The sequence below is a fragment of the uncultured Phascolarctobacterium sp. genome, from assembly GCF_934190775.1.
In the GTDB taxonomy this organism is placed as follows: domain Bacteria; phylum Bacillota; class Negativicutes; order Acidaminococcales; family Acidaminococcaceae; genus Phascolarctobacterium_A.
The window spans coordinates 115343-173013 of sequence record NZ_CAKPTG010000004.1; the positions used below are offsets into that span (position 1 = coordinate 115343).

The 57671-nt window shown below is 50.2% G+C and carries 56 protein-coding genes and 1 other RNA gene (1 of these 57 cut by a window edge); 53 read left to right on the plus strand and 4 right to left on the minus strand.

Annotated features, from left to right (window positions below; translation table 11 throughout):
• From Q0G26_RS03505 to Q0G26_RS03515, 3 genes are all read right to left on the minus strand, one after another.
• A protein-coding gene (locus Q0G26_RS03505) for an efflux RND transporter permease subunit (RefSeq protein ID WP_293828631.1) crosses the window boundary here: on the minus strand, window positions 1–2035 show its 5' portion. Its footprint begins 1013 nt before the window's first position; the window shows 2035 of its 3048 coding nt (coding positions 1–2035); it begins with the start codon at window positions 2033–2035; its stop codon lies beyond the left edge, outside the window.
• Window positions 2035–3159 carry an efflux RND transporter periplasmic adaptor subunit gene (locus Q0G26_RS03510; RefSeq protein ID WP_293828633.1) on the minus strand — a complete coding sequence of 375 codons (1125 nt, stop codon included), beginning with the start codon at window positions 3157–3159 and terminating at the stop codon, window positions 2035–2037. Before Q0G26_RS03510 ends, Q0G26_RS03505 begins: the two co-directional genes overlap by 1 nt.
• Before the next feature lie 150 nt (window positions 3160–3309).
• Window positions 3310–3918 carry a CerR family C-terminal domain-containing protein gene (locus Q0G26_RS03515; protein WP_249747157.1) on the minus strand — a complete coding sequence of 203 codons (609 nt, stop codon included), beginning with the start codon at window positions 3916–3918 and terminating at the stop codon, window positions 3310–3312.
• A 197-nt stretch (window positions 3919–4115) separates the two neighbouring features.
• On the opposite strand from Q0G26_RS03515, the gene rmuC reads away from it, so the two are divergent.
• The 38 genes from rmuC to Q0G26_RS03705 all read left to right on the plus strand — a co-directional run bounded on the left by rmuC (window position 4116) and on the right by Q0G26_RS03705 (window position 41436).
• Window positions 4116–5252 (plus strand): DNA recombination protein RmuC, encoded by a 1137-nt coding sequence (gene rmuC, locus Q0G26_RS03520; protein WP_293828635.1) that lies wholly within the window; start codon window positions 4116–4118, stop codon window positions 5250–5252.
• Window positions 5239–5454 carry a hypothetical protein gene (locus Q0G26_RS03525; protein WP_021720248.1) on the plus strand — a complete coding sequence of 72 codons (216 nt, stop codon included), beginning with the start codon at window positions 5239–5241 and terminating at the stop codon, window positions 5452–5454. The genes rmuC and Q0G26_RS03525 overlap by 14 nt, the downstream gene beginning before the upstream one ends.
• A 15-nt stretch (window positions 5455–5469) precedes the next feature.
• Complete coding sequence (locus tag Q0G26_RS03530) at window positions 5470–5973, plus strand: NUDIX hydrolase (protein ID WP_293828637.1); 504 nt, start codon at window positions 5470–5472, stop codon at window positions 5971–5973.
• A gap of 106 nt (window positions 5974–6079) precedes the next feature.
• Window positions 6080–6820 carry a YebC/PmpR family DNA-binding transcriptional regulator gene (locus Q0G26_RS03535; RefSeq protein ID WP_293721643.1) on the plus strand — a complete coding sequence of 247 codons (741 nt, stop codon included), beginning with the start codon at window positions 6080–6082 and terminating at the stop codon, window positions 6818–6820.
• A 98-nt stretch (window positions 6821–6918) separates the two neighbouring features.
• Window positions 6919–7413, plus strand: a complete 495-nt coding sequence (gene ruvC, locus Q0G26_RS03540; protein WP_021720245.1) for a crossover junction endodeoxyribonuclease RuvC — start codon at window positions 6919–6921, stop codon at window positions 7411–7413.
• Window positions 7414–8016, plus strand: coding sequence for a Holliday junction branch migration protein RuvA (ruvA, locus tag Q0G26_RS03545; protein ID WP_293828639.1), 603 nt, complete (start codon window positions 7414–7416; stop codon window positions 8014–8016). It abuts the gene before it with no gap.
• Window positions 8017–8091: 75 nt separating this feature from the next.
• The gene (gene ruvB / locus Q0G26_RS03550) at window positions 8092–9099 is read left to right on the plus strand and encodes a Holliday junction branch migration DNA helicase RuvB (RefSeq protein ID WP_293828641.1); all 1008 of its coding nucleotides are present in this window, start codon (window positions 8092–8094) and stop codon (window positions 9097–9099) included.
• Between the two features lie 26 nt (window positions 9100–9125).
• Entirely contained in the window at window positions 9126–9728 is a 603-nt protein-coding gene (locus Q0G26_RS03555) for an epoxyqueuosine reductase QueH (protein WP_293828643.1), read from the plus strand.
• Between the two features lie 27 nt (window positions 9729–9755).
• Window positions 9756–11045 (plus strand): SpoIID/LytB domain-containing protein, encoded by a 1290-nt coding sequence (locus Q0G26_RS03560; RefSeq protein WP_293828646.1) that lies wholly within the window; start codon window positions 9756–9758, stop codon window positions 11043–11045.
• A 45-nt stretch (window positions 11046–11090) separates the two neighbouring features.
• Window positions 11091–12119 carry a tRNA preQ1(34) S-adenosylmethionine ribosyltransferase-isomerase QueA gene (queA, locus tag Q0G26_RS03565; RefSeq protein ID WP_021721032.1) on the plus strand — a complete coding sequence of 343 codons (1029 nt, stop codon included), beginning with the start codon at window positions 11091–11093 and terminating at the stop codon, window positions 12117–12119.
• Window positions 12120–12177: 58 nt separating this feature from the next.
• Complete coding sequence (tgt, locus tag Q0G26_RS03570; RefSeq protein ID WP_021721033.1) at window positions 12178–13293, plus strand: tRNA guanosine(34) transglycosylase Tgt; 1116 nt, start codon at window positions 12178–12180, stop codon at window positions 13291–13293.
• A 141-nt stretch (window positions 13294–13434) separates the two neighbouring features.
• Window positions 13435–13725, plus strand: coding sequence for a preprotein translocase subunit YajC (gene yajC / locus Q0G26_RS03575; RefSeq protein WP_009146261.1), 291 nt, complete (start codon window positions 13435–13437; stop codon window positions 13723–13725).
• Entirely contained in the window at window positions 13725–14309 is a 585-nt protein-coding gene (locus Q0G26_RS03580; RefSeq protein WP_293828648.1) for a 5-formyltetrahydrofolate cyclo-ligase, read from the plus strand. Before yajC ends, Q0G26_RS03580 begins: the two co-directional genes overlap by 1 nt.
• Before the next feature lie 44 nt (window positions 14310–14353).
• Window positions 14354–15592, plus strand: a complete 1239-nt coding sequence (secD, locus tag Q0G26_RS03585) for a protein translocase subunit SecD (protein ID WP_293828650.1) — start codon at window positions 14354–14356, stop codon at window positions 15590–15592.
• Window positions 15592–16476 carry a protein translocase subunit SecF gene (secF, locus tag Q0G26_RS03590; protein WP_293828652.1) on the plus strand — a complete coding sequence of 295 codons (885 nt, stop codon included), beginning with the start codon at window positions 15592–15594 and terminating at the stop codon, window positions 16474–16476. Before secD ends, secF begins: the two co-directional genes overlap by 1 nt.
• 191 nt (window positions 16477–16667) lie before the next feature.
• Window positions 16668–17444 carry a YdcF family protein gene (locus Q0G26_RS03595; RefSeq protein WP_293828654.1) on the plus strand — a complete coding sequence of 259 codons (777 nt, stop codon included), beginning with the start codon at window positions 16668–16670 and terminating at the stop codon, window positions 17442–17444.
• 106 nt (window positions 17445–17550) lie between these two features.
• Entirely contained in the window at window positions 17551–18486 is a 936-nt protein-coding gene (locus Q0G26_RS03600; RefSeq protein WP_293828656.1) for an ABC transporter substrate-binding protein, read from the plus strand.
• A gap of 18 nt (window positions 18487–18504) precedes the next feature.
• Window positions 18505–19236, plus strand: coding sequence for a hypothetical protein (locus tag Q0G26_RS03605; protein ID WP_293828658.1), 732 nt, complete (start codon window positions 18505–18507; stop codon window positions 19234–19236).
• A gap of 156 nt (window positions 19237–19392) precedes the next feature.
• Complete coding sequence (locus Q0G26_RS03610) at window positions 19393–19770, plus strand: LapA family protein (RefSeq protein WP_293828660.1); 378 nt, start codon at window positions 19393–19395, stop codon at window positions 19768–19770.
• Window positions 19767–22121, plus strand: coding sequence for a single-stranded-DNA-specific exonuclease RecJ (gene recJ / locus Q0G26_RS03615; RefSeq protein ID WP_293828663.1), 2355 nt, complete (start codon window positions 19767–19769; stop codon window positions 22119–22121). The genes Q0G26_RS03610 and recJ overlap by 4 nt, the downstream gene beginning before the upstream one ends.
• Before the next feature lie 25 nt (window positions 22122–22146).
• Entirely contained in the window at window positions 22147–24396 is a 2250-nt protein-coding gene (locus Q0G26_RS03620) for a bifunctional (p)ppGpp synthetase/guanosine-3',5'-bis(diphosphate) 3'-pyrophosphohydrolase (protein WP_293828665.1), read from the plus strand.
• Window positions 24393–24842 carry a D-aminoacyl-tRNA deacylase gene (gene dtd / locus Q0G26_RS03625; protein ID WP_293828667.1) on the plus strand — a complete coding sequence of 150 codons (450 nt, stop codon included), beginning with the start codon at window positions 24393–24395 and terminating at the stop codon, window positions 24840–24842. The genes Q0G26_RS03620 and dtd overlap by 4 nt, the downstream gene beginning before the upstream one ends.
• Before the next feature lie 37 nt (window positions 24843–24879).
• On the plus strand, window positions 24880–25506 hold the full coding sequence (locus Q0G26_RS03630; protein WP_293828669.1) for an MBL fold metallo-hydrolase: 627 nt from the start codon (window positions 24880–24882) through the stop codon (window positions 25504–25506).
• Between the two features lie 6 nt (window positions 25507–25512).
• Window positions 25513–26583, plus strand: a complete 1071-nt coding sequence (locus Q0G26_RS03635) for an AI-2E family transporter (protein ID WP_293828671.1) — start codon at window positions 25513–25515, stop codon at window positions 26581–26583.
• Complete coding sequence (gene hemZ / locus Q0G26_RS03640; RefSeq protein WP_293828672.1) at window positions 26584–28053, plus strand: coproporphyrinogen dehydrogenase HemZ; 1470 nt, start codon at window positions 26584–26586, stop codon at window positions 28051–28053. It begins immediately after the preceding gene.
• 32 nt (window positions 28054–28085) lie between these two features.
• Complete coding sequence (gene hisS, locus Q0G26_RS03645) at window positions 28086–29345, plus strand: histidine--tRNA ligase (RefSeq protein WP_293828673.1); 1260 nt, start codon at window positions 28086–28088, stop codon at window positions 29343–29345.
• A 15-nt stretch (window positions 29346–29360) separates the two neighbouring features.
• The gene (gene aspS, locus Q0G26_RS03650; RefSeq protein ID WP_009146276.1) at window positions 29361–31157 is read left to right on the plus strand and encodes an aspartate--tRNA ligase; all 1797 of its coding nucleotides are present in this window, start codon (window positions 29361–29363) and stop codon (window positions 31155–31157) included.
• A gap of 143 nt (window positions 31158–31300) precedes the next feature.
• A non-coding RNA gene (gene ssrS, locus Q0G26_RS03655) (6S RNA) lies at window positions 31301–31484 on the plus strand.
• A gap of 73 nt (window positions 31485–31557) precedes the next feature.
• A complete protein-coding gene (locus Q0G26_RS03660; RefSeq protein ID WP_293828675.1) occupies window positions 31558–31857 on the plus strand; it encodes a type II toxin-antitoxin system RelB/DinJ family antitoxin in 300 nt (99 codons plus the stop codon).
• 3 nt (window positions 31858–31860) lie between these two features.
• Window positions 31861–32196: a type II toxin-antitoxin system RelE/ParE family toxin gene (locus tag Q0G26_RS03665; protein WP_293828677.1), complete on the plus strand. Its 336-nt coding sequence runs from the start codon at window positions 31861–31863 to the stop codon at window positions 32194–32196.
• Between the two features lie 17 nt (window positions 32197–32213).
• On the plus strand, window positions 32214–33506 hold the full coding sequence (locus Q0G26_RS03670; protein ID WP_293828679.1) for a replication-associated recombination protein A: 1293 nt from the start codon (window positions 32214–32216) through the stop codon (window positions 33504–33506).
• A gap of 127 nt (window positions 33507–33633) precedes the next feature.
• The gene (locus tag Q0G26_RS03675) at window positions 33634–34302 is read left to right on the plus strand and encodes a helix-turn-helix transcriptional regulator (RefSeq protein ID WP_293828682.1); all 669 of its coding nucleotides are present in this window, start codon (window positions 33634–33636) and stop codon (window positions 34300–34302) included.
• The gene (locus Q0G26_RS03680; RefSeq protein WP_366517729.1) at window positions 34283–35119 is read left to right on the plus strand and encodes a pyruvate, water dikinase regulatory protein; all 837 of its coding nucleotides are present in this window, start codon (window positions 34283–34285) and stop codon (window positions 35117–35119) included. Before Q0G26_RS03675 ends, Q0G26_RS03680 begins: the two co-directional genes overlap by 20 nt.
• Before the next feature lie 115 nt (window positions 35120–35234).
• Window positions 35235–35525 (plus strand): hypothetical protein, encoded by a 291-nt coding sequence (locus tag Q0G26_RS03685; RefSeq protein ID WP_293828683.1) that lies wholly within the window; start codon window positions 35235–35237, stop codon window positions 35523–35525.
• A gap of 184 nt (window positions 35526–35709) precedes the next feature.
• Complete coding sequence (locus Q0G26_RS03690) at window positions 35710–35880, plus strand: hypothetical protein (RefSeq protein WP_293828685.1); 171 nt, start codon at window positions 35710–35712, stop codon at window positions 35878–35880.
• A gap of 245 nt (window positions 35881–36125) precedes the next feature.
• Window positions 36126–38507: an endonuclease MutS2 gene (locus Q0G26_RS03695; protein WP_293828687.1), complete on the plus strand. Its 2382-nt coding sequence runs from the start codon at window positions 36126–36128 to the stop codon at window positions 38505–38507.
• 21 nt (window positions 38508–38528) lie between these two features.
• A complete protein-coding gene (locus Q0G26_RS03700) occupies window positions 38529–39773 on the plus strand; it encodes an aminotransferase class I/II-fold pyridoxal phosphate-dependent enzyme (protein ID WP_293828689.1) in 1245 nt (414 codons plus the stop codon).
• A gap of 1 nt (window position 39774) precedes the next feature.
• Window positions 39775–41436: a nucleoside kinase gene (locus tag Q0G26_RS03705; RefSeq protein ID WP_293828691.1), complete on the plus strand. Its 1662-nt coding sequence runs from the start codon at window positions 39775–39777 to the stop codon at window positions 41434–41436.
• Between the two features lie 118 nt (window positions 41437–41554).
• Here Q0G26_RS03705 and Q0G26_RS03710 read toward each other — a convergent pair whose 3' ends face one another.
• Window positions 41555–42088, minus strand: a complete 534-nt coding sequence (locus Q0G26_RS03710; RefSeq protein ID WP_210684624.1) for an ECF transporter S component — start codon at window positions 42086–42088, stop codon at window positions 41555–41557.
• 214 nt (window positions 42089–42302) lie between these two features.
• Between Q0G26_RS03710 and pyrH the strand changes: the two genes are divergently transcribed.
• The 15 genes from pyrH (at window position 42303) to Q0G26_RS03785 (ending at window position 57311) form a co-directional block, all read left to right on the plus strand.
• Window positions 42303–43031, plus strand: coding sequence for a UMP kinase (gene pyrH, locus Q0G26_RS03715; protein WP_021721057.1), 729 nt, complete (start codon window positions 42303–42305; stop codon window positions 43029–43031).
• The gene (gene frr, locus Q0G26_RS03720; RefSeq protein WP_293828695.1) at window positions 43031–43594 is read left to right on the plus strand and encodes a ribosome recycling factor; all 564 of its coding nucleotides are present in this window, start codon (window positions 43031–43033) and stop codon (window positions 43592–43594) included. Before pyrH ends, frr begins: the two co-directional genes overlap by 1 nt.
• The gene (locus Q0G26_RS03725) at window positions 43594–43797 is read left to right on the plus strand and encodes a hypothetical protein (protein WP_293828697.1); all 204 of its coding nucleotides are present in this window, start codon (window positions 43594–43596) and stop codon (window positions 43795–43797) included. The genes frr and Q0G26_RS03725 overlap by 1 nt, the downstream gene beginning before the upstream one ends.
• Window positions 43798–43814: 17 nt before the next feature.
• The gene (locus Q0G26_RS03730) at window positions 43815–43979 is read left to right on the plus strand and encodes a 4Fe-4S binding protein (RefSeq protein WP_009146289.1); all 165 of its coding nucleotides are present in this window, start codon (window positions 43815–43817) and stop codon (window positions 43977–43979) included.
• A 123-nt stretch (window positions 43980–44102) separates the two neighbouring features.
• A complete protein-coding gene (locus Q0G26_RS03735) occupies window positions 44103–44891 on the plus strand; it encodes an isoprenyl transferase (protein ID WP_293828699.1) in 789 nt (262 codons plus the stop codon).
• A gap of 172 nt (window positions 44892–45063) precedes the next feature.
• A complete protein-coding gene (locus tag Q0G26_RS03740) occupies window positions 45064–45942 on the plus strand; it encodes a phosphatidate cytidylyltransferase (protein ID WP_293828701.1) in 879 nt (292 codons plus the stop codon).
• Between the two features lie 10 nt (window positions 45943–45952).
• Entirely contained in the window at window positions 45953–47104 is a 1152-nt protein-coding gene (locus tag Q0G26_RS03745) for a 1-deoxy-D-xylulose-5-phosphate reductoisomerase (protein ID WP_293828703.1), read from the plus strand.
• A gap of 43 nt (window positions 47105–47147) precedes the next feature.
• Window positions 47148–48164 (plus strand): RIP metalloprotease RseP, encoded by a 1017-nt coding sequence (rseP, locus tag Q0G26_RS03750; protein WP_293828706.1) that lies wholly within the window; start codon window positions 47148–47150, stop codon window positions 48162–48164.
• Window positions 48165–48171: 7 nt separating this feature from the next.
• On the plus strand, window positions 48172–49254 hold the full coding sequence (gene ispG, locus Q0G26_RS03755; RefSeq protein ID WP_293828708.1) for a flavodoxin-dependent (E)-4-hydroxy-3-methylbut-2-enyl-diphosphate synthase: 1083 nt from the start codon (window positions 48172–48174) through the stop codon (window positions 49252–49254).
• Window positions 49254–50963 carry a proline--tRNA ligase gene (locus Q0G26_RS03760; protein WP_293828710.1) on the plus strand — a complete coding sequence of 570 codons (1710 nt, stop codon included), beginning with the start codon at window positions 49254–49256 and terminating at the stop codon, window positions 50961–50963. Before ispG ends, Q0G26_RS03760 begins: the two co-directional genes overlap by 1 nt.
• A gap of 69 nt (window positions 50964–51032) precedes the next feature.
• Window positions 51033–51764 (plus strand): MgtC/SapB family protein, encoded by a 732-nt coding sequence (locus Q0G26_RS03765; RefSeq protein WP_293828712.1) that lies wholly within the window; start codon window positions 51033–51035, stop codon window positions 51762–51764.
• Window positions 51765–52158: 394 nt separating this feature from the next.
• Entirely contained in the window at window positions 52159–55884 is a 3726-nt protein-coding gene (locus tag Q0G26_RS03770) for a PolC-type DNA polymerase III (protein ID WP_293828714.1), read from the plus strand.
• Between the two features lie 14 nt (window positions 55885–55898).
• On the plus strand, window positions 55899–56285 hold the full coding sequence (locus Q0G26_RS03775) for a DUF3783 domain-containing protein (protein WP_293828716.1): 387 nt from the start codon (window positions 55899–55901) through the stop codon (window positions 56283–56285).
• 99 nt (window positions 56286–56384) lie between these two features.
• Complete coding sequence (locus Q0G26_RS03780; RefSeq protein WP_009146299.1) at window positions 56385–56876, plus strand: YajQ family cyclic di-GMP-binding protein; 492 nt, start codon at window positions 56385–56387, stop codon at window positions 56874–56876.
• Between the two features lie 33 nt (window positions 56877–56909).
• Window positions 56910–57311, plus strand: coding sequence for a YkvA family protein (locus Q0G26_RS03785; protein WP_293828717.1), 402 nt, complete (start codon window positions 56910–56912; stop codon window positions 57309–57311).
• The last annotated feature ends 360 nt before the right edge of the window (window positions 57312–57671 follow it).

Consider the following 57671-nt stretch of genomic DNA (forward strand, 5'->3'; position numbering starts at 1 on the left):
CCTGCGCGTCGCTGTTGCCGCTGACGCGGATCATAACAGGATAGGGGGCAGGCGGACCGAGCGGAATCGAGCGGGAGTAGACGATAGCCTCCGGCAAATGCTCGGCAGCCAGCTCGCTGATGCGCTTCTCCAGCTTTTTGCGGTCCTCAACGCTTTTGGCCACAACTACAAGCTGTGCATAGTTATCACGCGGCTGTACCGGATCGATTACCAGCACAAAGCGCGGTGCGCTTTCGCCTACGTAGGTGGAAACATGGTCTAATTCTTTATCGTCCTTAATCAGATTCGTCAGCTTGCGTGCTGCGGCATCTGTAGTTTTAATCGAACTGCCCTCAGGCATATTAAGCTCTACCAAAAGCTCCGGACGTACGGAGGCGGGGAAAAATTCCTGGCTGACGAAGCGCAGCATGAACATGGAAAGTCCCAGCATCGCCAGCGTAATGCCGATAACAGTAATGCGGTGTCCCAACGCCCAGTGCAGCAGCTTGCGGAAAGCGCGGTAGAAGCTGTTGTCATAAGATTCCTGCTTGATAACAGTAGGGCGGATCCATTCATAGCCCAATACCGGTGCCAAGGTTGCGGAAACAAGCCAGGACAGCATCAGTGTTACGGTCATAACCGGGAAAAGGCTGTAGGCAAATTCCGAAGCACTGGCCTTGGAAAAGGCAATCGGCATGAAGCCGAGGCAGGTAATGGTGGTGCCTGTCAGCAGCGGCCAGGCGCAGGTTTTGAAGGCATAGGATGCTGCTTCCTTACGTGGCATGCCTTCGGACATTTTTACTTCCATCAGCTCAACAACGACGATGGCGTCATCGACGAGCATACCAAGGGAAACAACCAGTGCGCCCAAGGATACCTTATGCAAATCGATGCCCAAGGCAAACATGGCGCAGAAGGAGCCTAGCAAAATCAGCGGGATGCAGCAGGAAATTACGTAACCGCTGCGGCGTCCGAGTGTCATCAGGCTGACTACCAGCACGATGATAATCGCCTCATAAAGGCTTTCTGAGAATTCACTGATGGATTTTTTTACAACCTCAGGCTGGTTGGCAACCTGATTAAGCTCCAGTCCCAGCGGCAGCTCCTTTTGGATGCGGGCGATTTCCTTGCCCAGATTTTCGCCAAGCTTAATGTTATCGCCGCCGTCCTCCATAGAAAGAGCAATGCCGACTGCCGGCTTGCCGTTATAGTACATCATTGTTTCCGGCGGGTCTGCATAACCGCGGGTGATGGTTGCGATATCGCCCAGGCGGAAGACACGGCCGTTGGCATTGATGGGAATGGCAGCAATATTTTCCACGCTGTCGGGGCTGCCGGTAATGCGCAGGTAGGAGTTGGCTGTGTCGGCCTCAATCATACCGCTGGCATTGATTGAGGTCTGTGCCTTGATGGTGCTGGCGATGCTGTTGATATCCAGTCCCAGCTGTGCCAGCTTGGCAGTTTGCATCTGCACGAAGATTTTCTCCGGCTGCACGCCTACCAGCTCAACCTTTTTGACATCAGGCACGCTGAAGAAGTCAAGCTTAATTTTTTCGGCGTATTTACGCATATCCTCATAGGTATAGCCTTCACCGGTAATTGCGTAGATATTGCCGTAAACGTCATCAAAGCGGTCGTTATAAAACGGACCTACGGTACCCGAAGGCAAATCCTTCTTGCCGTCATTGACGATGTTACGCAGCTCCAGCCAGCGCTGGCGGACAGTGTTACCTGAAACCTCATCCTTAAGCGCTACCGTAATAACGCAGACACCGGGGCGCGAATAGCTGGTGATTTTCTTAACCTGCGGCAAGCTTTGAATCTGCTTTTCCAACGTATTGGTCAGATGCATCTCTACATCCTTGGCGCTGGCACCGGGCCAGGCTGCGGATATTACCATCTGCTTGACAGCAAAGCTGGGGTCCTCGCTGCGGCCGAGCGATTTAAAGGAAAACATACCCATAATCAGCACAAGCACAGCGAAGAAGTAAACTAACTGGCGATGGTTAATAGCCCATTCTGCCCAGTTGGCATGATGTTTTTCATTGTTTGACATCAGATATCACCGCCTTTGGTCAGACGCACCTGTTGGTTATCGACAAGCTTGCTGAGGCCGGCGGTTATCAGAATATCACCCTTGTTTAAGCCGCCTGCCAGACGCACGTTGTTGCCTACGTAGCCGGCAACCTTAACGTCCTGCAGCACAGCGCGGTTATTGCGTACTAGCCAGACCTGTGTCTTGCCGTTTACCTGATACAGTGCGGTAGCCGGGATAACCAGCTCGTCCGCTGCTGCCGCAGCGTCCTTAAAGCTTACCTTGGCAGTCATGCCGAGCTTCGCTGCTGCAGGCAGCTGCGGCACCGCAACGCGCACCTTATAGGTACGTGTAATACTGTCGGCAATAGGCGAATTTTCGCGGACAGTGCCTTTAGCAGTAACATCGGGAAGCGCCCAGAAGCTGATTTCTGCCTGCTGGCCGATGCTCAGCTTGACGTTTTCCGGCACATTAATCTGGATTTCACGCTCACCGCTGCGCACGATGGTGACCATCGGCGTACCTGCTGCCGTTACCTGACCTGCCTCGCCGGTGATGGCAGCTACAACGCCGTCGGCATCACTCGTCAGCTGCGTGTAGCTCAGCTGGTTGCCGCTGGCGTTGGCGTTGGCCTGTGCCTGACGCAGCGCAGCATTGGCTGCCTCTAGCTGGGTGTTGTATTGGTCGCGCGTTGCTTCGCTTACAGCACCGCCGGCATACAGCTTGTTAAAGCGTGCCGCATTGTCGGCTGCCAGCTTTTGGTTGGCAACTGCGGATGCCAGCTGCGCATTGGCTGCTTCTACGCTCTGGTTTACATCCTTCGGGTCAATGGTCATCAGAATCTGGCCGGCATGTACCCGGTCGCCTACGTTGACAAGACGGGAAGCGATTCTGCCGGCAGTCTGGAAGGCCAGCTGGCTTTCGTAGCGCCCGCGTACCTCGCCGGGATAGACGGTGGAGGAATCGATGATGCTTTCGCCAATCGTCATAGTCCGGACGATGGGGATGTAATTTGCCTCCTGCGGCTTATGCGTAATACTGCTGTAAAGCTGCCAGCCTGCGGCTGCAAGTACGACAACGGCAGCTCCAGCAACAAGCTTCTTCTTATCAGGAAGTTTGGGAAGTTTTTCCATAATAGACTGCATAATTCAACAGCTCCCTTGCAGAAAAGTTTTATCGTTGTAAAATTTTTAATCGTTCAATTAAATTATAGGTTGTAAAGAAGATAGCGTCAAGCAACAAAGTTGTAAACAAAAATAAAGCTGCCGGAAAGCAGCTTTATTCGAGAAATATATTTATTTTTTGCTAAGCGATGCAAGGTAGGTGTTGAGCGCCTGCAGCAGGTAATCAAGCTCTGCGCCGTTTTTAAAATTGCCCAGCTCGCAGATGTGGCTGTGCATCAGAAAGAAGAACATGATAATACCTTCCAGCGTGAAGGCAACGTGGGTTGCTTTGATATCTGCAACGATTTCGCCGCAGGCAATAGCCTCTTCAACCAGCTCCGTCATAAACTGATGGATGCGGTACAGCTTGCTGCGCACATAGTTTTCAAACATGGGCTGTGGTGTCAGCAGCTCGCGGTAAATCAGGTGAATGTTATAGGGGTTCTGCTGCTGCATTTCGGCAATGCCGTCTACATAGGTTCGTAGCTTGGTAAGCGGTGAACCTGGCTGCTGACGGATTTTGTCCTGCAGCTTCAGAAATTTTTCGGCCTCGGTATATAAAACCTCCTGATATAAATTCTTCTTGCCACCGAAATAATAGGAAATCAATGCGCTGTTGACGCCGCTGGCAACAGAAATCTGCTTGATGGACACGGCAGCAAAGCTGTCCATGGCAAACAGCTTGGTTGCGGCCTCAAGAATTTTATCAGCAGAGTTGAGATTAGGACTTTCATCTATCATATAATGTAATACCTCTTTGGAATAAATAATGTATGAATATATTATACACGATTTGAGCGCAGATGTAAGCTGATTTTGTTAAAAAAGTTGAATTGCGAAAATGTTATAACGAACATAAAAATTTTGTTCGTTAATCTGTTGGCTATGTGGTTGATTTCTGCTATAATAAAAAAATAACGGAGGTCACTATAAAAGAAATGAGTACATTAGCTATAGCTTTGATGATTGTCATAGCCTTGCTTTTGGCAGGTGTGATAATATTATTGATACAGGGACGCCCAAAGGCGGACATGACAGCGCAGCGGCTGGAGCTTTTGGAGCGCAGGCTGTCGGAAAGCATGTATGACCTGCGCGGTGAGCAGAGCACGCTGGCGCGGGCGGCACGCCTGGAAAACCAGGCGGCGAGCGACAGGCTGAGTGAGCAGATTGACAAGCGCGTGGCACGCCTGGCGGATATGACGGACCAGAACCTGGAGCGCATCCGCATGACTGTGGACGAGCGCCTTAATCAATCGCTGGAGCAGAAGTTTGCACAGGTCAACAAGTGCCTGGGCGAGGTGCACCAGTCATTGGGACAGATGCAGAGCCTTTCCTGCGGCGTGGATGAGCTGCGGCGCGTTCTTTCGAACGTCAAGGTGCGTGGCACCTGGGGCGAAATGCAGCTTGGCAATATCCTCAAGGATATTCTTGACCGTGCAAGATATGTAGAAAATGCGGAGGTGCGTCCGCACAGCGGCCTGCGCGTGGAATATGCCCTGCGTTTGCCGGGGCAGCGGGATCAGGAGGTACTGCTGCCGATTGACGCCAAGTTTCCGCTGGAGGATTACCAGCGCCTGCAGCAGGCACGTGAGGCCGGTGATACGCAGGCGGCGGATGCGGCGGCGAAGCAGCTGGAGCGACGCTTGAAGAGCGAAGCGAAGGATATCTGCGAAAAATATATCTGTCCGCCGTATTCAACGGATTTTGCCGTAATGTATCTGCCGAGCGAGGGCCTGTTTGCGGAGGCATTGGCTTTGCCGGGACTGGCCGAGGAGCTGCAGCTGAAGTTCAGAGTGTGTGTGGCGGGGCCGACGACGCTGGCAGCGCTGGTGAACAGCCTGCAGCTGGGTTTCCGCACGTTGGCGGTGCAGCAGCGTACTACCGAGGTCTGGCAGCTGCTGAACAAGGTGAAGCAGGAGCTTGCCGGCTTGGAAACAGCCCTTGATAAAACAGCCAAAAAGCTGGAGGAGGGGCAGAACGCTCTGCATACCACCAAGCGGTATACAGCACGCTTGCAGAAGCAACTGGATGCTGTGCAGCTGCTAGATGAGGAAAAGCATCATGACAAAGAATAATGAGCCTCATCCCTATAAAAAGCCGCCGCTGTGGGTGCAGATATTATTATGGGCCTACGGCTTTATGTGGCTGAATATGATTTTTGTTACGGGCTTAAACAGCCTGTATCTCGGTTATATAGATTATGACAGCGGCAGCATTGCCTTCGCCATGACCTGTGGCTTTTGGCTGATTTTCAAATATTTGCCGCGCTTGCTTTAAGAGGGGGAATTTATCATGGAGCAATGGGATATTTATGACAGTGAACGCCGTCTTACCGGACGGACAATGAAAAAGAATGACTGGATACTGCAGGACGGTGAATACCATCTGACAGTGCTTGGTGTTGTGCGTAACACCGACGGACGCTTTCTGATTACCAGACGTGTGCTGACGAAGGCCTGGGCTGCCGGCTGGTGGGAGGTTCCCGGCGGTGCGGTGCAGGCGGGCGAAAGCTCACGCGAGGCTGTAAACCGCGAGGTGTGGGAGGAAACAGGTCTTGATGTTTCTGCCTGCGCTGGCGGACCGGCGCTTACCTATCACCGCGAAAATCCGGGCGAGGGCGACAATTATTTCGTCGACTGCTATCTCTTTACGTTGCCTTTTGCACCGGAGCAGGTAAAAATTCGCCATAATGAGGCGCTGGAATATAAGCTGGCGACGTTAGAGGAAATTCAGGAGCTGGCGCGTCAGGGAATCTTTTTGCATTATGACAGCATTAAGGATGTTTTTGCAAAATAAAGCTATCTGCTGGCGTTTGCTGTTGAAAAAACACAGCCGGCGTGGTAAAATATTATGGTAAATGCTTAAATAAATATGGCAAAGAGAAAGTTTGGAGGAATTTACAATGTCAGGACATTCTAAATGGGCGAACATTAAACATAAAAAAGGCAAGGCTGACGCTCTGCGCGGCAAAATCACTACTAAAATCAGTCGCGAAATCACCATTGCTGTTCGTATGGGTGGTGCTGATCCTACCGGTAACATGAAGCTGAAGCTGGCTCTGTCCAAAGCTAAGGCTAACAATATCCCGAAAGACAACATTCAACGTGCAATCCAAAAGGGTGCAGGTGCTCTGGAAGGCCAAAGCTTCGAAGAGATTACCTATGAAGGCTACGGTCCTGCAGGCGTTGCTATGATGGTTAGCTGCCTGACCGATAACCGTAACCGTACTGCTGCTGATGTACGTCACGTATTTTCCAAGCATGGCGGCAACCTGGGTGCCAGCGGCTGTGTAAGCTACATGTTCAAACAAAAAGGTATCTTCGCAGTTAGCGCCGAAACCGGTGTTAGCGAAGACGATCTGATGATGATCGCTCTGGATGCCGGCGCTGAGGATATCAAGAGCAGCGAAGACGGCTTTGAAATCATCACCGATCCGGCTGCTTATGACGATGTAGAAAAGGCTTTGGCTGATAACAATATTGAAGTTGCAATGTCCGAAATCACCATGGTACCTGATACTATGGCTGAGCTGTCCGACGAGGATGCTGAAAAGGTTCAGAAGATGCTGGACGCATTGGATGATTGCGATGATGTACAAGACGTTTACACCAACGCTGACTTGCCGGAAGACGACGAGGAATAATATTATTATTACGAAGTAACTGCAATATGCGCGAAGCATAGTTGCAGAAAGGAAAGCAGGCAGTTGATGTCTGCTTTCTGTTTTTTGAGAGGTTTTTTATGCTGGTTTTAGGAATTGACCCCGGTACCGCCATCTGCGGTTATGGTTTGGTAGATATGACAGGCAACCGTCTGCGCCCGGTTTTTTACGGCTCGGTGCTGACGGATAAGGACATGCTGCCTGAGCTGAGGCTGAAGAAGATTTATGATGATATTTCGGATATTATCGACCACTTCAAGCCGGATTTGCTGAGTATTGAAAAGCTGTTTTTTAACCGCAACGTGACTACTGCGATTCCTGTAGGACAGGCACGCGGCGTTGTGCTTTTGGCTGCTGCCAACAAGGGACTGCCGGTGATGGAGTTTACGCCGATGCAGATTAAGCTGTCGGTAGTAGGCACAGGCAGTGCGACGAAGGAGCAGGTTATCTACATGGTGATGCATCTGCTCAATATCCGCGAAAAAATTAAACCGGACGATACGGCCGATGCGTTGGCAGCGGCCATCTGCGGTATTAACACTGCGTCTACGCGCAGATGGCAGGAGGGCAGATAAATGATTGGTTCATTGAAGGGCACTGTTGACAGCCTGGGCATCGATAACTGCATAATCGAAACGGCAGGCGGCGTAGGCTACCGTGTTTTCATGCCGGCAGCACAGCTGGCCCAACTGACGCAGGGCGCTGCTGTGCGCCTGCATATTCACACTGCAGTGCGTGAGGACGCCATTGTTCTTTATGGCTTTTTGAGCCAGAAATATTATGATCTGTTTGAGCTGCTGTTGACTATCAGCGGCGTAGGTCCCAAGATGGCCTTGGGCATTTTATCCGCAGTCAAGCCTGATGCCTTTTATCTGGCGGTGCAGAGCCGTGATATTAAGGTGCTGACCAAGCTGCCCGGTATCGGCAAAAAGACGGCGGAGCGTTTGCTGCTTGAATTGAAGGACAAGGTAGGCCCCGTGGCTGCCGAAAGCGCTGACAGCTTCGGCGAAGCAGTAGCTGCCGGTGGCAGCGGCGCCGTAGCGGAGGCAATCGAAGCACTTGCTTCCCTGGGCTACAGCAACAGCGAGATTATGCCCGTAATCAAGAAAATCGAAGGCGCAGAAACCAAGACGAGCGAGGAAATTCTGAAGCAGGCCTTAAGGCTGATGATGAAGTAATTTTTCGCAGATAAATCGTCTGGCGGTATTTGAGCCTGCAGCAGTAGGCTGCACAAGGCTTACTAGGAGGAACTTATGGAATTTGATGATAGAATTATTGCCGGGGCGGAACAGGAAGCAGATGGCTGGCAGTACAGCCTGCGTCCGCGTCTGTTAAATGAATATATAGGTCAGACGCAGGTCAAGGATAATCTGTCGATTTTCATTAAGGCTGCCGCTGCCCGCCACGAAGCGCTGGACCATGTGCTGCTGTTCGGGCCTCCGGGCCTTGGCAAAACTACGCTGGCCAACATTATTGCCAATGAGCTTAATGTCAACATCCGCGTTACCAGCGGACCGGCGATTGAACGTCAGGGAGATTTGGCAGCAATATTGACTAACCTTGGCGATAATGATGTACTTTTTATTGACGAAATCCACCGCTTGTCCAAGACCGTAGAGGAAATCCTGTATTCCGCTATGGAGGATTTTGCGTTAGATATTATTATCGGCAAAGGTCCTGCGGCGCGCAGTGTGCGTCTGGACCTGCCGCATTTTACGCTTATCGGTGCTACCACGCGCTTGGGTGCGATAGCAGCGCCTTTGCGTGACCGCTTCGGCGTACAGTGCTGCCTGGAATTTTACAAGCCGGAGGAGCTGCAGTTTATTATTACGCGTGCAGCGGAAATCCTTAATGTAAAAATCGACAAGGAAGGCGCTATGGAAATTGCCCGCCGCAGCAGAGGCACGCCGCGTATTGCAAACCGTCTGCTGAAGCGTGTGCGCGATTTTGCCCAAGTGCTGGGTGTGGAGGTTATCGACCGTCAGCTGGCAGATGAGGCGCTGGCCAAGCTGGAGGTTGACCGCTATGGCTTCGACCGCAACGATCGCAAAATCCTGACGACCATCGTCAAAACCTTCGGTGGCGGTCCTGTCGGCATCGAAACGATTGCTGCAGCCGTAAGCGAGGAAGCTTCAACCATTGAAGATGTAATCGAGCCTTATCTGATGCAGCAGGGAATGCTGAATCGCACCTCACGCGGACGTATGGCAACACGTGAAACCTATAGATATCTGGGAATGCCGTTTCCCGAAAATCAGTAAAGCAGCTTAGCTGCTCAGGAGGGAAAATGAAATTATTATTGCACGCCTGCTGCGGTCCCTGTGCCTGCTACCCTACGGAGCAGCTGACGACGGCGGGAACAGATTTTGATATTTTGTTTTTTAATCCTAACATTCATCCGTACAAGGAGTTCAAGCACAGGCTGAGCACCCTGCGGGAGTTTTGTGAGAAAAAGCGCTACAATCTTATTATCGACAAAAGCTATCCGATAGAGGAATGCATCCGCGGTATGCTGGCAGAGCCTACCGTGCGCTGTGCCTTCTGCTACCGTATGCGCCTGCGCTACGCAGCGCAGTTTGCCAAGGAAAACGGCTACGATGCCTTTTCTACCACGCTGCTCGTCAGTCCCTATCAGCGCCATGAGCTGATAAAAAAGGAGGCCGAAGTAGCAGCAGCGGAGTTCGGTATTCCGTTCTATTACGAGGATTTCCGCGTCGGCTACCAGCGCGGCGTGGATATCAGCCTGGAGCTGGGGCTGTATCGCCAGCAGTACTGCGGCTGTGTCTTCAGCGAGCGTGACCGCTACGAAATACGCAAAAAGCCCAAGGCGGAGGCAACGCAGGATAAGTTTGTGGTTGTTAGCAAAAATATCAAAATGGTGAACAGATAAAGGCTGCAAGCTATCGAGGAAAAGTATATGCTTAGAAAATTACTGATACTGTCTGTACTGTTATTTACTTTTATATTTGCCTCTGCTGCGGCAGCCGCCGAGCAAATCCGCATAGGAATTGTGGTGGGGCAGGCAACGGCAGAGCTGAGCTGTGAGGATGAATTCACAGTGCGTGATTCGGCGGGCAAAACGACTACGATGCCCAAGGGAAAATATTTCATCCATGTGCAGCAGGGAAAGCTTTTCTTTGATGATAACAATGAATTTGGTAATGAAGCGTTTGTTGCTGCGGCGGCAGGCAAGCGGTCACCGCAAATCAATAAACGCAGCTATAAGGGAGATTTTCAGCTTCGTGCTGAGCAGGGGGATAAGCTTTTGGTAGTCAACAGACTGCCTTTGGAGAATTATCTGGCGAGTGTGCTGCCTGCCAAAACGATGGTCGTATGGCCTGATGAGGTCATCAAGGCCCAGGCAGTTGCTGCCCGCAGCTATGCTATGCATAAAATGGAGCAGAGCAAAAATGCTTATGCTTTGCTGGCAACAGATAAGGAGCTGCCTTACGAAGGCACAGGCAAGCGCATCGAAAAGTCTGCTGTGACGAAGCTGATTCAGGCGACGAAGGGGCAGTATCTTGCTGATGCTTACGGACGTGCCATCGAAGCAGTAACCACCTCGAGCACTGGTGGCAGAACCGAAAGCGCTTTAAATCTTTGGGGAACTCCCGTCAGCTATCTGCAGTCGGTAGAGGATTACGACAGCGATAGTCCTGAATATACCTGGGAACGTCGCGTGTCACCGGCGTTTTTGGAAGGCTTGCTGGCGCAGCGTGGCTATGCTGCCGGCAAGCTGACAAGCATTCGCCTTTCCCCGCTCGATGATGCAGGTGTTGACAGAACGCCTACGGGACGGGTAAAATATATTATCCTCTCCGGTGAAGCTGCCACTGTAAAAATCAGCGGCGATGAGCTGGTTGAGCTGTTGGGATTGAACAGCGCTCTGTTTGAGCTGGAAACCGGCACACCGGTGCCGGAAACGCTCAAGGTGCCTATTGAAGATTATTATGGTATGGAAATTGGCAGCAAGGATATAGACATCAAGGTTAATGAGTCGAAAAAGCCTGTCTGGAAAAATTTAGTCCGTAGCTACCATCTTTTGGGAGGCGGCAAGGAGGAAAAAATAATTTTCCATGGCAAGGGCAAGGGCTCCGGCCTTGGCTTAAGTGCCTGGGGCGCACGCGGCCTGGCGAATGCTGATGCCAAAGCAACCTATAAAACGATTCTGGCACACTATTATCCTGGAGCTAAGCTTGTCCGTTAGCAGGAAGTTATGTCCTGCAATATATAAGAAAAGAGAGATATTTACATGTTAGTAACTGATTTTGATTATGAGCTGCCACAGGAGCTGATTGCTCAGCATCCTATGGAGCCACGTGACCATTCGCGTCTGCTGGTGGTTGACAAAAAAACTGGTGAAATTGAGCACAAGCATTTTTATGACCTGGTAAATTATCTTAAGCCCGGTGACGTGCTGGTGTTTAATGATACCCGCGTTATTCCTGCACGTTTGCATGGTACGAAGGATACCGGCGCTCATGTTGAGGTGTTTCTGCTGACTCGCAGAGATGCAACCGACTGGGAGGTTTTGGTACGCCCCGGCAAAAAGCTGCAGGTGGGTGCCAAGATTAACTTCAGCGATGAATTGAGCTGCGAGGTTATTGAGCACACTGATTTTGGCGGACGCGTTGTACGCTTTAAGTATGACGGTATCTTCGAAGAAATTCTTGACCGTCTGGGTGAAACTCCTCTGCCGCCGTATATTACGGCACCGCTGGAGGATAAGGAACGCTATCAGACTGTTTATAACCGTGAGCGCGGCAGTGCTGCCGCTCCGACTGCAGGCCTGCACTTTACCAAAGAGCTGCTGCAGAAAATCAAGGAAATCGGCTGCGAAGAGGTTTTTGTAACATTGCATGTAGGCCTTGGTACCTTCCGCCCCGTAAGCGAGGCGAAGATTGAAGACCACAAGATGCATAAGGAGTTCTACACCGTATCGCAGGAGGCTGCGGATGCAGTAAATAAGGCGAAGGCTGAAGGCCGCCGTATCATTGCGGTTGGTACTACGGCAGTACGCACCCTGGAGGCTGCAGGTGCTGACGGTCAGCTGCACGCCGGCAGCAGCTGGACGAATATCTTCATCTATCCCGGCTATAAATTCCGCCTGGTAGATGACCTCGTAACTAACTTCCATCTGCCGCAGAGCACGCTGCTGATGTTGGTAAGCACGCTGTCTACCCGTGAGATTATGCTGCAGACTTATAAGAAAGCGGTTGAAGAAAAATATCGCTTCTTCTCCTTTGGCGATGCCATGTTTATTACAGACCTCAATAAATAAGATTTTTTGCCTTCGCCGCAAAGCCGAAGGCGCTGATAAATATTTTTAGGAGTTGCATATGACTAAACACGCAGTAACCTACGAACTAATTAAAGAATGTCCGCGCAGCGGTGCACGTCTTGGCCGCTTGCATACGCCGCATGGTACCTTTGAAACTCCGATGTTTATGCCTGTCGGCACACAGGCAACGGTAAAAACTCTGGCACCGGAAGAGCTGTATGATATGGGCAGCCAGGTTATTTTGTCGAATACCTATCATCTGTTTTTGCGTCCCGGTCACGAGCTGGTGCGCAAGGCAGGCGGCTTGCATAAGTTTATGAATTATAAGCGCGGTATGCTTACCGACAGCGGTGGCTTTCAGGTATTCAGCCTGGGTGCAATGCGCAAAATCACCGAAGAGGGCGTAATGTTCCGTTCGCATATCGACGGCAGCAAGCAGTTCCTCTCGCCGGAGGTTTCTACTCAGGTGCAGGAGGCACTGGGCGCTGATATCGCGATGGCCTTTGATGAATGCATCCCGTATCCCGCTGATTTTGATTACGCTAAGCGTTCTACCGAGCGTACCACCCGTTGGGCCAAGCGCTGCCTGGAAACGCATACACGCGAGGACCAGTCCATGTTCGGTATCGTGCAGGGCGGTATGTATCCGGAGCTGCGCCGTATGAGCGTGCAGCAGCTGACAGAGCTGGACTTTGCCGGTTATGGTATCGGCGGTCTGTCCGTAGGTGAGCCTAAGCCGATGATGTACGATATTCTGTCGCAGACCACTGAGCTGATGCCGAAGGATAAGGCGCGTTACCTGATGGGCGTGGGTACTGCTGACTGCATTGTTGAAGCGGTAAACCTGGGCGTTGATATGTTTGACTGCGTCTTCCCGACACGCGTTGCCAGAAACGGCACCGCGATGACGCATACCGGCCGTCTGGTAGTACGCAACGCAACCTACGCTGAGGACTTCCGTCCGATTGAGGAAGGCTGTGACTGCTATGCTTGCCGTAACTTCAGCCGTGCTTATATCCGCCATCTGTTTAAGGCAGAGGAGATTTTCGGCCTGAGACTCTTGTCTATTCATAATCTGCATTTCCTGCTGCATTTCGCTAAGGAAATCCGTGAGGCAATCGCTAATGACTGCTTCCCTGAGTTCCGCGAAAGATTCTTAGAAAATTATCGTTGATAACAAGGATTTTTCCGATTTGCAGAGAATATATAAAAGTGGTATAAATAAACCAAACTATTGCATACTAAAAGGTTTGCAAGAGGAACCTGCAAATATGTCCGAATTTGCGGGAAGTGATAAAATGTGGAGGTGTTCAATATGCAAGGTGGAGATACAATGGCTTTGCTTAATTCTCTCTGGCCCTTCTTTTTAATGGGCGGCATATTCTATTTCATGCTGTGGAAACCCCAGAAAAAAGAGCAGCAGAAAAGACAGGATTTGTTAAATAGTCTTAAGGAAGGCGATGAAATCATTACCATTGGCGGTATCTATGGTAAGATTACGGCTATTTCTGAAAAACGCGTTAAGGTAGAGGTTGCTGAAGGCGTAGTAATCGAAATGGCACGCAATGCTGTCAGCGGTTTCCAAAACCCCGCTAAGAATTCCTGATGGTGATTGCAGAAGAAAAAGTTGAGCTGCGCAAGTATTTTAAAAGGCTGCGGTCACAATTGACCGCAGAGCAGGCTGCTGCCAGCAGCCTGCTGACTGCCCGTCAGATACTGGCCTGTGATGCATATCGCAAAGCGAGCTGCATCATGGGCTATTTGGCTTTTGGCAATGAGCTGTCTGTAGACCTGGTGTTGCAGCAGGCCCTGGCCGACGGCAAGACTGTTGCTGTGCCGCTGGTACAGTCGGCTACGGAGATGGCTCCTGTTCAGCTGGAAAGCATGCAGAACTTTGAGCTTGACCGTTACGGTATTCGCAGCGTCCGCCAGCCGGCGAAGCTGCTGCAGCCGCAGCAGCTTGACCTTATACTGGTGCCAGGAGTGGCCTTCGGCCGCGACGGCAGCAGACTGGGCATGGGCGCGGGCTATTACGACCGTTTTCTGCCTCAGGCAGAAAACGCTTTGCTCATGGGCATCGCTTACGATGCTTTTATTCAGCCGAATCTGCCGCGGGATGAATTTGACGTGCTTGTACAGCTTTTAGCAAGTGAAAGCGGGATTACCACTCTCAGTCCGCTTAGCTTATAAATTAAATCCAGTTAATCCAAAAAAATTTTAAGGAGGAAGTTATTTTGCGTTGGAATGAATTCGGGAAATTTCTGATTGTCGCTTTGGCGATTATCGGCGGTTTCTGCGTATACATCTCGCCTCTGGCTAATTCCATTAAACAGGGCTTGGATCTGCAAGGTGGTACTCATGTAGTTTTACAGGCTGTGGATACGCCGGAACTTAAGGTTGACGATGACGCTGTCAACCGCAGTGTAAAGGTTATTGAGCGTCGTGTAAATGAATTGGGCCTGACTGAGCCTGTTATCCAGCGTCAGGGCAAGGACCGTATTATCGTTGAGCTGCCGGGCGTAAAGGATCCGGAAAAGGCTATTGCTATGCTGGGCCGTACCGCTATGCTGCAGTTCAAAGATGAAAGCGGCAAGGTTGTCCTCACAGGCAGTGACCTGAAGGACGCTAAGGCACAGGTTTCCCAAGGCAATCAGGCTGTAGTTGGCCTGGAATTTAATGATGCAGGCGGCAAAAAATTTGCTGACCTTACTGCCCGCAATGTAGGTAAAAAAATCGCTATCGAGCTTGACGGCCAGGTGCTGACCGCTCCTGTAGTACAGGAAGCTATCACCGGCGGTCATGCACAGATTTCCGGCTCCCGTAACGTTGAGGAGGCCGAGCATCTGGCAATTCTGCTGCGCAGCGGCAGTCTGCCTGTTAAAATTGAAGTTATGGAAAACCGTACCGTTGGTCCTACCCTCGGTCAGGATTCCAAGGACAAGAGCGTTAAAGCCTTCAGTATCGGTATCATCGGCGTATTTGTCTTCATGCTGCTGTTCTACCGTCTGGCAGGCGTAGTTGCGGACATTGCTCTGCTGCTGTACGTAATGCTGCTGCTGTTGGTAATGCGTTATCTGGGTGCAACACTGACACTGCCCGGTATCGCAGGTATTATCCTGTCTGTCGGCATGGCGGTTGACGCCAACGTACTGATTTTTGAACGCTTCAAGGAAGAGGTTAAGCGTGGTAAAACTTTGCGCAGTGCGATGGATTCCGGCTTTGGCCGCGCTATCGTAACCATCCTTGACTCCAACCTTACTACAATCATGGCCGCAGCCGTACTGTTCTACCTGGGCACCGGTCCTATCAAGGGCTTTGCTGTTACCCTGGCACTTGGTACCTTGCTGAGTATGTTTACCGCAGTAACCGTTACCAAATTCCTGCTGCGCTTCCTGATTTACAGTAACATCACCAAGAGTCCCTTCCTGTTTGGTGCAAGAGCACCGAAAGCAAAAGAGGAGGTGGCTAAATAATGAAGTTATCTATTGTTAAGCGTTACAAAATTTTCTTCGCTATTACCATCACCTTCCTGATCATCGGTATCGGCTCCATGCTTTTCAAGGGCTTCAACCTGGGCATTGACTTTACCGGCGGCAGTATCATGGATTTGGAGTTTAAAAATCCTGTTACCGTTTCTCAGGTACGTGAGGTGCTCAAGGAAAAGGATCTGGGCAATGCTATTATCCAGCTGGAAAGCAGCGACAGCAATGCCAAGAGCTCTAAGGGCGTGCTGATCCGTACCGGCGTTATCAGCGACGAGCAGCGTCAGCTGGTAATGACTGATTTGAAGAGCAAGCTTGGTGATTTTGCTATTCAGCGTGTTGAAAACGTTGGTGCTACCGTTGGCGGCGAGCTGATTCAACAGGCTGTGATGGCTATTGTGCTTTCCTGGTTCCTGATGATTGCTTATATCACCATCCGTTTTGAATTCCGTTTTGCTCTGGCAGCGATTATCGCTTTGATTATCGACGTAATGGTAACCCTGAGCTATTTCTCCCTGTTCCATATGGAGCTGGATTCCTCCTTCGTTGCAGCTCTGCTGACGGTTGTAGGTTATTCTGTTAACGGTACCATCGTTATCTTCGACCGTATCCGTGAAAACCTGAAAATCCATCGCCGCAGCGAAAGCATGACGGAAATGGTTGACAACAGTATCTGGCAGACTATGGGACGCAGTATTTATACTGTTGGTACCTCTCTGTTTGCTGTTGTAGCTATCTTCATCTGGGGCGGTGAAACTATCCGCAACTTCTCCTTTGCGATGCTGGTAGGCTTCTCCAGTGGTGCTTATACCTCCACCTTCCTGGCAGGTCCGTTATGGATGATGCTGCGTAAGCTGAAGCCGGGCAGAGATTAAGATTAAAAATTATAGCCTGTGTGCATTCATACCAATGAATGCTGCAGGCTATTTTTTCTTGTTTTTACTACTGAAAAAGGCTACAATAGAAGGTATAATGATAAGCTGTTAACCAGCATGGCTGTCGTTTTTTAGCATATAGCCAGCACAGCGCTTCACATAATCTTTAGCCATAAGCAGGGAGAAGCACAATGATTTATGTATTGAAATTTATCGCAGCCTTTTTGCTGCCACCTGGTTTATTTGTTTTACTCGGAATAATCTTGAGTATTTATTTATGGCGTAAGCGCCAGCGCTTTGGTTGCGTAGCTTTTCGTTTAAGTGCTTGCCTGACGCTGCTGTTATATCTTAGCTGCACCTTAGTGGGTGCTAAGCTTTTGGGACAGCCCTTGGAAAACAGTTACAGTCAGCAGCAGCCTGCTGCTGCGCAGGTTATAGTTGTTCTTGGCGGCGGCAGTGTTGGCTCTGTGCCTGACGGCACGGAACGCGGCGGCCTGATGTCCGCCGGTGCGGCGCGTCTGCTGACGGCAGCGCGCCTGGCGAAGCAGCATTCGCTGCCGGTGCTCATCAGCGGCGGGCAGGTGTTCAGCGATGGCGCAAGCGAGGCGCTGGTCGCCGAGCGTATTCTGTTGCAGCTGGGGCTGCCGCAGGAGCAGATTATCGTCGAGACGAAGGCCAGAACAACGAAAGAAAATGCTGCCTATACTGCTGCAATTTGCCATGAGCGCGGCTATAAAAATGTACTACTGCTGACAAGCGCGCTGCACATGAGGCGCAGCATGCAGTTTTTTGATGAATACTTAGGCAAGCAGGGAATTAAGGTTGCCGCCTATCCCTGTGATTATACGCTCAACCCTAAGGGACAATTTAATCCGCGCTGGCTGGTACCGCAGCTGCAGGCCTTTGATATAACCTGCATGGCATTGCACGAATATGTGGGGATGGCAGGTGCCTTTTTGCAGCGCTAAGCTGCAGCAATATGCTGAAAGCAGTCGTTGTATTTGCATAAATTCCACCTTTTTTGTATAATAAGTAACAGATAGAAACAAATATTATTTTTGGGTGGGGTATATAATGAAAAAAATTCTATTTCTCGTTTGCCTGCTGCTTTGTCTGCTGCTTGCCGGCTGTGGACCGCAGGAAAAAAATACCGCCGGCAGCGGTAAGATTTTGTACACGGTAACAGATGCAACTGGTACCAAGCTGAGCTTCAGCGAAAAGCCGCAGCGTATTGTAAGCCTGAATGTATCTGCTGATGAAATTTTGCTGGACATGGTTGACAGCAAGCGCTTGGCAGCCTTGTCGATGCTGGCCGATGATCCCGGTATCTGCAGTGCCGGTGACAAGGTCAAATCCGTCAAGGGCAGAGCACAGGGAAGCAATCTGGAAAGCGTGCTGGCCATGCAGCCCGATCTTGTTATTATTCCGGATTATACCATGGAGCCGATTCAGGGACTGCGCAGTGCGGGACTGAAGGTTTATGTGTGCCATACGCCGAATAATGTGCAGGATATCTTCAAGTTTATCAAGGAAATCGGTTCTGCTGTTGGCGAGGAGGCCAGGGGCGAGGAGATGGCGAAAAATATGGAAACACAGCTGGAGGAAGTGCGCAAGCAGGCACTGCAGGTTGCAGGCGACAAGCCGCTTAATGTGCTGGCGCTGTCCTTTACCGGACCGCTGGGCATGAGGGGGACCTTCAGCGGACTGTGCTATTATGCAGGCGTACATAACGCGCTCGATGGCATGGATATTCCGTATCAGAGCAACCTGTCGGAGGAAAAAATGTTGGAGCTTAACCCGGAGCTGATTATTACGCCAAGCTGGGATTACAGTAAAAAAGGCGATCCGGAGCAATTTCGCCAGCGCATTTTAAAAAATCCGGCCTATAAGAGCATTAAGGCTGTAAAGAACGGCCGCGTGCAAAGTTTGCATGATAATTATTTATACAGTACTTCGCAATATACAGTTAAGGCGGTGCAGGAATTGGCACATGCCGCTTATGGAATTTAGTTAGGAGATGCAGTGGCAATGAGACTAGTCAAAACAATTGGTCTGACTCTTTTATTGGCAGCGGGAATGCAGCTTTGTGCTGCTGCCGAGCAGCAGGAAGCGTTTTATACAGGTGAAAAAATTAAGGGCTACGATAAGGGCAGCTTTGTAATTTTGGAGGCTGATGATATTAACTTCCGCAGTGCTGCCAAGGACGGTAATGTTTTGAAGGTGCTGCCGCACCATTCGCTGCTGCGTGTTATCAGTCAGAAGGGCGATTGGCTGCAGGCAGAATCAGATGGTGTGGATGGTTTTATCTATGCGCCCTATACTGTTGCCGGCAGCAGAGACGAGCTGACGCAGGAGGATTTTGCTCTTGGTTATGCTGCGCTCGGGAAGCAGTTTGATGAGCAGGAGGCCAAGGAGCGTCTTGGTGCTGTCAAGCAGGAGCAGGTAGATAAAAAGCGCAAACAGATTAAATACACCTACGAGGGTGCAGTAATCAGCGTTGCCCGCAAAAAACAGGCAGTAGAAGCAATCCGTGTGGTTGATCCCAAGTATATTACGATGCGCGGTGTGAGCATTGGCGATAGTGCCGGCAGAGCTGTAGGACAGTACGGAATGCCTGATGCTGTTGTTTATGCTGCAGATAATACGACGTATGAATACTTTTGGGAGGATGCTAAGGAGCAACCATTGCGTTTTGCTTTGGAGATTGATAAGCAGAGCCGCGTGACAGCCATTATTCTTGAAAAGCTGAAGGAAAAATAATAGTTTGCAGCTAAGCTTTGCAGGCAGCTGCAAACTGAGCCTGAGAAAAGTAAGTATACAATAAAAATCCTGCCTCGCAGGCAGGATTTTTTTATATTCTGGCAGAATTATAACAGTTATAATATATTAAATTTCCTATCGAAGGAGTTGAGTTGAATGCCTTTTTTGATCTTAGTTATTATTATTTGTATGTTAGTAGCATTGTTTGCCGTGCAGAACGCGGTAGCAGTGTCCTTGAACTTTGTTTTGTGGAGCTTTAGCACCTCCCTGGTGCTGGTAATACTTGGCTCATTTTTAATGGGCGTGCTTGTCGCCACCTGCTTTATGCTGACGATGAAGGCCAAGCATTACCTGAAGGATAAAAAGATGCGTGAGGAAATGCAGCAGCTGGAGGCTGAAAACAAACGCCTGCAGGAGCGTGTTGCTATGCTGCAGCACACCCAGTTGCTGCATAATGAGGCAGCACAGGCAGCTGCCAAGCAGGCAGAACCGGCTGCAGACAAGGCTGCTGCTGAAAGCGGTAGCCGCCAATGATGCACAAGGAACGAATTTGGGATATAAAGGAATATAATCAGCAAAAAGCGGCTTTTCTGGCGGAGGAGCTGGATATTTCGCCAATGGTCACGGGTATTTTGCTGGAGCGTGGATTGCAGGATGCTGATTCCATGCGCGACTTTTTGTATGGCAGCGCTACGCCCTTTCATGATCCATTTTTGCTGAAGGATATGCAACGCTCGGTTGAGCGTATAGAGCGGGCCTTGGCGGCAGGCGAGCAGATTACGGTTTACGGCGACTATGATGTAGACGGAATCAGTGCCTCATCTTTGCTGTATCTTTATTTGAAGCAGCGTGGTGCCATGGTTGCTACCTATATTCCGCAACGTAAAAGTGAGGGCTACGGCCTTAATGATGAAGCACTCAGGAGCATTGCCGAGAATGGGACAACGCTGATTATTACGGTGGACTGCGGCATCAGCGGCCTACGCGAGGTCGCTAATGCACCTAAGTCTCTTGATATCATTATCACCGACCATCATACTGTGCCCGAGGTTTTGCCTCCTGCTTACGCTATTATCAATGCTAAGCAGCGTGATTGCGGTTATCCCTTTAAGGAGCTGTGCGGCGTAGGCATTGCCTTTAAGCTGTGCCAGGCGTTGGAGCAGCGCGAGCCGGGAAGACTGCCCCAGTGGCAGGGGCTGACCGAGCTGACAGCGCTGGGAACGGTAGCAGATATTGTACCGCTGGTCGGCGAAAACCGAGAGCTGGTGCGCCGTGGCCTGAAGGCTATGGAAACAACGAAGCTGGTGGGACTGCGTGCCTTGATTAAGGCCAGCGGCTGTCCGGAAACGGGTATTGCTTCGGATAACATCGGCTTCGGTCTGGCACCGCGCCTGAACGCTGTGGGCAGGCTGGAGCATGCGCAGCTGGCGGTGGAGCTTTTAGTAACCGACGATAGCGTTAAGGCGGAGCAGATTGCCGCCGAGCTTAATCGCGAAAACACTTTGCGGCAGGAAATCAGCCGACAGATTATGGAAGAGGCGGAAGCGCAGTTAGCGCTGGAAAAGCATATAGATACGGCAATTGTGCTTGCTTCTGAGGGCTGGCATCAGGGCGTTATCGGTATTGTAGCGTCGCGCCTGGTAGACAAGTACCATTTGCCGACGATTTTGATAAGCCTGAATAATGGCGTTGCCAAGGGCAGCTGTCGCAGTATTCCGGCGCTTAACCTTTACGAGGCGATAGATGCCGAGCGTGATTTGCTGACGCAGTATGGCGGTCATCATCAGGCTGCCGGTCTGACGCTGCCGGCAGAGCTGCTGCCGGAATTTAAGCGCCGGTTTTGTGCGTACGTTGCGCAAAAGTTGCGTCCGGAAGATTATTTGCCGCATCAGGCGATAGACTGCGTGCTGAGCGGCAGCAGTGAAATAAGCATTAAGGATCTGCAGCAGCTGGCACTATTAGAGCCCTGCGGCTGTGAAAATAGCGCACCGGTTTTTGCCTTTCATCAGGCGCTGCTGCATAATCCGCGCGCTATGGGCAAGGAACGCAACCATCTGCAGTTTGTGTTGGACAAGGGTTATAATTCCTATCGATGCCTGATGTGGAATAATGCGTATTTGCTGCCTTACATGTTCGAGGGCATGGTGGCAGATGTGGCTTTTCAGCCGAAAATAAATGTCTGGAATAACGAAACGAGCGTGCAGCTGCAGGCTGTAAGCATTCATCAGCAAATGACGCTGGGGGATATGCGTCAGGCTGCTGATGATAAATGGCATTTGCTGCAGGACTTAGCTAAGGTGCATAATAAGGTGCTTGTCTATACTGAAGCCGGGCAGACCATACCGGCGGAGGCAGAGCAGGCAGTGGGGGCTTATCTGGAGCTTGCCTCCTACGAGGATGCTGGTGAGCTGAGTAATGTAAAGCTGCAGCAGGCTGACGAGATTGTGCTGCTGGATTTGCCAGCCTGTCCGCTGACGGATATCATGCACGAACTGCGGCTACAGGGTGCAAAGCATGTAACGCTATTGTTTAATCAGCTGGATTTAGAGGAGCATATGCAGCGGTTGGCATTGACGCATCCGGATAGGGATGCTATGATGTTGGCCTATAAGCTGGTGATGAATGCACTCAAAATGCGGACAACTGTGAGCATCAAAGAGCTTTTGTCTGCTCATGCGGAACAAATAAGTGAACAAGCTGTAAAAATTATGGAAGAGCTTGGCTTTATCCGCTATAATAATGGTATAATAGAAAAAGCTGCTATTAAACGCTGCTCGCTGGAGGATGCACCCCTATATGTAACCCTGCAGCAGGAAAGAGAGCGTTTGGAGCACATTTATAAAGAAAATTACCGCCTGAGTCAGCACGAGTTATTGCGCTGCTGATGAAGTGCAGATGGGAGTGGGGAGAATGCCCTCAACAAACGCAATAACCAATATTACTGATATAGATGAATTGTTTGCGCGTATAGAAGAATATCTTACGCCGGAGCAGGTGGCTTTCGTGCGCAAGGCCTACGAGCTGGCAGCCAAGGCGCATGCCAAACAGACACGTAAATCAGGTGAACCGTATATTATTCATCCGATTGGCGTTGTCAGCATTCTTGTAGGCTTGCAGATGGATGACAAAACACTGGCTGCTGCCTTCCTGCATGATGTGGTAGAGGATACGGATTACAAGCTCGATTATATCAAAGAGCAGTTCGGCACTGTGGTAGCAAATCTGGTAGATGGTGTTACCAAGCTGGGTAAAATTGAATATATTTCCAAGGAAGACCGCCAGATTGAAAACTACCGCAAAATGTTTTTGGCGATGGCACGCGATATCCGCGTTGTATTGATTAAGCTGGCCGACCGTCTGCACAATATGCGCACGATGAAGTATATGCCGGTGCATAAGCAGCAGTCTATTTCCCGGGAAACATTGGAAATTTATGCGCCGTTGGCACATCGTCTCGGTATCTATACCATTAAATGGGAGCTGGAGGATCTGGCCTTCCGTTACATGGAGCCGGACATTTATTATAATCTTGTTGAGCAGGTAAAAATTAAACGTCGTGAGCGCGAGGATATGATTAACGAGGCTATGACAACGTTGAAGGACGCTGTCGAGAAGGCCGGTATCCGTTGCGAGATTCAGGGCAGACCGAAAAACTTTTACAGCATTCATAAAAAAATGCTGCGTGACCATAAGCAGCTGAGCGAAATTTATGACCTGCTGGCGATTCGCGTGCTGGTAGACACTGTCAAGGACTGCTACGGTACGCTGGGTATCGTACACAGCATGTGGCGTCCTATTCCTGGCCGCTTCAAGGACTATGTCGCAGTGCCGAAATCCAATATGTATCAGTCCTTGCATACGACTGTGCTTTCCAGCGGTGGTCAGCCGCTGGAAATCCAAATCCGTACCTTTGAGATGCATCGCATCAGCGAATACGGTATCGCTGCGCATTGGCGTTACAAGGAAAGCGGCGGCAGCAAGCCTGCTGCCGGCGGTGACAAGGGCTTTGATGCTAAGCTGAGCTGGCTGCGTCAGCTGCTGGAATGGCACAAGGATATGAATGATTCGCGCGACTTTGTCAACACGGTCAAGATGGATATCTTTGCCGACGAGGTCTTCGTCTTTACGCCGCGCGGTGATGTTATCGACCTGCCTGTAGGCAGTGTGCCGATTGACTTCGCTTACCGCATCCATACGGACGTAGGCAACCGCTGCGTAGGTGCCAAGGTCAACGGACGCATTGTACCGCTTGACTACCAGCTGAAGAACGGCGATATCGTAGAGGTTATCACCTCTAAGCAGTCCAACGGCCCGAGCCGTGACTGGATTAATGTTGTCGGCTCTTCCGATACCCGCAACAAAATCAAAAGCTGGTTCAAGAAGGAACGCCGTGAGGAAAACATCGTCAAGGGCCGTGAAATGCTGGAGCGGGAGGTTAAACGCCTTGGCTACGAGCCTAAGGTGCTGATGTCTCCGGAAAAGCTGAAGGAAGCAGGCAGCAAAATCCGCATTGATACGGATGAAAATCTGCTGGCAACACTGGGATATGGCGGTGTTACACTGAACACTGTTATGTCCAAGCTGGTGGAAATCTATAAAAAAGAGCAGAAGCTGGAAACCACCAAGGATCTGGCGCAGGTGCTGGCAGAGCTGAAGCCGCGCAAGTCCAAGGCTAAGGCTAGCCACGGCATCCTCGTTAAGGGCGAGGAAGGCATCATGGTTAAGCTGGCGCGCTGCTGCAACCCGATTCCCGGCGACCCGGTTATCGGCTATATTACACGCGGCAGCGGCATTTCCGTACACCGTGCGGACTGCCCCAATATACTGACCAATAATCCCGAGGAGCAGCGTCGCTTAATTGAGGTTGCCTGGGATGTAGGTATTGATGATGTCTATAAGGTTAATATCGTGATTACGTCCATAGACAGAACAGGACTGATGAGCGATATTATGAATGTGACGAGCGAAACGAAGATTAATATTTTTTCGCTTGCATGTCATACAGATAAAAATAAAATTGCTACCATGCACATGGGACTTGATATCATGAGCCTGGAGCAGCTGGAATATTTCATGAACCGTATCCGCCGCATGAAGGGTGTTTATACTGTTGAACGCCTGATTTCTACGGCGAACGGCAGCGGAGGCAAAAAGAAATGAGGGCAGTTGTGCAGCGTGTAGACCGCGCCAGTGTTACTGTAGATGAAAAGATTACCGGCGAGGTGCAAAAGGGCCTGCTGGTGCTTTTGGGTGTGGCTGAGGGCGATACCGATAAGGATTTGGCTTATATTATCGACAAGGTTTGCGGTATGCGCATTTTTGAAGATGAGGCAGGCAAAATGAACCTGTCGGTGAAGGATGTAGGCGGTGCGATTTTGGCGGTTTCCCAGTTTACCCTGTGCGGTGACTGCCGCCACGGCAAGCGCCCGTCCTTTACGGCTGCTGCAGCGCCTGATGTGGCAAACGCCTATTATGAGCGCTTTGTCGAAGGCTGCCGTAATGCAGGGCTGCCAGTAGAAACAGGCATCTTCCGCGCGCATATGCTGGTAGAGCTGGTGAACAACGGTCCGGTAACTATTTTGCTGGACAGCACAAAGCTGTTATAATTATATTGTGCATAGATTTATCAACGGAGGTTGAAGAATGAAGATTTATCATGTTGAAGCAGGTATGCTTGCTACCAACTGTTACTTTGCTGTAAATGAAAACCTTGGCGAAGGAGTTATTTTTGATCCGGGCGGAGATTACCCGACCATCAAGAGAATGATTGAGCAGGCTAAGGCCAAGGTTGTCGCTATTGTGCTGACTCATGGTCACAGCGACCACATCGGTGCGCTGGCAGAGCTGCGCAAGGCTACCGGTGCGCCGGTGTATATCGGTGAGGATGATGCCGACTGCCTGACACAGCCGAACAGAAACTTATCTTTCTTTATCGGTGAAGAATTGAAAAATGAGCCTGCGGACCATCTTGTGCATGACGGTGATGTGCTGGAGCTGGCAGGCATGAAGTTTGAAGCCTTTGCTACGCCAGGACATACCAAGGGTGGCTTCTGCTATTACTACGCGCCGGGCAAGGTAGTTTTTGCCGGTGATACTATTTTCTGCGAATCTATCGGACGCACCGATTTGCCGGGAGGCAGCTATCGTGCTCTCATCCAGTCCATCAAAACGAAGCTGATGGTGCTTGATGACGATGTTAAGCTGCTGCCGGGCCACGGTCCTACTACTACCGTGGGCTGGGAGCGTCGCAGGAATCCTTTCCTGCAATAAAACATCATGCTGAAATATTGGCCTCAAATACGTAAAAGCACCTTTTTTAAGCTGGGTGTTGTTACGGCAATCTCTTATGTTTTATATTTAATGGCTGGCTTTTTACTGCCGCTGCTGCTGGCAGTAGGCCTGGCCTTTGCACTTTATCCGCTGGTTAATGCTATCGCGCAGGTGCGCATGGCGCACGGCATGATTAAGCTGTCACGCGTAGTGGCGATTATCCTGGCATTGCTGGCATTTTGTATCTTTATTTTTATGATTATCGGCTTCATCATTCTGCCGCTCTTCGGGCAGATGAACGAGTTCCTGCAAAAGCTGCCGGCGCTGGCCGCCAAATCCAATATTCAGGACTTGGACAGCATGCTGAAGGATCCGTCTACAATTCCGCTCTTGCCGTCCAATTTCAATATGCTGGTCAACGGCCTGTTGAACTGGGCGATGGGCTTTGTAGGAACGGTGCTGCGTAATCTTGTTCAGTCCAGCTTGGGAATTGTCCAGAGTCTGATAGGCCTGATTATCGTGCCCTTCCTTGCCTTTTATTTTCTTAAGGACTGGCGCGAGCTGCGTTCGATGGTGATTAATCTGTTCAACTATGATGCGCAGGAGAAGGCGGCGGAGGTTATTGATGAAATCGGCAGAACCATGAGCGCCTATGTGCGCGGTATGGGCAAGCTGAGCCTGATTTCCGGCTTCGTTATTACTATCGGCACGGCCTTTTTAGGCATAGACTTTCCGCTGGTGCTCGGCTTTTGGGCCATCCTTGCCGAAACGGTACCGGTAGTAGGCCCGCTGATGGGCGCTGTGCCTGCCGTGTTTATCGCCTATGGTCAGGCACCGGAGGCTGCCTTCCATGTAGCGCTTTTTTATCTGGTATATTATCAGCTGGATGCTAATTTTATTATGCCGAAGCTCATGGGACAGAAGATTGATTTGCATCCTGTAGTTTTGATTATCAGTCTGCTCATCGGTGCTAAGCTGTTCGGTATTCTGGGTATGGTTTTTGCCGTACCGGTAGCAGCAATCTACCGCGTGCTGTATAAGCAGCTGTGGCATGCCGGTGAAGGGCAGGAGAATTAAATGCAGTTTTTTTGCTTACGTAATACATTAGAGCTTGATATTACGCGGCCTGTGAGCGACATGGCCGCATTTTTTGGCTATCAGCCGGCGCCGTCTGCCGCGCTGACGCTGACGCTTGCGCGCGAGCGCGGCTGCGTCAGCGCCTGCCTGCAAAGCCAGGCGCAGCGCTTTGCAGCGAGCGAGCCTTGCAGCGAAGCTGCGGCGAGCGGCGAGGTAACGCGTTGCGTGAAGCTCGTTGTGCTGAAGGTTTTTGCTGAGCTTACAGACATGCAGCCAAAGCTGCCTTGGGGCATTCTTACAGGCGTGCGCCCGACGAAGCTGGCGCATAAGCTGTTGGACAGCGGTGTGGCGGCTGCGACTTTGCCGGAATATCTGAGCGAAAATTATTTGCTGCCAATGGCGCAGGGAAAGCTGCTTACGGATATTGCTCTGAAGCAGAAGCATATCCTTAGCGATAGTACACGCCTTACGGATACCGGTATCTATATCGGTGTGCCGTATTGTCCTTCGCGCTGCAGCTATTGCTCGTTTCCGGCGGGAATTGTGCCGCAGGACGAAGAATCTCAGCAAAACTTTGTAAATATGATTGAACAAGACCTGCAAAATGTGGTACAATTAATAGGTATGCATAGCTTACGTGTCAAATCACTTTATATTGGCGGTGGTACGCCCACGAGCCTCAGTGATAAGGTGTTTGCACGTCTGCTGCAGGCAGTGGAGCGAAGGCTGCTGCAAAGCGACTGCGAAGGCTTGCAGCATCTGCGCGAGTTCACGGTAGAGGCCGGTCGCCCGGACTGCTTCAGTGCGGCTAAGCTGGCGGCGATGGAGGCGGCGGGAGTGAACCGCATCAGCGTCAATCCGCAGAGCTTTCATGATAAAACACTGCAGATGATAGGCAGGCGTCATAGCGTAAGGGATTTTTACAATGCCTATGAGCTTGTGCGCAAAAGCAGGATTCCTGTTGTGAATGTGGATCTGATTATCGGTCTGCCGCAGGAAACGGAGCAGGAGATTGCATATTCTTTGGAGCAGGCAGTAAAGTTGGCGCCGGAGAATCTTACTGTGCATACGCTTACGCTGAAGCGCAGCGCACCGCTCTTTCAAAAGCAGGAGCAGGCAGTGCTGACTACGCAGGCAGCGGAAAAAATGGTGCAGCAGGCCGCTGAGATGGCTGCTGCGATAGGGTTAGAGCCTTACTATCTGTACCGCCAACATTATATGCTGGGGCATCTGGCAAACATCGGTTATGCCAAGCCCGGTACGGAAAGTATCTATAATATCCAGATGATGGAGGAACGTCATCCGGTGATTGGTGTGGGACCTGCATCTGCCAGCAAGGTGCCTTTGCCTGACGGACACCATCTGCATAAACTGAATATGCCGAAAAATGTGGCAGTGTATGGGGCGCGCCTGCAGGAGCTGGCAGAGCGTCGCCGTGATTTGTTTAATATAGAAGGCACAGACCTGTAATAGGCGCAAGTGCCGTTAGGAGAGGATAGACTATGCTGACAACAGCACCCAGAGGTACGAAGGATATTATGCCTTCCGACGTTAACGCATGGCGTTATCTGGAAGAAACTATGCGCAAAATTTGCGCACAATATGGCTACAAAGAAATCAGAACTCCTGTGTTTGAACATACAGAGCTGTTCCAACGCGGTATCGGTGATACCACCGACGTTGTTGAAAAGGAAATGTATACCTTTACCGACCGCGGTAACCGCAGCATTACCCTGCGTCCGGAAAACACCGCTAGTGCTGTCCGCGCTTATGTTGAGCATAAGCTGAGCAAGGATGACGCTGCCACGAAGTTCTATTACATCGGACCTATGTTCCGTTATGACCGTCCGCAGGCAGGCCGTCTGCGTGAATTCCACCAGTTCGGTGTGGAAGCTTTGGGCGTAACCGGTCCGAATGTCGATGCGGAAATCATTCTGCTGGCTGTGCAGGTACTGCAGAGCCTGGGCCTGAAGGATTTGAAGCTGAAAATCAATTCTGTAGGCTGCCCCAAATGCCGTCCGCAGCACAGAGAAAAGCTGCAGGCTTTCTTCAAGCCTAACTTCGACGAGCTGTGCAAGGATTGCCAAGGTCGTTTCGACCGCAATCCGCTGCGTCTTCTGGACTGCAAAAATCCGCACTGCCATGAGCTGGGCGAGGGCGCACCGAGCCTGGAGGAATGCCTGTGCGATGAATGCAAGGAACACTTTGAAGGCCTGAAGCAGCTGCTGACCGCTGCAGGTGTTGAATATGAGGTTGACCACAATCTTGTGCGCGGCCTTGATTATTATACAAAAACTGCTTTTGAAATCCAGTACGCTCCGCTGGGCGCACAAAGCGCTGTTTGCGGCGGCGGCCGTTACGACGGACTGGTACAGGAAATCAGCGGTGACGAAGCCCGCCCCGGCATCGGCTTTGCTATGGGTATGGAGCGCGTGCTGCTGGCTCTGGAAAAGCAGAATCTGCTGCCTGAATTTGATGAAAGCATTGACGCTTATGTTGTCTGCCCCAAGCAGGAAAACTTTGCGCTGGCCTTCAAAACCGCCATTGATCTGCGTCGCGCAGGCTTTAAGGTTGAATACGACTTTAACGGCCGCAGCATGAAGTCCCAGATGAAGCAGGCCAACAAATTCCAGGCTAAGCAAGTGTTAATATTTGGCGAGGATGAGCTCAGCCGTAATGCCGTTACCGTGCGTAACATGGCAACAAGCGAGCAACAGGAAATCGCTGTTAATGATATTATTAGTTATTTCAATACTTTATAAGTAGAGGTGCTAAAGATGATTAATGAAAAACGCAGCCATCATTGTGGTGTGCTGACTAAGGAGCAAGCTGGCGAACAGGTTGTACTGTGCGGCTGGGTTGCTAAACGACGTGACCACGGCGGATTGATTTTTATCGATTTGCGTGACCGCAGCGGTATCGTGCAGGTTGTTGCCGATCCCGAAAGCGCTGGCAGCAGCTTCAAAACTGCCGAAGACATCCGTAACGAATATGTTATCAAGGTAATTGGTAATGTACGCCTGCGTGATGAGGACACTATCAACGAAAACATTCCTACCGGTACCATCGAAGTACTGGCACATGATATCGAAGTGCTGAACGGTGCTAAAACTCCTCCGTTCTACATCAAAGACGGCATTGACACTGACGAGAACCTGCGTCTGAAATACCGTTATCTGGACCTGCGTCGTCCGGAAATGCAACGCAACCTGATTCTGCGTCATAAAGTTGCTAAGCTGATGCGTGACTATCTTGATGATAATCATTTCCTCGAGATTGAAACTCCGATGCTGTGCAAATCCACTCCGGAGGGTGCTCGTGACTACCTCGTTCCGAGCCGCGTAAACCCCGGCAAGTTCTATGCACTGCCGCAATCTCCGCAAATCTTCAAACAGCTGCTGATGGTAGCTGGTATGGAGCGTTATTTCCAAATCGCACGTTGCTTCCGTGATGAGGACCTGCGTGCCGATCGTCAGCCGGAATTCACCCAGCTGGATATGGAAATGTCCTTCATGGAAGTTGACGAAATCCTGGAGCTGATGGAAGGCTTAATCCACCACATCTTCAAGGGTGCTCTGGGCAAGGATATCCAGATTCCGTTCCAACGTCTGACCTGGGACGATGCTATGGATCGTTTCGGCAGCGATAAACCGGACCTGCGCTTCGGCATGGAGCTGAAAAATGTCAGCGAAGCTGTTCAAGGCTGCACCTTCCAGGTATTCAACAATGTTATCGCTAACGGCGGTCAGGTAAAATGCATCAACGTTAAGGGTTATGCAGATATTCCGCGTCGTCAGCTGGACGAGCTCGTTAAATTCTGCGGCATCTACGGTGCTAAGGGTATGGCTTGGCTGCAATTCCCGGCAGAAGGCGGTGTAAAATCCTCCATCGCTAAATTCTTCAGCGATGAAAACATTGAAGCAATCAAAAAAGCTGCTGAAGTTGAAGCAGGCGACCTGCTGCTCTTCGTTGCTGATAAACCGTCCGTAGTTGCTGCTTCTCTGGGCGCACTGCGTATCGAAATGGCTAAACGCCGTGGTCTGATTGATCCGGATAAGCTGGCCTTCACCTGGGTAGTTGACTTCCCGATGTTCGAGTACAACGAGGAAGAAAAACGTTATGTGGCAATGCACCATCCGTTCACCGCTCCGCGTGACGAAGACCTGCCGCTGCTTCTGACCAATCCCGGCAAGGTTTATGCTAAAGCTTATGATATGGTTCTGAACGGCACCGAAATCGGCGGCGGTTCCATCCGTATCCATCGCCGCGACGTACAGAAGAAGGTATTCGAAGCTATCGGCCTGTCCGATGAGGAAGCACAAGAGAAGTTTGGCTTCATGATGAACGCATTCGAATACGGTGCTCCGCCACACGGTGGTCTGGCATTCGGTCTTGATCGTCTGATCATGATTATGGCTCAGCGCGATTCTATCCGCGACGTAATTGCTTTCCCGAAAACTCAGAGCGCATCTGACCTGATGACTCAGGCTCCTAACGATGTTGATGAAAAACAGCTGCGTGAGCTGCACATCAAAACCAGCCTGCTGATGAAGAAGGACAAAGAAGACAAATAAGCACTTTAGTCCGCTTCTGTCAAGTGGATAACGCAAAATAAATATTCAAAAATTTTTAATGGAAGCGTTGAAAAACGCTTCCATTTTTGGTATTATATGTATGTCGATAGAAGTTAAAGACAATTGAAGAATACTTGTTAATTATACCCCTGCGATGTTCGTTACATTGCTCCACAGGTTTTGAGCCAACACTCTAACCTAGGGAGCCTGATACTCCTTCTTTCAAAAACATGCCTCCTTTGAGTGGACGTTTGCGATTGGTAGGGAAGGCACCCACCTGCACATGCAGGTTCAAAACACGGAGCTGGACGGCATTGTGGGGATTAATTTTTGCCAAAAATCAATGTATTGCGTTTTGCAATACATTGATGCTATAATGAGTGTGAAAGGTGGGATTTCTATGGTAGCCAAAAGTGCAAATGTAAGTGTAAGAGTTGAGCCTGATATTAAAGCTCAGGCAGAGGCAATCTTAGAACAATTAGGTATTTCTGCATCATCGTTTATTAACATGACTTATAGGCAGGTTATCCTGAAACGTGGTATACCTTTTGCTGTTACCATACCGCATAGCTTGCCGACACGCTATTCTATGAGTGATGAAGAATTTGAGCAAATGATTAGTGCCAGCTTGGAGCAGGCTAAAAGAGGAGAGAGTATTCCTTTTGGAGAAGCAATGGATAAGCTTATGCGAGGTCTGTAGCTAATGGAAAAACAGTACAGAGTTAATATTACGCATGATGCTTATAGGCAGATGGAAACAATCAGAGATTATATAGCTTATGAGCTGATGTCACCGAAAGCTGCCAAAAATCTTTTGGCGACTTTTGGAAAAGAAATTTTGCTTTTACAGTGGACTCCTGGTATGTATGCTTTAGTTGAGGAAGCAAATTGCAGAAAAAAAGGTGTGCGTAGGTTTCCTGTGAAGAATTTCCTGGTTTATTATTGGATTGATGAAGATAATAAATTAGTGAATGTAATCGCAGTTATTTATGTCAGAAGAGATCAGCTCAAGCAATTAGAGAATCTGGATTTGGAATAAAATAGAGAGTGACGATCATGGAAAATCTATTCGGTAATTTATTTGAAACTGAAAAGCGACAGACGAAGCCTTTGGCCGACCGCATGCGTCCCGAACGCCTCAGCGACTTTGTAGGGCAGGAGAGCGCCGTAGGCGCAGGCAGTCCGCTGCGCCGCATGATTGAGCGTGATGTGCTGCAGTCCGTACTTTTTTACGGACCTCCGGGAACAGGCAAAACAACGCTGGCGAAGGTCATCGCGCATGTCACCGGCGAAAAGTTCGAAGCAATCAACGCCGTTTCCAGCGGTGTACCCGAGCTGCGCAAGCTCATCGCCAAGGCGCAGGAGGACAGACGCAACGGACGCGGCCGTACTATCGTGTTTATCGACGAGATTCATCGCTTCAACAAGGCGCAGCAGGATGTTCTGCTTCCCTATGTGGAAAACGGCACGATAGTGCTCATCGGTGCTACTACCGAAAACCCTTTCTTCGAAATCAATTCGCCGCTGCTTTCGCGCATGAAGGTGGTGCGCCTGGAAAAACTGCAGGCACCGCAGATTCAGCAGATTTTGGAGCGTGCGATTGCCGACACGGAGCGTGGTTTTGGCAACAGCTTTAAGGCGGAGCCTGAGGCGCTGAGGATTATTGCCGATTTTGCGGCAGGCGATGCCCGCAGCGCGCTGAACATTCTGGAACAGGCTGAGTTCATGCTGCCGGAGGAGGGCGAGCGTGTGCTGACGGTGGCAACGCTGCGCAGCGTTATTGGTACAGCGCTGCAGCGTTACGATAAAAAGGGCGACCAGCATTACGATATCATCAGCGCCTTTATCAAGAGCATGCGCGGCGGTGATGCGGATGCGGCGCTGCATTATCTGGCGCGTATGATTGAGGGCGGCGAGGACGTGCGCTTTGTGGCGCGTCGCGTCGTTATCTGCGCGGCGGAGGATGTGGGCCTGGCGGATCCGCAGGCGCTGGTGGTAGCCAACGCTGCAGCGCAGGCTGCGGATTTTGTAGGCTGGCCTGAGGCGCAGATACCGTTGGCGGAGGCTGTGTGCTATATCGCCAACGCACCCAAGAGCAACACTGCCTATATGGGCATTGCCAAGGCGCGCGCGGATGTGCGTAACCGTAACTGCGGCAGCGTGCCCAAGCACTTGCGTGATGCGCATTATCCAGGTGCCGCCAAGCTGGGACATGGCATAGATTACAAGTATCCGCACAATTTCCCCGGAGGCTGGGTGGAGCAGCAGTATCTGCCGGATGAGCTGGTGGGAACGCGCTATTACATTCCCAGCGGTCACGGTCAGGACAAGGGGCGCAGACAAAAATAGCATAATTAGAAATTTAAGCTATACAGCTAAAATTTGCAGAAATTATTTGTGACGCAATCTAGCATTTTTTCTGTTAGTAGTGTATACTATACCTATATTATAGACTATTGTATTAGACAGAAAGGGTGTGAAGATCATAGCTTTAAGCAACAGGCAGAAGCAAATTGCTGAAATTGTACGTCTGGACGGACCTATTACCGGCGAGCATATAGCCGAAAGGCTGAATGTAACCCGCGCTGCCTTACGCAGTGATCTGGCAATCCTTGTTATGGGCGGTATTCTTGATGCGAGACCGAAGGTTGGTTATTTTTATACCGGTAAAAATACTTTGGGTATGCTGATGGAAGAAATTTCTGCTATTACTGTGCAGGATCTGCAGTCGGTACCGGTAGCGATTAAACATGACAAGAGCGCCTACGAAGCAGTTGTTACCATGTTTCTGGAGGATGTCGGAACGGTGTTCGTGCTGGATGAGGAAGGCATGCTGAACGGCATTTTATCGCGAAAGGATTTACTGAAGGCTGCTATCAATAATAATGATTTGCGTGATATTCCCGTGGTCATGGTAATGACGCCGATTTCCAAAATCATCGTGGCTACACCTGATGAGCCTGCCGCTTCGGCAGCACGCAGACTGATTGACAATGAAATCGACTGTCTGCCGGTAGTAAAAATCATTGATGAAAAGAAGCGCATGTATCAGGTGCTGGGACGTATTACAAAAACTAATTTTACTCGTCTGCTGGTAGATCTGGCTGAGGGTAAGGGGGGTAATTATCATACTAACGAAGCTTAATCCGGTTATTTATGCTGTATCTGACTCTATTGGTGAAACTGCGGAATCCGTAGTTAAGGCAACCACCAGTCAGTTCGTAGAAGAAAAATTTGATGTTATCCGTGTTCCTTACGTAAAGGACAAGGAACAGATTGATAAAATTGTAGAAGAGGCTGCAGCTAATCATGCGGTTATCTGCTATACAATCGTATCGCCGGAGCTGCGCGAGCATATGGCGGACAAGGCTATGAGCAGTGATGTTGAGGTAGTTGACGTTTTGGGACCGATGCTTAAATCCATCGAAAAGTCTACAGGTCTGCTGCCGAAAAATCAGGCCGGCCTGATTCATTCTTTGGACCACGAATACTTCAAGCGTGTTGAGGCTGTGGAATTTGCCGTTAAATACGACGATGGCAAAAATCCTCTGGGCCTGTTGAAGGCGGACGTTGTTATTATCGGCGTTTCTCGTACCTCCAAAACTCCGCTGAGTATGTATCTGGCACATAAGCAGATTAAGGTTGCCAACGTGCCGCTGGTACCGGAGCTGGCTCCGCCCGAGGAGCTCTTTAAGGTGCCGCCGTATAAGATTATCGGTCTGTTGATTGATCCGTTCAAACTGAACGAAATCCGCAGCGAGCGTCTGAAAACCATGGGCCTGTCCGATACTGCGACCTATGCCGATATGAAGCGTATTGATGACGAGCTGGCTTACGCTAAGGGCATTATGCGCCGTCTGCACTGCCAGATTATCAACGTTTCCAACCGTGCGATTGAAGAAACCGCCGGCATTATCATGGAGTATGTGCGCAAGAACAAGGAACGCCATCACGAAAACTAAATTAGTGTAGCTCTGAGCTGCTGTTGCAGTGAGTCAGAAAAATAAACGGCCATTGGCAGCAAAGCGTCTGTCGGTGGCCGTTTTTGGATAAAGAGGATTGAAGGAGGTTGCCTTAGTGCACAGATACGTTTTTCATATTCCCTGCGCTGTTTATGAAAGCGGTGCTTTAAAGCCTGCTCCGTGGCAGCAGGTGATATACGATTTCGCTGAGGTGCTATATAAGCATACGGACGGCTTTTTCGTGCAGGATGCCGTGGGCTATTATAAGGGACGCAGCTATGCGGAAAAGCTACTGGTGGCTTATATTGATGCCGATGTAACAGATGATTTTGTGCGCATTGCCCGTGTTTTGCAGCAGGAATGCTATGCCTACGAGCGTGACGGTGAGCTTTTTATAGCTAAGTGATGCCTGCGCGTTCAACGGATTGCGTTTTTATGCAGCCTCAGAACATCGATAATGCCAATATAATATTTTCCTTCTAAATGTAGAAGATGTTTTAGGCATAAATCCTTTAGAAAACGTGAGAACAACAGTTAGAAGAAAGGCGAAAAAAGTATAAATATAGCAATTAGTTTTGGAGGTGCACAAAATGTCTAAATTATTGGGGACATTAAGTTCTTTATTCATATTGTATGCAGCTACTATGACATCAATAGGTACGAATACAATAGTTTATTTAGTTATATTTGCACCGTTTGCATTGATGCTCTTATACTCTTTATGGTTTACTAAGCCTTGGAATGAGAAAACAAAAAAATAACTTCAAACAATCTTTATGACATTACTTAGTTTAACCAGATAGAAATTATTTGATACCTTAAAGATAGATTTCGTGTGCGGTTAGAAGAATAGATAAACAGCTAACTAGTTGTCACTTTCTGATTCCTGTTATATTGTGACCAAGATAGTGACACAGGCTTGTGTAAAACTGCATGATATTGAGCAGAGTGGCTCTTTTGTGCTATAATATATTATTATGATTTAGATTTAGAGGTGCAAAAAACTATGGCACGCTTTGCTGTAAAGACATTAGAATTTGATAAAGTAAAAAATATGCTGGCCTCCAAGGCCGCAACCTTTTTGGGCAAGCAGGCAATAATTTCCCTGCAGATTGAAAGTGAATTCAGTAAGGTTAAGCGCCTGCAGGAGGAAACTGCGGAAGCGCTGCGCATTCTGGATGAAGGCAGACGTTTCCCCTTCGGCGGTGCGTTCAATATTACGGCTGACGTGAAGCGCGCGGAGCTTGGCAGCGTGCTGGAGCCGGAGGAGCTGCAGCATATCCAGACAACGGTGCAGGCCTTTGCTTCGATGAAGGATTTCACTGCGGAAAATGCGGAAACAGCGCCTAATCTGGCTGAATATGGAGCGGAGCTTACACAGTTCGGCCGTCTGGAAAAGCAGATTGGCAGTGCGATTGATGAGCATGGCGAAATCAAGGACAACGCTTCGCCGAAGCTTGGCGGTCTGCGTACTGCGATTCAGATTGCCAAAAACCGCGTGAAGGAAAAGCTCGACAGCATTCTGCATGACCCCAATAACCAGAAGTATTTCATGGATAACATCGTAACGATGCGCGGCGACCGTTACGTTATCCCTGTAAAGCAGGAATATAAGATGAACTTCCCCGGCATTGTGCATGACCAGAGCGGTACGGGTGCAACGCTGTTTATCGAGCCGCTGGCTGTTGTCAACCTGAACAATGATATCAAGCGTTATGTAGCAGAGGAGCACGAGGAAATCGAGCGTATTCTGCGTCAGCTCACGCAGAACGTGGGCGCGGAGGCGAAGGCGCTGCTGGCTTCGCTGGAAATCTTTACTACGCTGGACGTTATCTGTGCCAGAGCTTTGCTGGCGCAGGAGCAGCATGCGGTACGCCCGATGCTGGTGCTGTCCGGCGGTGTAGAAATTACGCAGGGACGTCACCCGCTGCTGCCGAAGGATACGGTGGTGCCTTTGGACGTACAGCTGGGCGATAAATTCACCATGCTGCTGATTACCGGCCCTAACACCGGCGGTAAAACTGTAGCACTGAAGGCTGTAGGCCTCTTTGCGCTGATGGCGCAGATCGGTCTGTTTATCCCCGCAAGCAGTGCAAAAATGCCGGTGTTCCGCGCAGTTTATGCGGATATCGGTGATGAACAGAGCATTGAGCAGAGCCTGTCAACCTTCTCTGCCCATATGACGAATTTAATCAGCATTTTAAACGAGGTTAAAGCAGGAGATTTGGTGCTGATTGACGAAATCTGTGCCGGTACGGACCCGAACGAGGGCGCTGCGCTGGCTATGGCGATGCTGGAGCACCTGCATGAGCAGGGCGTGCTGACGATGGTAACAACCCACTACAGCGAGCTGAAAACCTTTGCCTACGGTCACGAGGGCATGGAAAACGCCAGTGTGGAGTTTGACCCCGTATCACTGCGTCCTACCTATCGCTTGCTGATGGGCGTGCCGGGAAGCAGTAATGCCTTCAATATCAGCCGCCGTCTGGGCCTGGCTGAGGATATTATCAAAAATGCCGGTGAGCTGCTGAACCAGGAGCATGTGCATATGGAAAATGTACTGCAGGAGCTGGACAGCGAGCGTCGCCGTTATGAAAGCGGCAGCAAGGAGATCGAGGACCTGCGCCGTGAAAGCGAGCAGCTGCGCAACGCGCTGGCTTATTCCAAGAGCGAGTTTGAGCGCCGCAAGAATGAAATGTTGCGCAAGGCGCGTGAGCAGGCGGATGAAATCTACCGCCGCAGCCGCCGTGAATCCGAAGCAGTGCTGAAGGAGCTGCGCTCCATGAAGGCTGACTTCGATACGAAGCGCTTAGAGCAGGCGGCCGAAGAGGCGCGCAAGAAGCTCAACAAAACGCTGAGCGAGGAGGCACCGCTGCCGGAGGGCGCACCGTTATCTGCCAAGACGGCGAAGAAGGGCCTGAATGTCTTTGTCGTTTCCTTAGGGAAGAACGGCATTATTACCGATGTCAATGGCAATGATGTAACAGTGCAGGTTGGTATCCTGAAAATGACTGTGCCGGCAAAAAAATGTCTGCTGACCAAGGCACAGCCTGCGCATACCGATGCTGCGCCTAAAAAGCGCAAGGGCTTCAGCAAGAATGCTGCTGCCAATTACGCACACCAGATGTTTATTGCCAAATCGGGCAGTGCCAAACAGGAAATTGATTTGCGCGGGATGACGCTGGATGAAGCAATTCCCGTTGTAGATAAAGCTATTGATGATGCGCTGATTGCCGGTATCGGCCAGCTGCGCCTCATCCATGGCAAGGGAACCGGTGCCTTGCGCGCCGGACTGACAGCGTATCTGTCGACCAACCGCTTTGTCAAAAAGCTGGAAACGGCGGCGCTGGAGGCCGGTGGCAGTGGCGCTACGGTAATTGATTTGTAATTTTGAAAGGAGTAGTTAACTATGACTATGAGTATTGCTGCAAAACACGCTAAGGGCAAATCTGCCCAAGATAAAATTTTCGGTGCTAATGCTGCTGCAGTGGCAGCTGCTGCCAAATACGGCAAGGATGCCGTTACCAACGCTACCATCGGCGCTATTCTGGACGAGGATGAAAAGCTCGTCTGCCTGCCGACTGTAGAAGAGGTTTTCCGCGGTCTTTCCACTAACGAAATGATTGCTTACGCACCTATCAGCGGTCTGCCTGAATATCTGGACTGCGTACTGACTGCTGCCTTCGGCAACTCCCGTCCGGAAGGCTACATTGCCGCAGTTGCAACCGCAGGCGGCACCGGTGCTATCCACCATGCTATCTGGAACTACACCGACAACGGTGATACCGTGCTCTGCTCCGACTGGTACTGGGGCGCTTACAAGGTGCTGTGCCAGGATATGGGCCGCAATTTCACCACCTATAAAATGCTGGACGAAAACAATAAGTTCAACCTGCCTGCTTTGAAGGAAAAGGTTGACGAGCTGCTTGCTAAGCAGGATAACCTGCTGTATCTGCTGAACACTCCGGCGCACAATCCTACCGGCTACAGCCTGAGCAGTGAGGATATGGACGGCGTGCTGGCACTGCTGAAGGAAGCTGCCGTACCAGGCAAAAACATCGTTTTCTTCCTGGACGTTGCATACATTGATTATGCCGGCGAAAAAGAAGAAGTACGCAAAATCTTTAAAAAGCTTTCCGGCCTGCCTGCCAACATTCTCTGCATCGTTGGCTACAGCATGTCCAAAGGCTTCACCATGTACGGTCAGCGTACCGGCGCTATGATCGGCGTTTCTTCTGACAAGAGCGTTATTGACGAGTTCGCTGCTATCAACCAATACACTAGCCGTGCAACCTGGTCCAACATCAACCGTCCGGCTATGCGCACTCTGGCAACCATTTACAGCGATCCCGAGCTGCTGGCCAAGGTTTGCGCTGAGCGTGATTACTATTATCAGATGATTAAGGCCCGTGCTGACCTGTTCACTAAGGAAGCAGAAGAATGCGGCCTGCCGATGCTGCCGTATGTAGCAGGCTTCTTCCTGTCTATCCCCGCTAAAAACCCGGACGCAATCTGCGAAAAGCTGCACGAGGACAATATTTTTGCAGTTCCTTTGGCTGCAGGCGTACGTATCGCTGTTTGCGCTGTACCGCTGAAGAAGATCAAGGGTATGGCTGCTAAGGTCAACGCTGCAATGCAAGCCGTTGGCGAATAAAATGCTTAAGCTGCAGTTGTCCAATGGACAAATTATCGAAGTAGAGGAGGGCAGCACACTGCTGCCCCTAGCTAAACGCTTTAGTGCAAAATATGCTTCTCCCATCGTTATGGGACTCTATAACGGTGAGGAATGTGACCTGCAGCGTCCGTTGACTGCTGACGGCACAGTTGATTTTGTCGAGGTCAACAATTCTACAGGCATGCGTGTTTATGTGCGCACGCTGCTGTTCATGCTGATTGCAGCAACCAAAAAGCTTTATCCTGATGTGCATCTGGAGGTGCGCAACTCTCTGGGAAGCGCACTCTACTGCAAGGATAACAGCGAGCGCAAGCTCACTGCTGAGGATATCCGCAGCATCGAAGATTATATGCACAAAATGGTGGAACGCAAGGAGCCTGTCAAGCTGCTTCGTCTGGCAAAATCAGATGCTATTGATATGGCCTGTGCCAACTGCAGTGATGACAATCTGGCGCTATTGGCCCAGGTACCTGATGACACTGTGCTGACGATTAACATTTTGGAGGGCGTTCCCGGTTATCTCTTCGGTCCCATGTGCCCGGATGCCGGCTATGTGCCTTACTTTGAGCTGCTGCCGTATGCTGATGGTGTAATTATCAATTACCCTGATGACGGCAACTGGACGGTGCTGCCGCCTTTTGTAGACCAGGCGCGCCTCAATGATACTTATCAGGAGGCAGAAGAATGGTCTGCCATGATTCATTGCAATACTGTGGGCAAGCTCAATAAAATTATTGATTTAGGCTATGCCGAAAAGATTATTCAGGTAGCGGAAGCGCTGCATGAAAAGAAGCTGGCTAATATTGCCGATATCCTGGCAAATCACCATGAGCTGAAGCTGGTGCTGATTGCAGGTCCGTCCTCTTCCGGCAAGACCTCTACGGCACAGCGTCTGAGCATCCAGATGGCAGTCAACGGCCTGCGTCCGATTGCCATTTCTATGGATGACTATTATAAAAACCGTGTAGATTCGCCGCGCAAGGCTGACGGCAGCTATGACTTTGAATGCCTGGAGGCTATCGACCTGGAGCTGTTCAACGATCATCTGCAGCGTTTGCTGGCAGGTGAAAAAGTGAAAATGCCCAAGTACAATTTCCGCACCGGCTGCCGTGAATATCGCGGTAACGAGCTGCAGCTGCAGGAAAATTCCGTGCTGGTTATCGAAGGCATCCACGGCCTGAATGAGAAGCTGACACCGTCCGTACCGGCGGAACATAAAATAAAAATTTATGTCAGTGCGCTCACACCGATGTCCTTTGATGAGTACAACCGTATCCGTACCACCGATATGCGTCTGCTGCGCCGTATGGTGCGCGACAGCCAGTTCCGTTCGCATGATGCGGAAACTACGCTGAAAACCTGGTCCGACGTGCGTGAGGGTGAAGAAAAATACATCTTCCCGTATCAAGGCAGTGCTGATATTATTTTCAACACCACGCTGATTTACGAATTAGCTGTGCTGAAAAAATATGCGGAGCCGCTGCTGCGTGCTGTACCGCAGTCCGCAGGCATGGCCTACACTACTGCGCGCCGTCTGCTGAACATTTTAAGCTACGTTAAGCCGTTGGAGGATGAGGTTATTCCTAATAACTCTATCCTGCGTGAATTTATCGGCGGCAGCGTGTTTAAGGATGCACTGTAATTGTAAAAACAAAATAATGTTGTCATAGACCTGCTGCCCAAGCCGTGGCAGCAGGCAGACGCAAAAAAGCTGTTGTACGTTTGCTTGCGTACAACAGCTTTTGTGTTAGCGGTAAAAATTATTTGCGGAACATTTTATCGAAGCGCTCCAGCAGACCTGCCTTGAAGCAAAGCACCAGGCCGCCGACAGCGCCGACTGCTGCCTGCAGAATCTGGTAGGGTAGCTTAATGTAAGCGTAATGCGGTGTGCTGTAAATAAAAGCACGTCCCAGAGAATAGCCCACAACCATGATAACAGCGCCTAAAATTACGCCGAGGGCAGCGCCTTTGAAGCTTACCTTGCCACCGCGGTGTGCCAAGAGGCAGATAACTACCGCCTGAATGCCGTGAGTAACCAGAGAAACGAACATCGGTGTTGGGTAGAAGAATAAGTCGCCTAAGAAGGCACCAACGCCGCCAACAATGAAGGCTGCTTTAGGATCGTCCAGCAGAATTGCTGCCGTGCAGATGATAACATCATTAAGATATAAATGACCGCCCGGTACCGGCAGACCGAAGGAGCTCATCATAATGTTGAGCGCCATAAACAGTGCGGTGATACAGATTGCCAGGGTGGCATTACTTTTTTGTGCTTTACGTTCTATATGTTCCATATAAACATTCCCCTCTTTATAAGATGATAAAGACTATTATATCGTTGTTTGGCTATAATAATATTGCCAGAACAGAAAAATTATCTATGGCCAGATTAGCCGGGGAATTTCTTTCGCTAATTCTTCATAAAATTTTTGGTAGAATAAAGCAGGTATTTTTGGTATAATTATTGAATAGAGTATAGGAATAAGTAAAAAATGGGAGGTCGCTATCGTGACAGAACTTAAGAAATTCAAACGTGTAGTTTTAAAGCTTAGTGGTGAAGCCCTGGCCGGTGAAAAAGGCTTTGGCATTGATCCGACAGTAGTATATGCCTTGGCTAAGCAAATCAAGGCTGTAGTTGAGACAGGGGTAGAGGTTGCTATCGTTAACGGCGGCGGTAACTTCTGGCGCGGACTCAGCGGCAGCAACAAAGGCATGGACCGTGCTACTGCTGACTACATGGGAATGCTGGCAACCGTTATCAACTCTTTGGCGTTGCAGGATGCATTGGAAAACTTAGAGGTTCCGACCCGTGTGCAGACCGCTATTGAAATGCGTCAGATTGCAGAACCCTACATTCGTCGCCGTGCTATCCGCCATATGGAAAAAGCTAGAGTCGTTATTTTTGCCGCAGGTACCGGTAACCCCTATTTCTCCACCGATACCACCGCTGCTCTGCGTGCTGCAGAAATCGAAGCAGATGCTATCTTGATGGCTAAAAAAGGCGTAGATGGTGTTTATGACAGCGACCCGGCAGTTAATCCGGATGCGAAAAAATTTGATGAGCTGCCTTACATCGAGGTTATCAAACGTCATCTCAGCGTAATGGATTCCACTGCAATCAGCCTGTGCATGGATAACAACATTCCTATTGTAGTATTTAATATTGATGAACCGGGTAACATTCTGCGTGCTGCTGCAGGCGAAAAAATTGGTACCCTGGTAGGAGGTAAGGAATAATGGCAACAGTTAATGAAATTATCAGCGGTATCGAGAGCAAGATGGAAAAATCCGTTGCTGCTCTGCGTGTAGATCTGGCAAGCCTGCGTGCTGGCCGTGCAACTCCCTCTCTGCTGGAGAAGGTTATGGTTGATTACTACGGTTCCCCGACACCTGTAACTCAGGTGGCAAGCGTAACCGTACCGGAACCGCGTATGATTGTTATTCAACCCTGGGAGAAAAACATCCTGAAGGACATCGAAAAAGCAATTATGAAATCTGACCTCGGCCTGAACCCGAACAGCGACGGCATCTGCATTCGTCTGAACCTGCCGCAGCTGACCGAAGAACGCCGTAAGGATCTGGTTAAGGTTGTACATAAAAAAGCTGAGGAATACCGTGTTGTAGTCCGCAACCTGCGCCGTGATGCCAACGATGCTATCAAAAAGACCGAAAAGGCTAAGGAAATTACCGAGGACGAGGCTAAGAAGGGTACAGAAAAGGTACAGAAGCTGACAGATAAGGTTATGAAGGAAATCGACACTGCAGCTGCTAACAAAGAAAAAGAAGTAATGGAAGTATAATGGAAATTCCACAGGTTTTGGCACTGCCTCTGGATGAGGCTGCCCGTCGCCTGGAGGCCGCAGGCTGCACCTATGAGGTGCAGCCTCTGCTGCCGCCGCGTGCAAGCGAGGCAGACTTTGAAGGGCGCGAGGTGCGCAGATATGTAGTAAGACAACAGCAGTTGTCTGCTAATAGATTAGCTCTTACCATTGTGTATAGATAAGGAAGGAGGTGCGACGAATGGCTCTGAAAATTGATAAGGATTCTTGCGTAGGCTGCGGTACTTGTGCTGCTACCTGCCCCGTTGGCGCTATTACTGAAGTTGACGGTAAATATGAAATCGGTGAAGACTGCGTAGAATGCGGCGCTTGCGCTGCTAGCTGCCCGGTTGGCGCTATTGAGTAATTCAAGACTGCAATGCAAAATCAGGAAGGCGGCCTCCCGCAAGGGGGAGGCTCGCCTCTTCTTTAATCAGGGAAAAAAGTAAGGAAAACTAAAAGCAAGTTACAAATTTTAGCGAAGGGCTTGATGCTTGTGTTTAGAGGCTTGTTTCAAACAAAAAATAAGACTAAGAATAATATCGTAATGCATACTGAGGACTTGGATATGCAGAATATTCCTCAGCATATTGCAATTATTATGGACGGCAACGGTCGCTGGGCTAAGGCTCAGGGCAAGGTGCGTACCTTTGGCCATCAGGCCGGAGCAGAAACACTGAAAACTATTGTCAGAGCAGCTGATAAGCTGGGAGTTAAGGTTATCAGTGCTTATGCATTTTCAACCGAAAACTGGAAGCGTCCGGTGACGGAAGTAAACTTCATCATGGAGCTTTTGAGCCGTTATCTGACCAACGAAATTGATGAATTTAACGAAAATAACGTACAGGTGCGTTTTATCGGCTCGCGTAAAGGTCTGCCTGAGATTGTACAGCAGAAGATGGACCACGCAATCGAGGCAACGAAAAACAACACCGGTATTATTTTGAATTTGGCTATAAACTACGGCGGACAGGCAGAAATCCTGCATGCTGTGCGTACCATTGCAGCAGAAGTTGCCAACGGTACTCTTGCCGTAGACGATATAGATAATAATGTGATCGAAAACCATTTGTATACCAAGGGCCTGCCTGCGCCGGATCTGCTTATCCGTCCGGGCGGTGATTTGCGTATCAGCAACTTTTTGCTCTGGCAGATTGCTTATGCGGAAATCTGGACAACTAAGGTGTACTGGCCGGAGTTCACGCCGGATCATCTGGTGGAGGCGATTTTGGCTTATCAAGGGCGCGAGCGCCGTTTCGGCGGCCTGGTCAGCCAGTAAGACGCCATATACGTCGTCAGGGCTCCTAGCAGTACGAGTATGTACGGCGTCGTCGCCCTTCCTCGTCTCTGGCATCTTCCTGGCTGCCTGGAGGAAATAGGAAAGACGCCATATACTTCATCAGGGCTCAAATAAATTAATCTAATAACTCAAAGAAGGATGTATTTTAACTATGTTAACACGTATTATTACCGGTGTAATCGGTATTGTGGCAGCAGTCGGCATTATCACCAAGGGTGGCATGCTTTTTAATGCGGCTGTTGCTGTTTTGGCTGCTGTTGCCTGGTACGAATACCACAAGATGGTGGAGAACAAGGGCTATCATGCCTACACGCTGACCGGTGGCGTTGGCGCACTGCTGATGGTGCTGGTTGCCGGTGCAGGCTATTATTTTGAGCTGGAGGGCGTTTATACGCTGGCATTTATTTTGATGCTGACAGCGCTGTTCTTCATTTTCAGTACAATTGAGGGCCTGTGGCTGCATTGCAACCGAGGTGAGCAGCATTGGGCAGAGAACAGTGCGCTTACTGCCTGGGGCATGCTGTATTGCGGCCTTTTGTTTGCGCACATTATTTTGTTGCGCTCCTTTGACGGCGGTCCGCATATCGACTTGGGCTTCCGTGTATTTGAATACGGAGAAATCTGCCTGTGGATTGTGCTTTTGGGCACTTGGGCCAGCGATACCTTTGCATATTTCTTCGGCCGTGCCTTCGGCAAGACGCCGTTCTGCAGCGTCAGCCCGAAGAAATCCTTTGAGGGCGCTGTCAGCGGCTTTGTCGGCTGCTTTGTGACCGTACTGTTTCTGTGCATTATCTGCTTAGGCATTGCTTTGTGGCATGCTGTGGCAGTGGCGCTGGCGGTGGCAATTTTTGCTCCGGTTGGCGATTTGATCGAATCCATTGTCAAACGCAGCTTTGATATTAAGGACTCCGGTAAGATTTTCCCCGGTCACGGCGGTGTGCTGGACCGTTTCGACAGCCTGCTGTTTACGGCACCGGTTGTGTATTATCTGCTGATGATTATCAGCGCTTTATCTATGTTTCAAGAATAGAGGATAGCAAATGAAGAATATTTCTATTTTGGGCAGTACAGGCTCTATCGGTCGTCAGACGTTGGAGGTTGCTGCTGCCAATCCTGAAAAGCTGAAGGTACGCGCGTTGGCTGCGCATAAAAGCGATGAGCTTTTAGAACAGCAGATTAAGCAGTTTGAGCCTGATATTGCCGTTTTAACGGATAAGGATGCTGCTAAACGCTTGGCTAACCGCTACCACGGCAAGACAGAAATTTTAGCCGGGGAGGAGGGTCTTCTGGCTGCCGCTACCTACGAGGGAGCGGATACAGTGCTCGGTTCTATGGTAGGCTATGCCGGGCTGCGCCCGACGTTGGCTGCTATTGCCTGCGGTAAAAATATTGCGCTGGCAAATAAGGAAACACTTGTTGCTGCCGGCAGCATTGTTATGGAAGCCGTGCGTAAGCACGGTGTAAGCCTGACTCCTGTTGACAGTGAGCACAGTGCTATTTTCCAATCTCTGCGCGGCGGTACGGAAAAGGAAGTCAAACGCCTGATTATTACGGCGAGCGGCGGTCCCTTCCGCGGTAAAAAACGCAGTGAGCTGGAAAATGTCACCCTGGCGCAATGCCTCAATCATCCCAACTGGAGCATGGGGCAGAAGGTTACGCTCGATTCCTCTACATTGGCCAATAAGGGCCTGGAGGTTATGGAGGCACATTGGCTGTTTGATATGCCCTATGATAAAATTGCGGTTGTTGTGCATCCGCAGAGCATCGTACACAGCTTGGTAGAATTCTGCGACGGCAGTGTGATTGCTCAGCTGGGTGTGCCTGATATGCGTCTGCCGATTCAGTTCGCTTTGAGCTGGCCGGAACGCTACAACTATAGCTTTGAACAGCTTGATCTTGTTGCTGCGGGTAATCTTACCTTTGAAGCACCTGATTTAGAAGCATTTCCTTCCTTGAAGATTGCTATTGACTGCGGTAAGGCTGGCGGCACTCTGCCCTGTGCCTTCAATGCTGCCAACGAGGAGGCTGTATATGCCTTTTTGGCAGGCAAAATTAAATATCTGGATATCCCTTATATCACTGCTACGGTTACAGCGCAGCATAACAATGTTCTGCGTCCGCAGCTGGAGGATATTGAAGCAACGGATGCCTGGGCGCGTGCTGCAGCCCAAGGGGTTATTGCTAAATTATAGACTGAAGGCCGGCAGGATTAGCCGACTATCGTAAGGAGGTAAAATGCTTACAATATTAGCCGCTGTTTTTGTTTTTGGTGTGCTGGTTACGGTACACGAATTCGGTCATTTTATTACGGCAAAGCTCACAGGTATGCGTGTTGATGAATTTGCCATCGGCTTCGGTCCTAAGCTGTATCAGCAAAAGGACGGCGATACCTTGTATAGCCTGAGAGCTATTCCGCTGGGTGGCTATAATAAAATCGCAGGTATGGATCCTGATGATCCGCCTGAACCCGGAACCTTTAAATCTAAGCCGATTCCCTCTAGAATGCTGGTTATTCTGGCAGGTGCGCTGATGAATTTTCTGTTGCCTATTATTCTTTTCAGCGGTATTTTTATGCTGGAGGGCAGGCAGGAGCTGGTGAATGAGCCAATCCTGGGTACTGTTGTAGACGGCATGGCTGCGGAAAAAGCGGGACTGCGTAACGGCGACCGCATTCTGACGATTAACAATAAGCCTGTTGCTACCTGGACGGAGGTTGTTACCAATTTGCGTGCGAGCGGAACTAATCCGGTAACGCTGACTGCAGAAAGCCAGGGAGCTGTAAAAAGCTACACTATGACTCCTGTATTCGATAAGGAGGCAGGTCGTCCCTTAATCGGCATCAGCCCTAAGTTCAACAAGGTCAGCCTTGGTTTCTTCGGCTCCATTAAGGAAGGCTGCGTATATACCAAAAATATTATTGTTTCTATGCTTAATGGTCTGTACAAGATTGTTTCCGGTAAAGCTCCGGCTGAGGTTGCCGGTCCTATCGGCGTGGCGCAGATGGCCGGTCAGGTGGCAGAAAAAGGACTGCTGCCGTTGATTACCTTTGTTGCTTTTCTGAGCATTAACCTGGGCGTTATCAACCTGCTGCCGCTGCCGGCACTGGACGGCGGACATTTTGTACTGTTGCTGTTGGAGGGCCTGCGCGGTAAACCGCTCGGCAGCAAGGCTATGACTAACATCCAGATGGTTGGTATTGCGCTGATTTTAGCGCTGACAGTGTTTTCCACCTTTAAGGATATAACACGTTAAGAGGTGAATGAAAGTGATAGAACGTAGAAAAACCCGCCAGCTGCACGTAGGCAGCGTGGCCGTGGGCGGCGATGCTCCGATTGCCGTTCAGTCTATGACTAACACACATACAGACGATGCTGCTGCAACCTTGGAGCAGATTCAGCGTCTGGCAGATGCAGGCTGCGATATTATCCGCTGTGCTGTGCCTGATATGGCAGCGGCGGAGGGCCTGAAAACTATTTGTAAGGAAAGTCCGATTCCTGTCATTGCTGATATTCATTTTGATTATAAGCTGGCTTTGGCAGCGATTGAAGCAGGCGTTGACGGCCTGCGCTTAAACCCCGGTAATATCGGCGGCGAAGAGAAGGTGCGCGCTGTGGTAGAAGCAGCGAAGGAACGCAACATTCCTATCCGCATCGGTGTCAACGCCGGCTCCCTGCCGAAGGATTTGCTGGAAAAATACGGTCATCCCACCGCGGAGGCTCTTGTAGAGGCTGCTTGGCGCCACGTCCGCATCCTTGAAGCGATGGATTACCGTAACATTAAGATTTCGCTCAAGGCGCATGATGTGCCGCTGACACTGGAGGCCTATCGTCTGATGGCAGCGCAGTGTGATTATCCGTTGCATGTCGGCATTACGGAGGCAGGCACTGTCAATAGCGGTATTATCAAATCCGCAGTAGGCATCGGTACGCTGCTTGCTGAGGGCATCGGCGATACTATCCGCGTTTCTCTGACCGGTGACCCGGTGAACGAGGTGCGTGTGGCCTATGACATTCTGAAATCCCTTGGTCTGCGTGAGCACGGACCGACCTTAATCAGCTGCCCGACCTGCGGACGCACCCGCATCAGTTTGGAAAAGCTGGCGCTGGAGGTTGAACGCCGTCTGGCAGATATTGAAGAACCCATTACGGTTGCCGTTATGGGCTGTGTGGTCAATGGACCTGGCGAAGCACGTGAGGCCGACGTCGGTATTGCCGGCGGCATAGGCGAGGGACTTGTATTCCGCAAGGGCGAAATCCTGCGTAAGGTGCCCGAAGAGCAGCTTGTAAGCGAGCTTTTTGCTGAAATAGATAAAATTTTACTTGAGAGGAAGGTATCCCGTTAATGAAAGTTTCTAAAATGTATGCACCCACTCTGCGTGAGGTTCCGTCCGAGGCTGAAATCCCGAGCCATCAGCTGCTGCTGCGTGCCGGTTTTATGCGTAAATCCACCAATGGCATGTACACCTATCTGCCGCTGGCTTGGCGTGTTATTAAAAAAATCGAAAATATTATTCGTGAAGAGATGGACCATGCAGGCTGCCAGGAAATCATGATGCCGATTATGCAGCCGGCAGAAATTTGGAAGGAAAGTGGCCGTTGGGACGCTTATGGCGCAGAAATGGTACGCTTGAAGGATCGTCATGGCCATGAATACTGCCTTGGTCCTACTCACGAGGAAATGGTTACTACCCTGGTTAAGAACGATGTACGTTCCTACCGTCAGCTGCCGCTGAACCTGTATCAGATTCAGGATAAATTCCGTGACGAACGTCGTCCGCGCTTCGGCCTGATGCGCAGCCGTGACTTCATTATGAAGGATGGCTATTCCTTCGACCGTGATGAAGCAGGTCTGGACGTTTCCTATAAGGCAATGTATGATGCTTATGACAAAATCTTTACCCGCTGCGGTCTGAACTTCCGTCCGGTAGAAGCAGACAGCGGTGCTATCGGCGGTACTGGCAGCCATGAGTTCATGGTGCTGGCAGACAGCGGTGAAGCAGAAATTACCTACTGCACCAAATGTGATTACGCTGCTGATATCGAAAAGGCAGAGCTGTATCCGATAGAAGCTCCGGCAGAAGAAATGCAGGAGCTGAGCGAGGTTGAAACTCCGAACTGCAAGACTATTGCCGACGTTTGCGCTTTCCTCAACGCTCCGATTGAAAAATCCGTAAAGGCTGTTGCTTACCAATGCGAAAAAGGCCTGGTACTGTGCTTTGTTCGCGGTGACCACGAGGTTAACGAAACCAAAGTACAAAACACTGTAGGCGCAGTTGAGCTGGAAATGGCTGAGGCAGAGCTGCTGGCTAAGGCTGGCACTGTCGGCGGTTACATGGGCCCTGTAGGCCTTGACCCCGAAAAGGTTATTATCGTTTGCGATGCAACCGTTATGAATATGCACAATGTTTGCTGTGGTGCTAACCATGAAGGCTTCCACTACATCAACGCTAACCCGGGCCGTGACTTCACTCCGACCTACGTTGCCGATATCCGTCTGATGGCTGAAGGCGACCCCTGCCCGCACTGCGGCGCTCCGATTGCTAAGGCTCGCGGCATTGAAGCAGGTCAGGTATTCAAGCTGCACACCAAATACAGCGCAGCCATGAAATGCACCTATCTGGATGAAAACGGCAAGGAACAGCCGATGGTAATGGGCTGCTACGGTATCGGCGTTGGCCGTACTATGGCTGCCTGCGTTGAACAGAGCCATGATGCTGACGGCATGATCTGGCCTGTTGCTATTGCTCCGTATGAAGTACTTGTTGTACCTGTAAACGTAAAGGACGAAGCATCCTTCGCTAAGGCTGAGGAAATCTATAACGAGCTGCACAAAGCAGGCGTTGAGGTTGTTATCGACGACCGCAAGGAGCGTCCGGGCGTAAAATTCAAGGACGCAGATCTGATCGGCTATCCGCTGCGCGTAGTTGTAGGTCCTAAGACTCTGCAGACCGGCGAGCTGGAAGTAAAAGTTCGTAAGACCGGCGAAGTAAGCATGCTGCCGTTGGAGGGTGATTATATCACTGCTATCAGGGAGATGCTGCAAAAGCTGTAAAAATAACGCAGTTCCCGTGTCTGCGCCCGGCGCAGACGGAGGGAACGGAAGCTGTGAGGTGATACTGGCATGGATTTAATTAATACTTCTTTTTTGCATAACAAAGAGGTTGTTATGGTTATCAGGCTGGTTGTTGCCGCAATTCTCGGCGGTATTGTCGGTATAGAAAGAGGCAGCGGCGACCGCCCTGCCGGTTTCCGCACGCATATTCTTGTGTGCGTAGGCTCGGCGCTGTTTATGCTCGTTTCGCTTTACGGCTTTGATGATGTCTATCCTCAGACTACCAAGCTGGAGGAGGATATCGGTCAGCGTCGCGACTCGGCGCGTATTGCTGCTCAGGTTGTCAGTGGCATAGGCTTTCTCGGTGCAGGTACTATTCTGCATGAGGGACTCACTATCCGCGGCCTGACAACTGCTGCCAGCCTGTGGATGGTTTCTGCAATCGGCCTTGCTGCCGGCAGCGGTATGTACTTCCTCAGCAGTGTGGCGACCATTATCACCATGATAACTCTTGTTACCTTCCATACCTGGGAAAAACGCTTCGCTGCCAACAGCCGCAGCGACCGCCAGTTTGTCCGCATCATTACTACCAATCGCTCCGGTGCCATTACCGATGTTACCGGTTATCTGTCGCTCAACGGTGTACAGGTAAAATCACTGAACGTAAAGCGCGATAAGGAAAAGAATCGCCTGGTGCTGGAGGTTTATCTGAAGCTTGGCAAGACTGCGCCCGATGGTGGAGATTTGGTAAGAGGGTTGCAGGGGATTGAGGGTGTAGTAGGCGTCGAGAACATGCGATAAGCAAGATAAGCTATAGCACGCCATCTGCGTTGTTGCGTCGCCTCGACGTACTAAAAGTACGCCGTCGGCTTCGCGCCTAGCATCTGACGCACTCTAGCTTATCTCAGGAAAAAAGAAAGATAGCACGCCATCTGCGTTGTTGCGTCGCCTCGACGTACTAAAAGTACGCCGTCGGCATCTGCGCCTAGCATCTGACGCACTCTAGCTTATCTCAAAAAGCAGAGGAAGATAGCACGCCATTTGCGTTGTTGCGTCGCCTCGACGTACTAAAAGTACGCCGTCGGCATCCGCGCCTAGCATCTGACGCACTCTAGCTTATCTCAAAAAGCAGAGGAAGATAGCACGCCATCATAATCCAACAACTTCTCCCGTCATTATTAGGAAAGGATTTAATGTGAATAAAAAATATTGCCTGATTCCTGATGAAGAAAAATTTTATAGTTTTTTGGCTTCGCTGACCTTTTCCCCGGTGGAACTGATGCAGCTGAAGCTGATGCATATTAATCAGATTTGTGTAGACGAGTCTGCCTGTCAGTGGGAGGTGCACTTTAGCTGTGCCGCCCATCTTACCGGCGGCTTGATTCAGAAGGCGGCGCAGCAGCTTGCAGCCGCTTTTTCTTTGCAAAGCGTAGATATGATTTGCGACGGCGATGGCTCCAAATGCCAGATGATGCAGCGTGAGCCACAGGCAGAGGTAGAAATTACCGATTGCACTGGTGAACCGCTGCCGGAGGAGATTCCTCTGCCGCCGGAGCCGCCTGATATTGATATCGGCGAAACTCTGCCGCCGGAGCCTCCCTGCGAAGTTTCCTACAACAATCCGGAGGAGGATCCGGAGTATCTGCAGGCAATGGCTGCCTTATACGGTGAAAAGAAGGCAGACGGCCAGCTGTGGGGCAAAAAAATCAAGGGTACACCGCGTAAGCTGGATACTGTTACCGAGGAAGAGCGCAATGTTGTTATCGAAGGTACCTTTGTCAAAAGTCTGGATAAGGACGGTGCGCTGCAGACCTTTATTGATAAGGAAACGCGCGTCGGTTCCATTGTGCTGACCTTTAACGTGAGCGATGATACCGGCGGTATTTTCGTCAAGCTGCGTTTTGACAAGCGTGATGGCGGTGACCCACGCAAGGAATGCAATGAGTTTAAAAATTTGCTGAAGCCCGGTATGCGCCTGCGTCTGCAGGGTGATGTTGCCCCCGACCGCTTTGCCTTTGACGAGATGTGCATGGTGCCGCGTGGCATTATGAAGCTCGATGCCAAGGAGGAGCGCATGGATAATGCGGAGATTAAGAGGGTTGAGCTGCATTGCCATACGAAGATGAGTAAGCTTGATGGCCTGACACCGATGGAGGGCCTTGTAAAGCAGGCTATCCGTTGGGGCCACAAGGCTTTGGCGATTACCGATCATGGTGTAGTGCAGGCCTTTCCGTTCTGCTTTGATGCGGCGGAGGGCAGTGATCTGAAGCTGATTTTCGGCATGGAGGGTTATCTTATCAGCGACCGCCAGACGAAGGATGATGCTGTTGATACGGAAAATCCTGATGCTGCGACTAAGGGCAAGAGCAAAATCAGCAGTCACCATATTATTATTCTGGCGAAGAATGAAATCGGTCTGCGTAATCTGTACCAGCTCGTTACTATCAGTCATCTGCGTTATCTGAATAAGCGTCCGTTGCTGCCGCGCGCTGTTATCGAGGAGCATCGCGAGGGCCTTATTCTCGGCTCGGCCTGCGAGGCGGGCGAGCTTTACCGTGCGGTGCGCTTAGGTGCGAGCGATGAGGAGCTGGAGGAAATTGCCGGCTTTTATGATTATCTGGAAATCCAGCCTACGGGCAATAACCAGTTCCTGGTGCGTGAAAATTACTGTACGGAGGAGGATTTGCGGGAGCATAACCGCAAAATCTACGAGCTGGGCAAGCGCTTGGGCAAGTTGACGGTGGCAACCTGCGACGTGCATTTCCTCAATCCTGAGGATGCGCAGCTGCGTGCGATTCTGCAGGCCGGTCAGGGTTATAAGGATGCTGATTTGCAGCCGCCGCTGTACTTGCACACTACGGAGGAGATGCTCGAGGAGTTCTCTTATCTGGGCAATGAGGCAGCCTACGAGGTTGTTGTTACTAATACCAATAAGATTGCGGATATGATTGAACGCATTAAGCCTGTTCCCGACCGCGACCAGCTGTATTCGCCTTCTATTCCCGGTGCGGAAGATGCCGTACGTGATTTGTCCTATGCTAAGGCGCATGAATGGTACGGCGAAAAGCTGCCGCAGATTGTTGAGGACCGCTTGAAGATGGAGCTGGACGCTATTATCGGCCACGGTTTCTCCGTATTGTATTATATTGCGCATAAGCTGGTTAAGCATTCTATCGACCGCGGTTACTTGGTAGGCTCGCGTGGCAGCGTAGGCTCGTCCTTTGTTGCTACGATGCTGGATATTACCGAGGTAAATGCGCTGAAGCCGCATTACCGCTGTCCGCATTGCCGTCACAGCGAATTCTTTATGAACAATGAGGTCGACAGCGGCTTTGACCTGCCGCCGAAGGATTGTCCCGAATGCGGCACGAGGATGCTGCGCGACGGTCACGATATCCCGTTTGCAGTTTTCCTGGGCTTCCATGGTGACAAGGTTCCTGATATTGATTTGAACTTCTCCGGTGGTATTGATCCCGATGATCCGTCTGCTATGTCCGACCAGAGCGTGGCGCACAAGTACACCGAGGAGCTTTTCGGCCGCGACAATGTTTGCCGCGCCGGTACGATTGCTACTATCGCCAACAAAACGGCGATAGGCTTTATCAGAAAATATTACGAGAGCAAGAATCTGCATGTGCATCCGGCGCATGTGGCTGCGCTGGTTGAAGGCTTTGCCGGCATCAAGCGCACTACGGGCCAGCATCCCGGCGGCATCATGGTTGTACCGCGTAATATGGATATCCATTATATTACGCCGATGAACCGTCCTGCCGATGATAAGGATGGCACTACGATTACTACTCACTATGATTATCACAGCATCAATGACCGTCTGGTTAAGCTGGATATTCTGGGCCACGATGATCCGATGGTTCTGAAGATGCTGGAAAAATATCTGCAGGAGGATGTGGATCCTAACTTTGATCCCAAGAAGATTCCTGTGGGAGATGAAGAAACAATGCGTATCTTCCAGGATACGTCTTCGCTCGGTGTTACGCCGGAGCAGATTGACAGTGCTGTAGGCACCTTCGGTATCCCTGAATGCGGTACCAAGTTTGTACGTCAGATGATCAGCGATGTACAGCCGAAGAAGTTCAGTGAGGTTGTGCGTGTATCAGGTTATTCGCATGGTACGGACGTATGGCTGAACAATGCGCAGGATTTGATTAAGGAAGGCAAGCCTGTTGCCGAAACTATCTCCACGCGTGATGACGTTATGACGCACCTGATTTCCAAGGGCGTGGAGCCAAGTCTGGCGTTTAAGACGATGGAGCACGTGCGTAAGGGTAAGGCGGCGAAAAAAGGTCTGGAGCCGAAGATGCTGGAGGCTATGCGCGCAGTGAATATTCCCGAATGGTACATCAAGTCCTGCGAAAAGGTACAGTATCTGTTCCCAAAGGCGCATGCTGTTGCGTACGTTCTGATGGCGTACCGCATTGCTTATTGCAAGGTGCATTACCCTAAGGAGTTTTATGCAGCGTACTTTACGGTACGTGCCAAGGATTTTGATTATACCCATGTTTCCAAGGGTAAGGCTTATGTGAAGAATTTCATCAAGAATGTTTACCAGCAGGGCTTTAAGGCTTCGCCACTGGATAAAACAACGGTTACTTATCTGGAGCTGGTGAATGAGATGCTGGAGCGCGGTCTGAGCTTTGATAAGATGGATTTATACAAGTCGGACCCGATTAAATTCCTGGTTACGGAAAACGGCCTGCGTCCGCCTTTGGCTGCCTTGGGCGGTGTAGGTGAAAACGCTGCCAAGAGCATTGCGGCTGCCAGGGATATTAACAGACCGTTTATCTCCCAGGAGGATTTGCGCTTGCGCTCGGGCGTCAATAAGAGCGTTATCGAAAAGCTGGCAGACATGGGCGTTTTGGGCGATTTGCCGGAAAATAACCAGATTGATTTGTTTGCCTGAGATAGGAGAATCATATGCAAAAAATAATTTTGGCCTATAATTTTACGCCTGAGCGTTTGCAGGCGCTGAAGCTGATCTGCATGATGCTGCGCACGCAGCTGCGCGCCGTGGCGCGCGAGGAGCTGCTGCAGCCTGTCGGCTATCTAGCAGGCTTGCCAGAGGTGGCGTCTGTCAGTGAGGCTTACAGCGGTGACGAAGGGCAGGAGGAAATGCTGCTCATGTGCGGCTTCAGCCGTCAGGATCTGGACAGACTGCTGGCTGCCATAAAAAAGGGCAAGCTGCGTCAGGTGGCGCTTAAGGCGATGCTGACACCCACCAACTGCACCTGGAGCGGCCTGCAGCTTTTGCAGGAGCTTAGCCAGGAGCATGCTTATATGCATGGCAAAAATGCGGGTAAATAAGCAAAATTGCCGCTTTCGGTAGTTTTACTGGCGTTAAAGCGCTTTCTCTGATATAATTAGGCATGATAAACTTTAGCTACATTTAGGAGGATAATAATAATGGCAAAAGATAGTTCCTTTGACGTTGTTTCCCAAGTTGATATGCAGGAGATGGATAACGCTGTTAATCAGGTTAAAAAAGAGATTGACCAGCGTTATGATTTCCGCGGCAGCAATGCTTCCATCGAGCTCGGTGAGAAGGAAGTAAAAATTGCAGCTGAGGACGAATACAAGCTGGGCGCAATTTTAGATATGCTGCGCCAAAAAATGGCTAAACGCGGTATTCCTCTGCGTTGCCTGGTTCCGGGCAAGATTGAGCCTGCTGCTAAAGGCACTGTACGTCAATCTCTGGAAATCCAACAGGGTATTTCTAAGGAGAACGGCAAAAAAATCGTAGCAGCTATCAAGGCTTCCAAGCTGAAGGTAACTGCTCAGATTCAGGACGACCAGGTACGTGTTGCAGGTGCGAAGAAGGATGACCTGCAGGCTGTTATCCAGCTGCTGAAGGCTGGCGATTTTGGCGTAGACCTGCAATTCATCAACATGCGCTAAGCATTCGTCCACGGTCAGGAAAGAGTGGAGCAAATGACAGAAGACAAAGACTTTGACAAAAGTAAAATCAATGAGAACGAGCTGCGTAAGTATGCTTACAACTACAGCGAGGAGAATTTACTGCACAAGATCAGTAAGTTTGGTGCTCATATAGGACTGGAGCTGCTGTATAAGGTTGCTCAGCTGTGGTGCGTACTGCAAAAGCCGGAGGTTCCTGCGAAGGATAAGGCGTTGATTATGGGCGCCTTGGGCTATTTGATTTCTCCGTTGGATTTTATTCCGGATTTGACGCCGGTGCTTGGTTATAGTGATGATCTTGTGGCAATTACCTTTGCGCTGCTGAAGGTGCAGGGTTATATTGATGATGAGGTCAAGGCTGAGGCGAAGGCATTGTTGACGAAGGTTTTTGGTGAGGATGCTGTTGCGAAGCTTTGAGTGCTTTGGACTAAGAGGCGCTGCCGGAAGGCAGCGCTTTTTCTTTTTCCCACGTAACCTTACGCTGATGCGAAGGATTTAATGCAGTGCTTAGTGTGAAGGGAGGAATGCTTGCATTCATGTCGCAAAAAAGATTTGCTAGAGCAAAAGAGAAGATAATTGATAATTTACTTATGATTCGACGCAGAATATTGCTTATTTCATGTAATATATGAAACAAAACAATATATAATATAATTTTTGAAAAGTAAATAAAGAATAAATGACAATAATTAATGGACAGAAATTCTTGACTATATAACATCATGGGTGTTATAATGAAAACAGTAAATGATATAAAGATTCAATAGGGAAAAAGAG

Bases quoted from the DNA above. Each gene is read 5' to 3' on its own strand.
- Q0G26_RS03510 (WP_293828633.1), bottom strand. From the start codon at position 3,159: ATGCAGTCTATTATGGAAAAACTTCCCAAACTTCCTGATAAGAAGAAG.
- Q0G26_RS03515 (WP_249747157.1), bottom strand. From the start codon at position 3,918: ATGATAGATGAAAGTCCTAATCTCAACTCTGCTGATAAAATTCTTGAG.
- rmuC (WP_293828635.1), top strand. From the start codon at position 4,116: ATGAGTACATTAGCTATAGCTTTGATGATTGTCATAGCCTTGCTTTTG.
- Q0G26_RS03525 (WP_021720248.1), top strand. From the start codon at position 5,239: ATGACAAAGAATAATGAGCCTCATCCCTATAAAAAGCCGCCGCTGTGG.
- Q0G26_RS03530 (WP_293828637.1), top strand. From the start codon at position 5,470: ATGGAGCAATGGGATATTTATGACAGTGAACGCCGTCTTACCGGACGG.
- Q0G26_RS03535 (WP_293721643.1), top strand. From the start codon at position 6,080: ATGTCAGGACATTCTAAATGGGCGAACATTAAACATAAAAAAGGCAAG.
- ruvC (WP_021720245.1), top strand. From the start codon at position 6,919: ATGCTGGTTTTAGGAATTGACCCCGGTACCGCCATCTGCGGTTATGGT.
- ruvA (WP_293828639.1), top strand. From the start codon at position 7,414: ATGATTGGTTCATTGAAGGGCACTGTTGACAGCCTGGGCATCGATAAC.
- ruvB (WP_293828641.1), top strand. From the start codon at position 8,092: ATGGAATTTGATGATAGAATTATTGCCGGGGCGGAACAGGAAGCAGAT.
- Q0G26_RS03555 (WP_293828643.1), top strand. From the start codon at position 9,126: ATGAAATTATTATTGCACGCCTGCTGCGGTCCCTGTGCCTGCTACCCT.
- Q0G26_RS03560 (WP_293828646.1), top strand. From the start codon at position 9,756: ATGCTTAGAAAATTACTGATACTGTCTGTACTGTTATTTACTTTTATA.
- queA (WP_021721032.1), top strand. From the start codon at position 11,091: ATGTTAGTAACTGATTTTGATTATGAGCTGCCACAGGAGCTGATTGCT.
- tgt (WP_021721033.1), top strand. From the start codon at position 12,178: ATGACTAAACACGCAGTAACCTACGAACTAATTAAAGAATGTCCGCGC.
- yajC (WP_009146261.1), top strand. From the start codon at position 13,435: ATGCAAGGTGGAGATACAATGGCTTTGCTTAATTCTCTCTGGCCCTTC.
- Q0G26_RS03580 (WP_293828648.1), top strand. From the start codon at position 13,725: ATGGTGATTGCAGAAGAAAAAGTTGAGCTGCGCAAGTATTTTAAAAGG.
- secF (WP_293828652.1), top strand. From the start codon at position 15,592: ATGAAGTTATCTATTGTTAAGCGTTACAAAATTTTCTTCGCTATTACC.
- Q0G26_RS03595 (WP_293828654.1), top strand. From the start codon at position 16,668: ATGATTTATGTATTGAAATTTATCGCAGCCTTTTTGCTGCCACCTGGT.
- Q0G26_RS03600 (WP_293828656.1), top strand. From the start codon at position 17,551: ATGAAAAAAATTCTATTTCTCGTTTGCCTGCTGCTTTGTCTGCTGCTT.
- Q0G26_RS03605 (WP_293828658.1), top strand. From the start codon at position 18,505: ATGAGACTAGTCAAAACAATTGGTCTGACTCTTTTATTGGCAGCGGGA.
- Q0G26_RS03610 (WP_293828660.1), top strand. From the start codon at position 19,393: ATGCCTTTTTTGATCTTAGTTATTATTATTTGTATGTTAGTAGCATTG.
- recJ (WP_293828663.1), top strand. From the start codon at position 19,767: ATGATGCACAAGGAACGAATTTGGGATATAAAGGAATATAATCAGCAA.
- Q0G26_RS03620 (WP_293828665.1), top strand. From the start codon at position 22,147: ATGCCCTCAACAAACGCAATAACCAATATTACTGATATAGATGAATTG.
- dtd (WP_293828667.1), top strand. From the start codon at position 24,393: ATGAGGGCAGTTGTGCAGCGTGTAGACCGCGCCAGTGTTACTGTAGAT.
- Q0G26_RS03630 (WP_293828669.1), top strand. From the start codon at position 24,880: ATGAAGATTTATCATGTTGAAGCAGGTATGCTTGCTACCAACTGTTAC.
- Q0G26_RS03635 (WP_293828671.1), top strand. From the start codon at position 25,513: ATGCTGAAATATTGGCCTCAAATACGTAAAAGCACCTTTTTTAAGCTG.
- hemZ (WP_293828672.1), top strand. From the start codon at position 26,584: ATGCAGTTTTTTTGCTTACGTAATACATTAGAGCTTGATATTACGCGG.
- hisS (WP_293828673.1), top strand. From the start codon at position 28,086: ATGCTGACAACAGCACCCAGAGGTACGAAGGATATTATGCCTTCCGAC.
- aspS (WP_009146276.1), top strand. From the start codon at position 29,361: ATGATTAATGAAAAACGCAGCCATCATTGTGGTGTGCTGACTAAGGAG.
- Q0G26_RS03660 (WP_293828675.1), top strand. From the start codon at position 31,558: ATGGTAGCCAAAAGTGCAAATGTAAGTGTAAGAGTTGAGCCTGATATT.
- Q0G26_RS03665 (WP_293828677.1), top strand. From the start codon at position 31,861: ATGGAAAAACAGTACAGAGTTAATATTACGCATGATGCTTATAGGCAG.
- Q0G26_RS03670 (WP_293828679.1), top strand. From the start codon at position 32,214: ATGGAAAATCTATTCGGTAATTTATTTGAAACTGAAAAGCGACAGACG.
- Q0G26_RS03690 (WP_293828685.1), top strand. From the start codon at position 35,710: ATGTCTAAATTATTGGGGACATTAAGTTCTTTATTCATATTGTATGCA.
- Q0G26_RS03695 (WP_293828687.1), top strand. From the start codon at position 36,126: ATGGCACGCTTTGCTGTAAAGACATTAGAATTTGATAAAGTAAAAAAT.
- Q0G26_RS03700 (WP_293828689.1), top strand. From the start codon at position 38,529: ATGACTATGAGTATTGCTGCAAAACACGCTAAGGGCAAATCTGCCCAA.
- Q0G26_RS03705 (WP_293828691.1), top strand. From the start codon at position 39,775: ATGCTTAAGCTGCAGTTGTCCAATGGACAAATTATCGAAGTAGAGGAG.
- Q0G26_RS03710 (WP_210684624.1), bottom strand. From the start codon at position 42,088: ATGGAACATATAGAACGTAAAGCACAAAAAAGTAATGCCACCCTGGCA.
- frr (WP_293828695.1), top strand. From the start codon at position 43,031: ATGGCAACAGTTAATGAAATTATCAGCGGTATCGAGAGCAAGATGGAA.
- Q0G26_RS03725 (WP_293828697.1), top strand. From the start codon at position 43,594: ATGGAAATTCCACAGGTTTTGGCACTGCCTCTGGATGAGGCTGCCCGT.
- Q0G26_RS03730 (WP_009146289.1), top strand. From the start codon at position 43,815: ATGGCTCTGAAAATTGATAAGGATTCTTGCGTAGGCTGCGGTACTTGT.
- Q0G26_RS03735 (WP_293828699.1), top strand. From the start codon at position 44,103: ATGCTTGTGTTTAGAGGCTTGTTTCAAACAAAAAATAAGACTAAGAAT.
- Q0G26_RS03740 (WP_293828701.1), top strand. From the start codon at position 45,064: ATGTTAACACGTATTATTACCGGTGTAATCGGTATTGTGGCAGCAGTC.
- Q0G26_RS03745 (WP_293828703.1), top strand. From the start codon at position 45,953: ATGAAGAATATTTCTATTTTGGGCAGTACAGGCTCTATCGGTCGTCAG.
- rseP (WP_293828706.1), top strand. From the start codon at position 47,148: ATGCTTACAATATTAGCCGCTGTTTTTGTTTTTGGTGTGCTGGTTACG.
- ispG (WP_293828708.1), top strand. From the start codon at position 48,172: ATGAAAGTGATAGAACGTAGAAAAACCCGCCAGCTGCACGTAGGCAGC.
- Q0G26_RS03760 (WP_293828710.1), top strand. From the start codon at position 49,254: ATGAAAGTTTCTAAAATGTATGCACCCACTCTGCGTGAGGTTCCGTCC.
- Q0G26_RS03765 (WP_293828712.1), top strand. From the start codon at position 51,033: ATGGATTTAATTAATACTTCTTTTTTGCATAACAAAGAGGTTGTTATG.
- Q0G26_RS03775 (WP_293828716.1), top strand. From the start codon at position 55,899: ATGCAAAAAATAATTTTGGCCTATAATTTTACGCCTGAGCGTTTGCAG.
- Q0G26_RS03780 (WP_009146299.1), top strand. From the start codon at position 56,385: ATGGCAAAAGATAGTTCCTTTGACGTTGTTTCCCAAGTTGATATGCAG.
- Q0G26_RS03785 (WP_293828717.1), top strand. From the start codon at position 56,910: ATGACAGAAGACAAAGACTTTGACAAAAGTAAAATCAATGAGAACGAG.